Source organism: Collinsella aerofaciens, from assembly GCF_028209885.1.
GTDB classification, from domain to species: Bacteria; Actinomycetota; Coriobacteriia; order Coriobacteriales; family Coriobacteriaceae; genus Collinsella; species Collinsella aerofaciens_BA.
Genome location: NZ_JAQLEM010000014.1, coordinates 1 through 57,671 on the forward strand (window position 1 = coordinate 1; position 57,671 = coordinate 57,671).

Genomic DNA, 57,671 nt, shown 5'->3' on the forward strand with positions numbered 1-57,671 from the left:
CTCGGGCAGTCCTGCTCGCACGAAGGCCACATTAAGTGGCCTTCGGCTCGTGCGGAACTCGCGATAAACCTTATGCCCCGCCCCTCCGGAGCCACACGGGAGGCAGGTTAACTAATTCGAGCCCGGCATTCAGAAAAGTCAGTGCAGCAAAAAGGCGATGCGGATAGCGACATGGGCATGGTTTTCGTTGCGAGCACGGGTCCCCTGGGGAGCACCGTGCATTTTTGGGAGTTTTCAGCAGGCCGGGACAAATGCATACGCACCGGGCGCATCTAATTAGTCCCACGGTAGCCTTCGACCGGCGATTTGGGTCGGCAGACAGGCCTCGTCGAGACAAACAAGCATGCCTCGCGCCACGTCGGACCCCAAAATGACGTCGATCTCCGCAATGCTACCCGACTGCAGCGGCACCGGCAGAGCTCGCGGTGCTGAATACTCCGTTTTTTGCACGGCACGGGCGGGGGTACATCAGGATCAGGAAGGACATTCCAGCCTTTTTATGCAATCTGTAATGGGAAGTATGCAAAACACCAAGAGGCAGCATTGCTGATGTCCAAATTGAGCGCGCAGGGCAGCGGCGCGTCCGCCCTGCGCCCAAATCCAGCAGAGCGGGGACGCTCCTAACAAATCCTCACCGGCAAACAAACGCGGCTCGAGCGTTATCCCAAAATTGGCTGCCCGAGCCGCGCTTAACGGTACGGCATGAATACTTAGCGCTCGTAAATCAAGTTACCTGCCAGGTAGGTTGCTTGAACCTTGGTAGCCTGGAGGTCTTGGGGGTCAACGGTGAGCGGGTTTTGGTCCAGGACTACCAGATCGGCGTATTTGCCGGGCTCCAGGCTGCCGAGGTTTTGCTCGTCGCCCGCTGCGTACGCGCTGCCAAGCGCGTAGTTGCGCAGGGCCGTTGCCGCGTCGATACGCTCGCTCGGCAACCAGCCGCCCTCGGGCCAGTGGCTGCGGGGGTCCTGGCGCGTGATAGCCGTGTAGAGCACATTCATGCTGGTAACGGGCGTAATAGGGCTGTCGGTACCGAAAGCTTGGCGAATGCCACGCTGTTTATAGGTCGCAAACGGCCACATGATGCGGCTACGCTCCAAGCCCAGGTCGCGCTCCGGACCACCCGGGTCGAGCGTGATATGGCAGGGCTGGCTCGAGGCAACCACGTCGAGCTTGCGCAGGCGGTCGATGTCCTCAGGCAGAAGGTTCTCCAGATGCTCGAGCGTGTTATGACCGTGCTGGGGCAGGCCGTACAGTTCGGCGGCCTCCTCAAAGATTTCGAGCGCGGCATGGATGGCACCGTCGCCGATGACGTGGATGCGCACGGTGTGACCGCGCTCCGCGGCCGCCAGAACCAGCTTACGCATGCGATCGGCAGGAACTGTCAGACGGCCCTGGTCGCCCGGGAAGCGCGGATTGGTATAAGGCTCGGTGAGATACGCCGTGTGTTCGCTCGACACGCCGTCGAAGAACTGCTTAAAACCAGGCGCCGAGAGCAGCGCGTTGTTCGCGTAGCGGGTCTGCAGCTCTTCCAAGCGCGATTGGTCATCCAGCAGCGTGGGAAACAAATGGGCTCGGATGCCCAACTTGCCGGCTGCCTGCAGTTTGTCGTAGACGTCGTCGCGGATAAAATCGCAGCCCGGCATGGGCATGAGCGACATATCGCATATCGAGGTGATGCCCTGCTCGGCCATACGCCTCATTTGATCGGCGTAAGCGCTTGCGATGCGATCCTCGCCCAGCCACTCAAGGCAGCGCGGTAGCAGCTGCATGGCAGCCGCCTCGTGAGCAATACCCGTGAGCTCGCCGTTTGCGTCCTTGTCGTAGCTACCGCCCGCTGGTGGCTCGCTGTCGCGCGTGACGCCGAGTGCATCGAGTGCGCGGCTGTTGAGCCACAGCGTGTGCCCGTCGCCCGAATACATAACACAGGGACGATCGGGGAATGCCACATCGAGCGACGCCTTGGTAGGATGCTCGGGCGGGTCCCAACGGTAGTCGCGCCAGCCCTGCGTCACAACCCAAGCGTCGTCGGGCAGGTCCTGGGAAAACTCGAGCGCATGTTGCACCAGCGCCGCCTCGGACGTGCCCATATCCATGAGCATGTACGGCGAGGAACCGACCGAGGTATGGAAGAAGTGCAGATGAGCGTCATGGAAACCGGGGCAGACAAACTGCTCGCCGTAGTCGATAACCGACGTAGCAGCAGGAGCGGCGGCGATCACGTCATCGGGCGCACCGACTGCGACGATACGGTCGCCTGCGATGGCAATCGCCAGCTCGCGGGCGGTATCGATGCCGTCTTGCGCGGTAAAGACGTTCTTGGAACGGATAATCCGATCGATATGTTGCATGGGCATCCCCATCTCTGGCAGGAAATTCAACACCCCCGAGTGTACTCCCCCGCCCTTGTAACAAAACCCCAAGCGGCAAACGGCAACTTTACCAGCCCTAGCGGCAGGTGGCATACTGGAGAGAGCCTGTACGATTTTGCGATCAACCCAGCAAGGAGCAAATCGACCATGACGAAGACCAAGGCACAGCAGATTATGGCGGCAACCGAGGTTCGCGCGGCAGACGACGTCACCGCGGCCATCCGAGATATCGCCGCCGAGTTTGAGCCCTATATCATCAAGCAGCGCCGGCACTTCCATAAGCACCCGGAGCTGAGCCTTGCCGAGGAGCGCACAACCTCTGACATCGCCAACCAGCTCGACGCCATGAATATCCCCTACGAGCGTCCGCTCAAGACCGGCTTGGTGGCAACGCTTCGCGGTACCGCGCCGGATGCCTACCGCGAGGACGGCACGCCGCGCCGCCGTATCCTGCTGCGCGCCGATATCGACGCCCTGCCCGTCACCGAGCAGACCGGCGAGGAGTTCGCCAGCGTCAACGAGGGTTGCATGCACGCCTGCGGCCACGACTGCCACATCGCCATGATGCTCGGCACGCTGCAAATCCTGCGCCATATGACCGACGACATCCACGGCGAAGTCCGCATCGTATTCCAGCCCAGCGAGGAAAACGGCCAGGGCGCTAAGCTCATGATCGGCACGGGTGTGCTCGACGGCGTCGATGGCGCCTACGCCGCGCACATCTGGAGTGAGGTCGACGCCGGCACCGTGAGCTGCGAGCCCGGTCCGCGCATGGCCAATACCGACTGGTTCCGCATCGACGTCCGCGGCACCTCGTGCCATGGCGCCATGCCCCAGCGAGGTCACGACGCCGTCATGGTTGCCGCCGAGATCCTCAACGCCCTGCAAACCATCGTTTCGCGCGAAATCAGCCCCTACGAGCCGGCCGTCATCACCGTCGGCGAGCTGCACGGCGGCACCGCGCGCAACGTTATCGCCGGCACGGCCTACCTCGCCGGCACAGTGCGCACCTACGGCGATTCGACCCACGAGGAAATGCCGGAGCTCATGCGCCGCATCGTGGAGCATACCGCGGCAGCCCTGGGCGCCGAGGCAGAGCTCACCGACTACACCATCGCCAACTACAAGGTCGAAAACGACGCCGCCTCGAGCGAGCGCTGCCGTCAGGCTGTAATCAAGTGCCTGGGCCCCACCGGCCAAGGCCATTATCGCGGCACGCTTTCGGGCGAGGATTTTTCGGAGTACCTGCGTCGCGTACCGGGCGTGCTCGCCTTTGTAGGTACGCGCAACCCCAAGATTGGCTCCACGTACGCCCAACATTCCTGCTTCTACAAGATCGACGAGACCGTGCTGGCAAAGGGCTCCATGGTGGCCGCCCAGTATGCTATCGACTTTTTGGCCGAGCCCACGCAAGAGGAGCTCGACGGCCCCGCGATTACCGCGGTCGCCGAAATCAACCCCGATCTGGCCGCCAAGTTGCGCTCTGCCAAAGCGACGACCGCCGAGGCTCGCGACGCCATCCATGATGCCCGAACGGCTCGCCATGCCGCGATCAAGGGCATCCACGACGCACGCGCTGCTGCACGCCGTGAGGAGAAGCACGACGAGTAATCGATTCGCTGGCATCTCGCAGTCATAGCCACATCGCGATGTCAAAGCGGGGGCGGACGTTTCGACACGTCCGCCCCCGCTCATTCTTCAAGCGCTATTTCTACTATTTCTACCCCGTCCCCAAATGGCAGACGGCATGGCTACTCGTCCTGAGGTTCCTCGTCGGAGCTTGGCTCGGACGCCGACTCAGGTGCAGGTGCCGGCTCAGGCTCAGGCGCAGGCTCGGGCTCAGATGCCGTCTCAGACTCGGGCACCAGTTCAGGCTCGGGCGCCGGCTCAGGCTCGGTCGCGGGAGCGGGTGCAGGTGCCGGCGAAGCATCCGGAGCACTGTAACCCGAAGCAGCGGACTTCTTCTCGAAAGGCAACACAAAAGTCAGGACGTCGTCCTTATCCTCATCGGCCCACTCGCTTGCATAGCGTGCGGCCCAATAGCCAACGGCACGGTGCTTGAGCATCTTGCCAAAGACCGTAAGAAATACGGTGACGAAAGCGACCAGCACCAAGAATAGCGCGAGCGTGACGCCACCGCCGGTAACAATTGCCTCAATACCCGTAGGACGATAGTAGTAGCTATACATACCGACAGAGGCAATGGCGCCAAAGACGACCGTCAAGATCCATGTGACAACGTTGGCGACCAGGCCCGTCAAAAACTCGGGAAGGAACGAAGCACAAAACAGCTTGGTCTTGTTGTGCTTAAACGCCGCCCAGACCTTATCGAGCGAAAACGCGCTCTCGACACGCCCGGTCACCGCAAAGTGCATCACGGCGATGTCGGCGAACATCTTAAAGAAGACACCCAGAATCGCCGAGGCAATTAGCGCCAGGACAAGCAGGCCGAGCGAACCGAACAGCGCAGCCTCGAGCGCATAAGAGCCGTAATAAGAATACGAGCCCGCAGTGCCAATTACCACGCCCTCCACCAGCGAAAGCACTACACCGATAACGGGAATGGCAGCGATAACCTCGAGCACGACCGAAATAACGCTCGAAAAGACTCCGAGACCAAACGACGTGGAGCGCATGAGTGGACGGTCCATGCCGTCATCGACCTTGAGCGAAAGATCACGGCCCCACTCGATACCAAAGCCGGAACCGCACACGCTCGCAATGCAAGCTGCCAAAAAGCCGATGGCAGCTGCAATGCCGCCAATAACGGGAATAAACAACACGAGCACCGACACAACGCAAATCAGCGCCGGCAAAAAAGCGATTTGGCATACACTCTGAAGCACGCCCGGAGTCTTAGTCATATCTTGGAACGCCTGAGCCACACAGCCCTTTGGCGCATTCGCCACGGGCGGTTGCGGAACAAACTGCTGGGGCTGAGGCTGTCCCTGGGGAGCGGGGCCAGCGGCACCGGCATTAGGAGCACCACACACGCCGCAGAACTTGTCGTTATCGCCCATGGGGGCGCCACACTGCGAGCAGAACATAGAATCATCCCTTCGTATTTTGAACGAATCACTTGGATCGCAAACGATGTCTTTAGCATCATTATTGCCCAATGTGGGGTCAAATACTCAAAGATGACCGATTTGCAAGGTACACGGCGCCAGCAGGCGGTTCGTTGAATACGTCTGTGCTAGTTCGTTCCGCGGAAGCCCTTGCCGACGATCTCGGAGCTGTCGACAATCGTGATAAAGGCACCTGGATCGACTTCGCGCGCATAGCGGCGCAGCTGCACGGCCTCGCGACGGCTCAGCACGCTCATGATCACCGTCACGCACTTGCCCGAGAAGGCACCGTAGCCGCGGCTGATAGTCGCCGTACGGTTGAGATGTTTAACGATAAACTCCTCGACTTTGCGCGGCTCGGAGCAAATGACCGTGCAGACTTTGCGCAGGTGAATGCTCTCAATGGCTTTGTCGACCACAAGCGTCTTGGCAAACAGGCCGAGCACGCAATACAGACCGACACGCGGGCCATACAAAAAGGCCGCGATGGTCACGATGCCGATATCGACCAGCAGCAGGGCACGGCCAATCTCGAGCGTCGTGCGGCGCTTGAGGATCATGGCAAGAATGTCCGTGCCACCCGTCGAGGCGCCGATGTCAAAGACAATAGCGCTGCCAAGCGCCGGCAAGATAACGGCAAAGCACAGGTCGAGCCACATATCACCCGTCAGAGAGACATCGGTCGGGATAAAGAGCTCAAACAGCGAAACATAGGCAGACAGCGCAAACGAGGCGAAGACGCTCCACAGGATTGCCTTGCGCTCCAAAAAGATAAAGCCCAAAACGACGAGAACCGCGTTGATAATCCACATAAAGACGCCGACGGGCAGAGTCGGGAACAGCGTGGACAGAATGACCGACATGCCCGAGGTGCCGCCAAAAGCAAAGTGATTAGGGGTTTTAAACGCAACGATGGCAAAGGCCGTAAGAATCAGACCAAGATTGAGCTCGGCAAAAAAGCGCGGGAAGCCTGGCTCCTGGCTGCGCTTTTGGCCGGCACGCTCGCCGCGCTCGATATCGGTGCGATCAACCACGCGCTCCATCGGCACCACGGGAGGACGATGCATCTCCTCGGCAGCACGAGATGCCGCCTCTGCCGCGGCGGCCTCAATCGCCCATGCCTTGCTTTCTGTTTCGTGCTCGTCAGCCATTACGGCAACCCCTCGTTAACAATTTGGAAACAATGCGCCCATTAGGGTAACGCGGAACGCGACGATTGCAACCCCTAGTTAGACGAGCGGTATGACTACATCGGGAGCGTAAAAAAACAGCCGGCCACGCTTTTGCTTGCGCGGTCGGCCGTTTAACGTTTTCACAGATAAAACCTACCAAAACAAACCTGTCCCTTTTTGGAAGGTTACTCGTGCTGGCTGGTGCGATGCTCGTACTCCTCGGGGGTGATGACATCCTCGATGCGCAGGTTGACGCCCGCCACCTCAAGGCCAGTCATCGCGGCAAGGCGCTCGGTGACACGTGCCTTGACATCGTCGAAGATCGCGGGCGCATAGGCGCCGTACTCGATAATGACGGAGATGTTGACGACCACGCGATTGTCATCGGTGACCTCGACCGTCACGCCCTTGGTCAGATTCTCGGCACCAAACTGCTCCTGCACAAAGTGCATGAGGTTACCCTTCATGCCCAGAACGTGCGGAACCTCGCGGGTGGCCATGGCGACGATCTTCTCGATCACACCGTTGGAATAGGTCAGCGAGTCCTCGGACTCGTCCGCTTCCTCGTCATCCTCATCCACATCGGACTCGGCCTCGACGAGAGCCTCGTCCTCGAGCGTCACATCCTCGGCTTCGGCGACGACCGCTTCGTTCTCCTCGAGCTCGGTATCGGCTACATCGACCTTCGTATTAAAAGCCATGGTTCCTCCTTATGCCTGCCGCGGATGCGACAGTCGAATACATATTAGCGGCCGCTAAACAGACGGCCGAAGAAGTTGACGATCCCGTTCTCGCCGTCGCGAATTTGGCCGATCACGGCGCCGATCAGCACGAAGAATGCAATGACGAGCGTGTCCCACAGGCCGAGCGTGAGCACCAACACGGCGAGGATAAAGCCAGCGACGGCACCGAACGTGGTGTTGGGATGACGCACAGCATAGCTCCAGATGGCAGCGCCCGTACCCTTGATGAGACCCATAGCCTCGTTAAAATCCGCGGCTGCCGCGTCTTGTAACTCAGTTGCCTCTGCTTTGGAATCAACAGGTTCGCTCGCCGGCGTGGCGCTCTGGTCAATCGTCAGGCGCGGCGTACGAGCGGTCTTATCTTGATTGGTATCACTCACCGGAAACCTCCACGGTCTGGACGGTAGTCTTGGACGGCAAAAAACGGACGCGCGTGGTCGTACCCGGCGTGCCGAGCATGGTGTCGCAAGCTTCCTCGATGCGCTGCTGCATCGCGGTAGCCAGAGATGCCACGTCCTTATCGTCAAGCGCGATAGCCTCGACCTTAAAACGGACATGCGAATCGTCGGAACCTTGGACGCGGGCCTCGACATGCTCGATCATCACGCGATCGTCGCGCTCTGCAGCAGCCCTGGCGCACGAAGAAAGCGCCGCGAGCGTGACCTCGATATTGCGCTCCCCCGCCGGATGCACGCAGGACGGCTCGCGACGAGCAAACATCAGGCGGAAGAAGCTTACCAGCACGCCAATCGCCACAACTCCGCCGCATGCCGTCACGACAATGCGCGGCATGGGGTCGCGCATCAGCAGCATAAAGCGATACGTATACGGCCCCCAAAACTGGCAGACAAGCGTACCCAGCGCCACGATGGTGGCGGCAAGATACACGATCGCTAGGGCTCGTTTGAGTACGCGCACGCGGCGCTCCCTTCAAATCTCGGCTCTCGAAATGCAAAACGGTTCGCATCATTATAAAAGAGCCGGGTCCGGTGCTCTACGCACGCGGATCCGGCTCATCTATTCCACGAGGCTTGCATGCTCGCTTCATTATGCCCAGATATGCACGGCTTAACCCGTGCGGGCGCTACTCCTCCTCGAGGGCAGCGATGACCTCGTCGGTCATGTCCATGGTGCTGTAAACATCCTGGACGTCGTCGAGCTCCTCAAGACGGTCGATGAGGCGCTGAACCTTCTTGGCGTCGGCGCCGGAAACCTCGGTCGGGGTGGTCGGGACCATGGTGGTCTCGGAGCCCTTGACCTGGACGCCCTGCTCCTCGAGCGCCTTGGAGACAGCCATGACCTCGTTGGCAGTAGTCCAGACGATCCACTCCTCGCCGGCGTCCTCGTAGTCCTCGCCGCCGGCCTCGGCGATGGCCATCATGAACTCATCCTCGTCACCGGCAGCACCGTTGGCGATCATGGTCTCCTTCTTGGCGTTCTCGTCCAGGATCTCCTTGGCGACGACGATCTGGCCCTTACGCTCAAACTGGAAGGCGACGGAGCCGGAGGTGCCCAGGTTGCCGCCAGCGTGGGAGAAGGCGGAACGGACATCAGCGGCGGTACGGTTGCGGTTGTCGGTCAGGCAGTCGACGTAGACGGCGACACCGGCGGGACCGTAGCCCTCGTACACGATGTTCTCGTAGACGGCAGCGTCGGCACCCGAACCAAAAGCCTTGTCGATAGCGGACTTGATCTTGTCCTTAGGCATGGACTGAGCCTTGGCCTTGGCAACGGCAGCGGCGAGGCTGGCGTTGTTCTCGGGCAGCGGGTCACCGCCGAGACGGGCAGCAACGGTGATGTTGCGGCTGAGCTTGGAGAAGAGGGCGGAACGCTTGGCGTCCTGCGCGCCCTTACGATGCTTGGTTGTGGCCCACTTAGAGTGTCCGGACATACGTGTCTCCTATCGGTTTCGACCTAAAGCCCAGCGCAGATGCTCGGGCAATATAAACAAACGTCGTTATGATATACCTACTGGCCTGCGAGATAAACCCCAAAATGAAGGCGTCGTGATGATACAGCCCCTTGGTGCAAAGTAACCTGTCCCCTTTGCACCAAATTAGGACCAGAGGAGGTCGCTGCGGGTGATGGTGGCGCCGATGGCAAAGGGCATGCAGGCGATGACCGGATACAGGTAGCGCATGTAGGTCGAGCCGTTGCAGGGACCGATCAGGCACACGGCGAGCACGCCCAGCAGCGGCACCCAAATGGCCAGCCCGCGCCACGAATGACGACGTAGCAGATAGACCACCACGGCGATCATGATCCACACATAGGTGGCCGAGCTCATGGTGAGCGAGATAAACGGGATGCGCTGCACCGCCACGCGGTACAGGTTGATCAGGTGGTCGCACCAGCGCACAACCTTGCTATCGACCGGATGGAAGTCGAAGTACTTGAGGTTATCGGGCTTTGCCATGATCTCGGCACTGCGCGCCGTGCTGTAGACCCACGCATCGCGGGCACTCGGATAAAAGTAGCCGTAGTAGTTATTGATGAGCGCCGAGATATAGCACTCGGGATCCTTTTTGAACATCTGGGCCCACACCTCAAAATAGGCCTTGATGTCCTCCTGCGAGGCGTACTCGTTAAAGCAGTTCTTGACGGCATCGGACTTATCTGGGTTGTAACGGCGGCCCAGATTCTCGTACTTGAGCACACGGTCGATCACGGCGCGCTCTTCGTCGGTCACCAAGCCGTCGCAAGGAGCCTCCACGACGGTGCCGTCCTCCTTAACCGTGGGATTGACGCCCGAGTTGAGGCCATCGTGCTTTTGGACGAAACGAGCCGTCTGCTGGAACGGAATCGAGAGGATTTCGCGCTTGGAACCAGGCGTGATGTCGTGCACCGGCATAAAGACCTTAGTGAAGTACATATTAGAGGCAAGGCAGAGCGCAAGCACCGCAAGAACTCCCACCCAGCGGAAACGCGGCGTGGCGCCCGAAGTCGCAGCACCAGCCTGCTTGGCTGCACGATGAGCCACATGCGCGTCCCACGCGCAAAACGCCGCCGCGATCACGCATGCCGCCAGGGAAAACACCAGGCCGCCGTTGCGCAGAAACGTGGAACCCATGGCGCCCAGAGCGAGCAGCAGCCAGTCGTGGCGCGCAAAGAGCACAGGCCTCTGTTCGCCTGCACGCTCGACATTGACATCGCGACGGGGCAGGCCGCAGGCCACGAGCTTCACGGTCTGCACCAACAGCACCAAAAACGCGTCGGCAAACAGCACGTCTTTGGTAAGCAAGGCCGCGTAGTTGGAGAACATGGGCATAAACACAAAGAACAGCAGGATTACGCCGCGGACCGGCAGGCTCACGCCCAGCTTGCGCAGCGACGAGATGGAATAGGCCATGCAGGCGGCCGTAATGACGAACTGAGCGCAGGTGAAGATGGCAAGACCTGCGTTGGCGCTGTTGAACAGTGAAAGCCCCAGCTGGACGCACGAACCGATGATAGCCGTATGCACCACAGGGTGATGTCCGTTGAGCAACACATTGGGATTGAGCAGACGCAGGTAGTCACTCGTGCCGTTGGGGTAGTTGAACCACTGGCGAATCTGCGCACCCGTATCTCCCATAAAAAGGCCAGGCAGCGAAGCGATGAGCGTGGGCGCCCAGGCGATCATAAGCACCAGGAAGGGCCCGGCAAAGGGATGGACCGAGAGCACGGCGTGAGCCACACGCCATACGCGGCCAAAGTGCGCTTCGGAAAACGGAATGCGCCGAGAGCTCAGCCAATCTAGACACTCAAAGGCAAGGTAGAAGGCAACGACCGCCAAGAGCATCCAGCCCGCACCGCCTATCCAGGCGCAGATGATGCGGGCCTTGTCGCCGAGCACGATCTCGGCCGAATCGGTGAGGTCGTAACTGCGGCCAAACACCATGCAGACGGCAAAGAACAGCGACGGAAGGATCACCGAGGGACGCCAAGCGTCGCCGCGGCCAAAGAACACGTAGCGAAACGGCAGCGTGAGCAGGCAGGCAAGCGCAAGCAGCATGACCGCGTCGGTATGGCCGGCAAACGAGAGGAGCACCTCGTAGCACACGTACAGCATGCCCGAGGCTTTGGGGTCAATCGCCAAGACTGCGTTGCTCGACACCGGGGCGGGATCGATGGAAAACGCCGTGGTCGCCAACAGCGCGAGCAAAAATGCGATGAGCGTCTGCTTGGCGGGGTAGCGCTTAAACCAGACGATGCGGGCAGCGTCGCGCGCAGCCGTTGTGGAGAGGTCGGGATCCTTCACAGTCCGAAAGCCTTTCTAGAAACCTATCAAACTCGGCAAGACCACCACAAAGGTGCCTGTCCCCTTTGTGGTGGTCTTGGTGGTTAGGCGTCGAGGTAGATGCGCTGGGGGCGATTGCGGTGTCGGGCGAAGATGATGAGCGCCAGGCCGGCGATTACGAGCGGCAGGCTCAGCAGCTGACCCATGGTGATGACGCCGCCCAGCAGATAGCCCAGCTGGGCATCGGGCACGCGCACGAACTCAACGAGAAAGCGGACGATGCCGTACCCCATCACGAACACGCCCATAAACGTACCCTGGGGCAGTAGCGGCTTTTTGCGGCTGAGTACCTGCAAAATACAGAAGAGCACGACGCCCTCAAGAAACGCCTCGTAGAGCTGGGAGGGATGGCGCGGCATATCGCCCGCGGTGCCGCCAAAGATCACGCCCCAGGGCAGATCGGTCGGCTTGCCCCACAGCTCGCCGTTGACAAAGTTGGCGCAGCGCCCCAGGCACAGGGCCAGCGGAGCACCGATGACCGCGAGGTCTGCCAAAGTCCACGCATCGAGCTTGTACATGCGGCACACGAGCACGCCGCCGATGATGCCGCCCACCAGGCCACCATGAAAACTCATGCCGCCCTCGTTGGTGGCAAAGATCTCGAGTGGATGCGTCCAGTAGTAGCCGTCGCCGTAGAAAATGACGTAGAACAGGCGGGCGCCAATGATAAGGCCAAAGACCACGCCGACCACGACGCTCGTCAGGTCGTCGACCGTAATGTCAAAACCCCAACGGCGCTGTGTGCGATACATGACGACCGCCGTGAGCAAAGCCCCGACCACATAGGCCAAGCCGTACCAGTAGATGGTGATGGGCCCCGCCGAAATGGCGACGGGATCAAGCATATGGTAGAGGTCGTTGAGCATATCGGTCCCCCTGCTCCCTACATACAAATGCGGCCGCGGGCCTTGCGCTCGCAGCCGCATATTTGGGCGTAACGTCTATGCGGAGCACATCGCCCGCAGCTTTCGCAGCTTAGAACGGCGCATACTCGTCGTACAGGTCCTCGGCCTCGCCGGAGGCATTGACCTGCTCGACACGCGTAACGCCGGGCACGTGCTCCTTGAGGATACGCTCGATACCCATGGACAGGGTCAGTGCGCTCATAGGGCAGCCGGCGCAGGCACCCTGCAGTTCCAGCTTGACGACGCCCTCGTCGTCGACACCCACATACTCCATATCGCCGCCGTCAGCCTGCAGGTTGGGGCGGATCTCCTCAAGAACCTTCTTAAGCAGCTCTTCGTTAACAGCCACAGGGGCTCCTTTCTCACAATAACGCGGGCACGCCCGCGGACAGAGCTATGTTACTACAGCCGTGTACCCGCTCACGAGCCGTCCATGCGCGCGGACACGACTTTCACGAGCAGTCAATTTGGGACGGGGCTTTTAGCTGCTTTTGCCGACGCCCGGCGCTAGCACACGCTGCCGCTACTGCTGAGTTTGTTCCCCGGTGCCAATGTGGACATCGACGATAACCTGGCGGTAGCTAATGCCGCAGGAGTCGAGAATGCGACGGCTGATGCGGCCGTCGTCGGTGTCGGCGTACTTATTGTCCAGGTAGACAACCTCGCCCACACCTACCTGCGCCAGGATTTTGGCGCAGTCATGACACGGGAACAGCGTGACGTAGACCGTGGAACCCTCAAGGTCTTTGAGCGAGCCGCGGTAGTTGAGCACGGCGTTGGCCTCGGCATGGACTACGTAGTTATGCTTGTCCTGCAGCGGGTCATCGCTCGTGCCCCACGGGAAAAAGTCGTCGTTGAGTGCCGAGGGCGTACCGTTGTAGCCCACCGAAAGGATGCGGTGGTTGGTGCTGGCGATGCACGCGCCCACCTGCGTGTTGGGATCCTTGCTGCGGCGCTGCGCGGCGATGGCCACGCTCATAAAGAACTCGTCCCAGCTAATAACGTCGCGACGCTTGCCCGACGCGGTTTGATGAAGATCGTCCGACATGGCAGACACCTCCGAAATCGCAATAGTTTGACCCATTGTAGCAGGTGAAAGGTGGGGCTGTTTCCTCTCCCGCCGACGTCCTCGACTTTATGCGCGGCGAGGCTTTTGGTTGATGCGGTACAGCTCGGCGAGACCCCGCAGCGTCAGTGCGTCGTCTACCGTCAGGCTGTGGCCGACCAACGCCGCGAGCGCCTCGGCATCGTCGCCGGTAATGACGATGGGCACGCTGCCCTCGCCCGCTGCCTTGGTCGAGCGCATCTCGGCAAGCACCATGTCGAGCATGCCGTCGATGCGGGCCACCTCGCCCAGAACCACGCCCGAGCGCATGGCCTCACGCGTGTTGCGGCCGATGACGTGCGTCGGTGCCGAGGGCTCAACCTGAGGCAGGCGCGCCGCAGCGACCGAGAGCGAACGGGCACCGAGCGCGAGCCCCGGCGCGATAACGCCGCCGACAAAGGTACCGTGCGCATCGATGACCTCGATATTGGTCGTGGTACCTAGGTCAATCACAATGCACGGCGAGGCGTAGACGGCGCGGGCAGCCACGGCATCGGCGATGCGGTCAGGGCCGATCTCGGCCGGGTCGTCGTAGTGCACGGGTATGCCGGTCTTGAGGCCCGGCCCCACCGTGAGCACGCGCCCCGTGCAGGTACGGGAAAGTGCCGCCTTCCACGGGCGCTCGAGCGCCGGGACCACGCAGCTCAGCACAGCAGCCGCGGGCACAAGCGCACCCGGCATGCCCGCATCGGCCGCCAGTGCGGCCATGACCTGCACGAGACGCATGCGTGCCTCGTCTGCTGTGATGCTCGACGGCGTGGTGATCTCGCACGTCGCAAGCGGGCATTCCTGTGCCGCGGCCGAATCCTCGGCAAACAGGCCAAAGCGAATGAACGTGTTGCCCACGTCGACCGTCAATATATATGTGCACCCATTAAGCATCGTCGACGCTCCTTTCGTCTGCCCAGCAGTATATCGCCTACCTAAACCAGTCATCCCAAAATGACTAGGTTGCGGCTATACTGATGCGCGGTCGTTTGCGAGCTCACGCGACGGCCTTTGGTAACCCGACTTCCCGCGCCGCATCCGTAGCGGCGCTCCCGGGGGAAGCGGATATACGCAAAGGAGTTCAATATGAGCAATCCCTCGAACCGCGCCTCGATGCGCGGGCAACTCACGCTGCGCGGTGTCGTCATCGGCGTCCTTGGCTGCGTGATCATCACGGCAAGCTCGGCCTACACGGCCCTCAAGATGGGCGCCCTCCCCTGGCCAATCATTTTCGCTGCCGTCATCTCGCTGTTCTTCCTGAAGCTCATGGGCAACGCCAGCCTCAACGAGGCCAACGTCACCCACACCATCATGTCCGCGGGCGCCATGGTCGCCGGCGGCCTGGCGTTTACCATCCCGGGCGCCTGGATGCTGGGCTATGCCGACCAGATCAGCTGGCTCGACATGTTTATCGTGGCGCTCGCCGGCACCATCCTGGGCCTGCTGGCCACCGCGCTCATCCACCGTCACTTTATCGTGGACGCCGCGCTGGAGTTCCCCACCGGCAACGCCGCAGCTCAGACCCTACGCGCCACCGAGGCCGGCGGCAAGACCGGTAAGCAGCTCTTTGGCTCCATGGCCATCGCAGGCATCTACAGCGTGCTTCGCGACGCTCTGGGCGTGGTGCCCAGCATGCTGTGCACGCTCAACATCCCCGGCGTGACCTTTGCCATCTACAACTCGCCCATGCTGCTGTCCATCGGCTTCCTCGTGGGCTTCGCCCCGGTCGCTTTCTGGTTTGCCGGCGCCCTGTTGGGCAACTTTGGCATCATCGTGGGCGGCACCGTTGCCGGTCTGTTCGACGTTATGACTGCGCAAGGCATCGTCAAGTCCCTGGGCATGGGCCTCATGATGGGCTTTGGCGTCGCCGTCGTCCTCAAGGACATCCTGCCGCAGGTCGCCGGTATCGTCCGCGGTCTTGCCGCCGACAGCTCCACCGACACCGACGAGCAGTCGCTTATCTCGGGCTCTCTTAAGCTCGACGCCGGCATCATCGGCCTGGGCGCTGCCGCCATCGCCGTAATCGTTGCCATCGCGCTCGACCTTGGCCCCGTTCCGGCCGTCATCGTCACGTTGTTCACCTTTGTCACCACCATCATGAGCGCGCAGAGCTGCGGCCAGACGGGTATCGACCCCATGGAAATCTTTGGCCTCATCGTTATGCTCATCGTGGCTGCCTTCGCACAGATCGCTCAGGTCAAGCTGTTCTTTATCGCCGGCATCGTTGCCGTGGCGTGCGGCCTTGCGGGCGACGTCATGAACGACTTTAAGGCCGGCGCCGTGCTGGGCACCAACCCGCGTGCGCAATGGATCGGCCAAGCCATCGGCGGCATCGTGGGCGCCCTGGTCGCCGCAGCCGTCATGGTCGCGCTCGTCACCGCCTATGGCCCGGACGCCTTTGGCCCCGACAAGAGCTTTGTTGCCGCGCAGGCAAGCGTCGTCGCCACCATGGTCTCGGGCATCCCGAGCGTGCCGTGGTTCGTTGGCGGCTTTATCGCCGGCATCGTCATGTACTGGCTCGGCATTCCGGCCATGATGATTGGCCTGGGCGTGTACCTGCCGTTCTACATGTCACTCACGGCATTCCTGGGCTCCTGCGTCAAGCTCGCCTACGACAAGTGGTCCGCCCACCGCGACGCCACCGCCGGTCTTTCTGACGAGGAGAGGGCTGCCAAGGACGCCGCCTTCCAGGAACAGGGGCTGGTTGTCGCCAGCGGCCTGCTCGGCGGCGAGTCCATCGTCGGCGTTATCCTGGCGTTTGTCTCCGTGGGCTTAAGCCTGCTGGGCTAAGCTGAGCAGCTGCTCGACAGCAACCATATTGCCTACGATTTGCCCGGTCGGTAGCTTTCGCGGCTACCGCCCGGGCTTTTTGATATCGAAACAAAGAAAGGCCAGCGCGCTGCGTTTAACAGCGCGCCGGCCTTATCGGTTAAGCTATCGAAGCGTTCCTGCTCTGAACCGAAGTTCGTTGCAGAATCTACGCTCGAAACGCTACATCTGCTTGCGACGACGATCGCCCAGCGTCACGCCCGCAGCCACGAGCGTAATACCGCCGATGACGAACACCTCGCCCGCAAGAGCGGAGTCATCACCGGTCTGGGCAAGTGCTCCCGACGTGGTCTGCTTCTTGGCAGCAGACGCCTTTGCGGCGGCCTGCGTAACCTGGGGCTTGGCCTGAGGCTTGGCCTGCGGCTCGGCCTTGGGATGATACTTGTCGTACTCGGCCTGAGCGGCAGCCAGGGCATCCTTGGCATCGCCAAACTCGGCAAGCGCGGCGGCATAGGCGTCGTTGGCATCGGACAGCTTGGCATCGGCATCGCCCAGGGCAGCCTTGAGACCAGCGGCGGCATCGACGGCGGCCTTATAGCGAGCGTAGGCAGCATTCAGCTTGACCAGCTTCTCGTTGCCCGTCGTGCCCGCGGCAAGGGATGCCTTGTGGTCGACAGCCTCAAGATCGGCCTTGAGTGCCTCGTCGTTGGCAAGCTCGGCCTTGGCCTTGAAGATATCGAGGTTCGCATCGACGACGGCCTCGTTGGCGGCCTCGAGCTGCTTCTGGGCATCGGCGACACCGGCGACGGCAGCGTCATAGGCGGCCTTGGCGTCGTCGACCGCCTTCTGGGCACCGGCGAAGCGCTCGAAGGCCTTGTTTGCACCGGCCAGCTCGTCCTCGGCGGCCTTGGCCTTCGCCTGTGCGTCGGACAGGGTCTGCGTCTTGGCGGCAACTGCCTGCTTGGCGCCCGAAAGAGCGGTCGCGGCGTGCACATCTGCGGCCTGAGCCTTGTCAACGCCAGCCTGGGCAGTGTCGTCGGCCTTCTTGGCATCGTTAAGCGTGCCCTGCTTGTTCGCAAGATCCGTCTTGGCGGCATCGCACTTGGCGGTAAGGTCCTTGACCGAAGCCGTAGCGTTGTCATACGCCTCGCTGGCCTGGTCGGATTTTGCCTTGGCGGCATCGCGGGCGCTGCGAGCCTTCGCCTTGTGAGCGGTGGCTTCGGCTGCCTTCGTCTGGCTGTCGGCGAGCGTGGCATTTGCCTTATCAAGAGCTGTCTTGGCAGAAGCCGCCTCGGACTTGGCGGCATCGAGGTTCTGCTTGAGGGACTCGATGTCGATTCCGCCGAGTGCGTCCTTCGCTGCGTCGTATGCCGTCTTCGCGGCGGCGGTGCCGGACTTAGCCTTCTCGTACTCGCCCTTTGCGGTGTTCATGTTCACATCGGCTGCGGTGAAAGCGTCCTGGGCGGCATCCTGCCCGTTTACAGCTGCGAAGTAAGCTTCCCTAGTAGTTCCAAAGTTCTTCTGCGCCTCGGCGAGCTTGCCCTGAAGCTCCTTGAGCTGCGCCTTCTGCGCCTGCGTGCCGCCTGCATTGTAGGCGGAATCGATGTAGTCGTTCAGGAGCTTCTTGAACTCAGAGACAGTAAAATCAGCCTGACTGTCATAATCGCTGTAATCGAAGATGGTTACCTCGGAATCGGTGTTCTTACCGCTACCGGTTGCGATGCCGATAGCCTTCGCGCCGGCATCGATAATGTTGAGATAATGCCCACACTCATCGTAGATTTTGACGTCCTTGTTGTAGTGCTGGTAGATATAGTAGGAATCATATCGATGGCTTCCAAGTGCGTCACCATACTGTTCGACGTACTTATCGAATTTCGCTTTCTCCTGGGTGTAGAGGCCGGTATAGGGCCAGCCGAGGGTATCCTCGGTCTCGCCGCCGGTATACGCACCGCCACCGCCGGCAAGGTTTTCACCGTTATCCCAGTAGCAGCCCGAGTGTCCCCAGATGTTCGATGAATACGATACATTAAGGGCGGCTGCCGCAGTCATGCGGAGGCTGACGCTGAGCGCCGACTGGCCGTTCGCCTTGCGGAGATTGTTCTGGGTGTCGAGATATGTCAGGGCGTTGCGCATCTGCTCCAAGGAGAGCGGGTTGGTGTCGCGAGACATGTCCTGATCGACGTACTGGTCATACCATTCGGCCTTGTCAGCGGCACCGGTCAGCATCGATACGGCTTCCTGGGCGTTCTTTTTCTGCGTGGCCGTGAACTGGCCGCCGCCGATGATGTAGTTCATGAAGCCGAACATACCCTGACTGATGACTTCCTGGTCAACGGTCATGTTGGACTTTAGGTCTGCAATCTGCTGCTCAAGAGCCTCAACCTGGGCATTAGCAGCGTCATAAGCCTTTTCCGCGGCGTTCGAAGCGGCGCAGGCTGCCTCCCACTCGCTGCGCTTCTGCTTGCGAACTTCGACAAGCTTATCGTACTCAGCCTTCTTGTCGGCCTCGGTCTGCTGGGCCTGCTCGTATGCCGTCTTCGCGGCGTCACGCTTACTGGCCGCGTCCTTGTACTCCTTGTTTGCCGCATCGTATGCAGACTGGGCAGATGCCACAGCAGCGTTGGCGGCGTTGGCCTTCTCCTGCGCGGCAGCGACGGCAGCCTGGGCGGCCTGCAGATTTGTCTGTGCGGTGGCGTCGGCATCCTTCGCGGCATTGAGCTCCGCCTGCGCGGTCTTGAGCTCACCAGCAGCAGCGATCTTGGCGGCCTCAAGCGCACTCAGGTCGACACCCGTACCCGAGACGGCAGCATCGAGCGCGGCCTGCGCCTGGTTGAACTTCTGCTGGGCGTTATCGCGCGCGGTGGTTGCGGCTGCGAGCGCAGCGGCAGTCTCCTGCTTCTTGGCCTGGGCAGTCGTCAAAGCTGCCTCGGTATTCTGCTTTTCCTGCTGAGCGCTGGCCTCGGCAGCCTTGGCCTGGTCCAGATTGTCCTGTGCAGTAGTAACGGCCTTATTGGCGTCATCGAGCTTTGCCCGCGCGTCCTCGACGGCCTTCTTGGCGGCCTCGTACTCGTCCATACCCATGGCCTCGAGCTTGGCCTGGGCATCATCGAGGGCCTTCTTGGCCTCATCCTGCTTTGCCTTGGCGTCCTTGAGCGCCTGGGTCTTATCCTCGACACTCTTGTTGGCCTGTTCGAGCTGATCGTTCAGGTCGCCCAGCTTCTTCTGCTGCTGCTCGGTCTTTTCGACGGCGGCTTTGAGCTCGTCAATCTTCTCCTGGAGCGCGGCGACTTCTGCTGCGTTCTGCTCGATTTCGTTGTCGCTCACAGCCTGCGAGGCCTGATTCTTTTGCTGCTGCGCCTGCTTTTGAGACTGGCCCGCCGCGTCGGCCTTCTTCTGGGCGGCATCGTAGGCGGCCTGAGCGTCCTTGAGCTGCTTTGCCGACTCCTCGGCCAGCTGGACAGCCGTCTTTACGACCGCTTGGTTACCGGCGGCAACGGTATTCTCTACAGAACTACCCCCCCTGAACAGAATCGCCGTTATCGGTTGACGGTACAGCGATTGCCGCCAGCGGCGACATGAGCGGCTGAGCGATGAGGCCCGCCGTCAAAACGGTTGCGACGGCGCGGTTGGCAACGCCCTTGACGTTGACGGCCTTGGCCCGAGGCTCAAAGTGTTGTGGACTGTAGTTTGCCATGGCTTTCTCCCTTTGACACGGATGTATCCATACGTATCAAACGGTAGCTGTCGATTTTTGAATTCTGTTGCGCAACATTGGCGACCAGCGTATTTTTGAAATTCACGCTCTCGTGCTTCACAGTTTCGTCACATTTGAAGGAGCTGGTGCATCATATTCTCGCGGGATCGAATTGAGCCTATGATTTGCATTTGCTCCCGCGTCATCCGCCCTATCGGATTCCGCATCCAACAGACACCCCGCCCGCCACGGTGTAGAGTTAGGACAACGGGCGCGTTGCGCGGACCGCGCTGGAACGAGGTGGACATGGAACTCGATAAGCAACAGATCAAGCGACTACGCGAACGCCATCACCGGCGCCACGGCATCCGCCCTGCCCATAGTGAGGCTGCCGAGCAGGCTGGTCGCTTTTTAAAGCGCGCGTTCAACATTCGCGAGGGACGCGCGCCCTATCACGTGATCCGCAAGCGTTTTGTAAACGGGGCGCGTCTGACTGGCTCCCACCTATGCATCCTCATCATCGCCATGCTGATCGCGAGCATCGGCCTCGATATCGATTCGGACATCGCCATCGTGGGCGCCATGCTCATCTGCCCGCTCATGGGCTCGGTCCTTGCCATGGCATACGGTATTGCCACGCTCGACCGCGAGATCACCGTCGAGGCCGTCGCCAGCCTCGCACTGCAGATGGTCTTTTGCCTGGTCACGTCCACGCTGTATTTTAAGCTCTCGCCCCTTGGCACCACCACGGCCGCCATCATCGACAACTCGACACCCACCATATGGGACCTTGCCGTCGCGCTCGCGGGCGGCTTTGCGGGCGGGCTGGGCAACTCGCGCGATCAGGAACCCGCCACGCTCATCGCCGGCGTGGCCGTGGCGACCGCGCTCATGCCACCCCTGTGCGCGGCGGGCTACGGCATCGCCATCGCAAGCGGGTCGCTATTTCTCTCAGCGCTTTACGAGTTTGGCATCAACGTGGTCTTTATCGCGCTGGCGGCCGAAGCCGTATTGCTTCTTTTGCGCGTGCCGCTCAAGCGCGACCTGAACGGCGACGGTATTGTGACCGCCGAGGAAAACGCCGAGGTCAACGAGCTGTCACGCAAGGTGCGCCGCCGCATTATTGTGGGCACGGTAGTCTTTGCCATCCCCTGCATCGTTATGACCGCAGGCTCCATTGGCTCGGCGCAGGCCGGCGTGCAGGACGGCTACGGTGTCACCGAAACCACGCGCGAGCTTGCCGCGGTGCTGCCGGGCTTTAAGGATTACACCGTCGCCGTCGAGACCTCGGCCACCGAAGGCGACGAGGAAGGCATCGTCGAGCGCGAGATTGTCGCCCATGTGACGACAAGCGAGGCGCTCGGGGCACGCGACCGCCACGTCGCTCGCAAGCTCATCGACCTTAACGTGCCCGAGCTCGATCGCGTGGAGTTCGATGTGAAGTGATGCGGGACGCGAGGCGGGCCCGGCGCGAGCGCGCGCAGCCACGGGGCACAGACGCAGCCAAGCGCAGCGCTACAGCTCGTACTTGTACACGCGGTAGATGTACTTCTCGGCTTCCATCTCGTAGGTGGCGATGGGCAGTCCATAGCGATCGTACTCGGCAAAAGTCTTGGCCATGCCCGATGCCACGAGCATGCTATTCGAATCGCCGACGCGCTGCGCACTGCTCGCATAGCCCGAGAACGGCACGGCGATCTGGTCCTCGAGCTCGTAGGCACGCGCGGTCTCGTCCACCGTAAAGATGCGCCCAAACGAATGCGTTCCCTTGCTGTAGTCGGTCGCCACCGCGGCGCCCAGCTGGCCCCAGTCGAACTTGGGATAGCGCTCGGTCGCACCAAAGTTGTTGTCGTATAGCAGCACCTGGTAGCGACCAGTCGCTGCCGTGTCAGAACTCGGCAGATACGTCACGCTGTGCTGGCCTGCATTGAGCGAGAAATCGCCCTGGGCCTGCAATAACTTGTCTTCAAAGCCCGAGCCAGCCCATTGCCACTCCTTTCTATTTCTGGGTCCATCTTCTCACTGTTGGCGGCCGGAAATGATCCGTTTTCCTCCGACCCCGAGGGATCGTTCTTAGTACTTGAAGAAGCCCTCGCCCGAGCTTTCGCCCAGCTTGCCTTCGTCGAGCATTTTCTTGAGAACGGAGGCCATGGCCTTAAAGTTGTAGGGCATCATCATCTTCTTGAGCAGCGGGCTCACCAGGCCCGGCACCTTCTGATACTGCATGACGATGTTGTAGGCCGTCTGGATACCCACCGTGTCGAATACGCGGAACGGGCCCTTGGGAGCGCCGGTGCCACGCGTCCACGCGAGGTCGATGCTCTTGGGATCGCTCACGCCCGAGACGTACAGATCAAGGCCCGAAAGCAGCCACGGTACCAACATGGAGTTGAGCAGATAACCGTTCTTTTCCTTGTTGACGGGCAACGCCAGCATACGGATGTCGTTGGCAAAGTCGACGAGTTCATCGAAGTAGCGCTTGTCGGTCTGGTCCTGTGCCATGACCTCGGTCATGTTGTTCTTCCAGATAGAGTTGGCAAAGTGCAGCGACAGGTACTTCTCGGGGCGGCCAGTGTACTTGGCAAAGGTACTCGGCAGTAACGTGGAGGAGTTGGTCACGACGACGGTCTTTTGCGGAAGGACCGGGGCGAGCTTCTTGTAAAAATCGATTTTTGCCTGGGTGTCCTCGGCCATAGACTCGATGACCAAGTCGGCGTCGGCCACTGCCTTGGCAAGATCGAGCTCCAGCTTGAGTGTGGAGTAGGCGCGCTCAACGGCGGCGAGTGCCGCCTCTTTGTCGAAGGGCTTGCCGCTATCGGCGATACCGGAGCACCACTCGCCCGTGCCGTCCGCCATACCCTCGATTGCCGCGATGTACTCCTCGCGCACATGATCGATCTTGGGCTGGGTGCGACCGATGCTGCCCTCGCTGCGCAGCCAAATCGTTACATCGAAGCCGCAGTAGGCAGCCTGAAAGGCAATCTGGCTTCCCAGCACGCCGCCGCCGGCAACGCAAACGGTCTTGTAGCTCATAGGAACAGTCCTCTCTTACGTAATTCCATAGATGTGTATTTATTCAACTGTAAGAGGGCTGCACACTGGGGGTGGGTTCTATAAACGGACGGTAATTTGCGGCGAACGGCTACATCTGTTCATTATCTCAGGGTTCCGAGGGCGATTTTTTGTGCCACCGAGACGTCGTTTGCGGAAGTATGCGGCAAATTCCGGAACCCTTGAGCACCCCCCGATTTTCCGCCAATAAAACCGCAGGTACAGGGCTTGGACATATTCGGTGTGCTCGGTCTATTCAGATTTTGCCGCATACTTCCGAAATCTGAGTTCGCAAAGGGTGATAGTCGGGGCGTTTACGCAACATATGTCCAAGCAAAAACGGGTGGTAGCCGGTACGGCCACCACCCGTTTGTCTCATATCCAGCCCATAGCAGGCCAGCTACTTCTTAATGCCGCGTCCCAGGCGCTCAGCGACCGACGCCACGGCGCTCTCATCGACCGAACCGCAGCTCACGCAGCCGTCGTGGGCACGCATCTGGCCGGTGACCTCGTCCATCGCGAGCGGCGCCACCTTCTCGAGCTTAAAGCCCTTACCGGCGCGCATGTTTTCCTTGGCCACGCTGATCATGAGCTTAATACGGTTGAGCTGGTTGACCTCGGACGCACCAGGATCATAGTCCACCGCAACGATGTTGCTCTCGGGATGCTGGCGGCGCAGCTCCTTAATCACGGCCTTGCCCACCACGTGATTGGGCAGGCACGCGAAGGGCTGCGTGCAGATGATATTGGGTGCGCCATGATCGATCAGGTCGAGCATCTCGGCCGTGAGCAGCCAGCCCTCGCCCATGTTGTTGCACACCGAAAGCACCGTGCGGGCCTTGTCGGCCATGGTGCCGATGCGCTCGGGCGCCTCGAAGCGGCGGGACTTCTCGAGCATCTCCTCCACCGGCGTGCGCATCCAGTCCACGAGCTTGATGAGCGCCTGCATACCAGCGCGCGTGGTAGCGGAGCTTCCCAACTCGTCCTTCTGCAGCTCGGCGTTGCTCATGGAGTACAGGAAAAAGTCGAGCAGACCCGGCACCACGGCCTCGCAGCCCTCGCGCTCGATGACATCGACCACGTGGTTGTTGGCTGTGGGATGGAACTTGACCAGGATCTCGCCGACCACGCCCACGCGCGGCTTGGTACCCTCGCCCACGAGCGGCATGGTGTCGAACGCGCGGATGGCCTCGCGGCACAGCTTGGTGTAGTTGTGGCGGTTGAACTTAGGCGCTAGCTTGCGGGCGCGCGCCATGTACTCCTCGTAGAGCGCGTTGGCGGCACCGGGCGTGGCCTCGTACGGGCGGCAGCGGTAGAGCATCTGCATCATCACGTCGCCAAAGAGCACCGCGTACACGGCCTGCTTAAGCAGCGCCGGCGTAACCTTAAAGCCGGGGTTGTCCTCGCCGAGCGCCACGGCCGAAAGCGAGATCACCGGAATCTCGGGGTGGCCGCTCTCGCGCAGTGCCTTGCGGATGAGCGCGATGTAGTTGGTGGCACGGCAGCCGCCGCCGGTCTGGCTGATAACCACAGCTGTCTTGGACAGGTCGTATCGACCGCTCTCGATGGCCTCCATAATCTGGCCCGTCACCAGAATCGACGGGTAGCAGATGTCGTTGTTCACATAGCGCAGGCCGGCCTCGACGGCGTCGTGATCGGTCGAGGGCAGCAGCTCCAAGTTATAGCCAGCACCGCGGAACACCTCTTTGACCAGGTCAAAGTGGATCGGCGCCATCTGCGGGCACAGGATGGTGTAGCCCTCCTCGCGCATCTGCTCGGTAAAGGGCACCTTGGGCCACGCGGTCGATGCGCTCTCACGCTGCGCTTCGAACGTGTACTTGCGGCTCGCGAACGCGGGGGCATCCGTGGAGGGCGCCACCGGCGCGGCGTCACCCTGCTCGTAGGCCTCGCCCGCTGTCGTGGCCTCGGCCAAGCGCTCGGCCTCCTGGTCCTTAAGCGCGGCCATGAGCGAACGGATGCGGATGCGCGCGGCGCCCAGGTTTGACACCTCGTCGATCTTGAGTACGGTGTAGATCTTGCCGCTGGCCTCCAGAATCTCCTGCACCTGGTCGGTGGTCAGAGCGTCCAGGCCACAGCCGAAAGAGTTGAGCTGGATCAGGTCCAGGTCGTTGCGCATCGTCACAAAACGGGCGACGGCGTACAGGCGGCTGTGGTACATCCACTGGTCGACGACGCGAATCGGACGCTCGGGCTTTACCAGGTGTGCAAGCGAATCCTCGGTAAAGACCGCAAAGCCAAAGCTCGAGATAAGCTCGGGCAGAGCATGGTTGATCTCGGGATCGTTATGGTAGGGACGGCCGGCGAGCACAATGCCGTGGCCGCCGTGGTCCTCGACCCACTTGAGAGCCTCCTCGCCCATGGTCTGGATATCCTCGTGGAAGCGCGCGTCGGCCTCAAAAGCAGCGTTGACGGCGGCATCAACCTCGGAGCGCGTGATTTTAGGACCGCGCACGCGACCGCGACCGGCCTCAGCATCGGCCACACGGTCGACGGCGAGCACCTGGTACAGGCGGCGCTTGAGCTCGGTCTTGTCGTGATACGGCACAAACGGATACAGGAACTCGATGTTCTGCTCGCGGATCTCGTCAATATTGAGCGCCAGCGCCGTGGGGTAGCTCATGACGATGGGGCAGTTATAGCAGTTGCCAGCCGTCGGATCCTCCTTGCGCTCCCAACGCACGCACGGCATCCAGATGAAGTCGACGTCACGGTCGATAAGGTTCATCACGTGGCCGTGGCTCATCTTTGCCGGGTAGCACACGCTCTCGGACGGCATGGACTCGATGCCCGCCTGGTAGGTCTTCTTGCTCGACTGGTCGGACAGCTGCACGCTAAAGCCCAGGCGCGTAAAGAACGCGTGCCAGAAGGGGTAGTTCTCGTACATGTTGAGCGCGCGCGGGATGCCGACGGTGCCGCGCGGGGCCTCGTCGGGGCTCAGGACCTCGCGGTTAAAGAGCAGCTCGTTTTTCTTTTTGAAGAGGTTGGGGGCCTCGGTCTTCTGCTTTTTGTGGCCGGCGCCCTTCTCGCAGCGGTTGCCGGTAATGAAGCGCCTGCCACCGCCAAAGTCGTTGACGGTAAGCTGGCAGTTGTTGGAGCAACGGCCGCAGCGGACATGCTTTTGCGTCACGGTGAGGTGCGCGATGTCCTCAGCCGAGAGGATGGTCGAGGTGCCGTCGGCGCCAGCGCGATCGCGGGCGAGCAGGGCCGCGCCGTAGGCGCCCATGCAGCCGGCGATGTCGGGACGCACGGCATGAACGCCGGTGAGCTGCTCAAACGCGCGCAGCGTGGCATCGGACATAAAGGTGCCGCCTTGGACGATCACCTGGCTGCCGATCTCCTTGGGGTCGCGCAGCTTAATGACCTTGAACAGGGCATTCTTGATGACGGAATAGGACAGGCCGGCCGCGATGTCGCCCACCGTGGCGCCTTCCTTTTGCGCCTGCTTGACGCGTGAGTTCATAAAGACCGTGCAGCGGCTGCCCAGGTCGACGGGGGCCTTGGCATGGATGGCGGCATCGGCAAACGCACGCACGTCCATGTTCATAGACACGGCAAAACTCTCGATAAAGCTGCCGCAGCCCGACGAGCAGGCCTCGTTGAGCATGATGTGCTCGATAACGCCGTCCTTCACGCGCAGGCACTTCATGTCCTGGCCGCCAATGTCCAGAATGAACTCGACGCCGGGCAGGAATGCCTTGGCGCCGCGCAGGTGCGCGACGGTCTCGATCTCGCCGGAGTCGGCCTTGAGGGCCTCGATGAGCAGCGCCTCGCCGTAGCCCGTGGTAGTCACGTGGCCGATGGTGCAACCGGCGGGGATGTGGTTGTAGAAATCGGCCATGATGACCTTGGCCGTGCCCAGGATGTCACCGTTGTTGTTGCCGTACCAGGTGTGCAACAGCTGGCCGTCCTCGCCCACGAGCGCGGCCTTCATGGTGGTGGAACCGGCGTCGATACCGATGAACACGCGGCCGGTGTAGCCGTCGAGCTTACCCTTGGGGACGACCTCGGTGTCGTGGCGAGTCTTGAACTCGGCAAAATCCTCGTCGGTGGCAAAGAGCGGATCCAGGCGCTCGACCTCGGCACCCTGCGTGTCACCCAAGCTGTCGATGGCCTCGATGAGCTGCGGGAACGTGCTGAGCTTGTTGGACTCGTGCGCCATGGCGGCGCCGCTCGCCACAAACAGGTGAGCGTTTTGGGGCACAATGCGGTGCTCTTCGTCCAGGTTGAGCGTGAGGTAGAAGCGGTGGCGCAGCTCAGAGAGATACTGCAGCGGGCCGCCCAGGAAGGCGACGTTGCCGCGAATGGGACGGCCGCACGCCAGGCCCGAGATGGTCTGGGTCACGACGGCTTGGAAGATGGAGGCCGCCACGTCCTCGGGGCGGGCGCCCTCGTTGAGCAGCGGCTGGACGTCGGTCTTGGCAAAAACGCCGCAGCGGCTGGCAATGGGATAGATGGTGGTGGCGTTGGCCGCGAGTTCGTTAAGACCGCTGGCGTCAGTGTGAAGCAGAGTGGCCATCTGGTCGATGAACGCGCCCGTGCCGCCGGCGCAGGTGCCGTTCATGCGCTGCTCAATGCCATTATCGAAGTAGATGATCTTGGCGTCCTCGCCGCCCAGCTCGATGGCGACATCGGTGGCCGGGATGAGGGTCTCGACGGCACGCTTGCTGGCGATGACCTCCTGGACAAACTCCAAATCGAGCCACTGGGACAGCAGCAGGCCGCCCGAGCCGGTGATGGCACAGGTCATCTGGGCAGTCGGCAGCACAGTCGCGGCACCCTCGAACAAGTCGCGGGCGCAAGCGCGGACGTCGGTGTGGTGGCGCTGGTACTTGGCGTAGACAATCTGGTTGTCGTCGTTGAGCACAGCGAGCTTAACGGTGGTGGAGCCCACGTCGATGCCCAAGTGCAGGTTGCCACGAGCGTTCTCGGGGTTGAAGATCGCGCCTTCGGGGGTGTGGGCGGCGGCTACGGGCTCAGCGGCGGTGGCGGGCTCGCTAGCGACGGACGTCTCCCCTGCCGCGTTCTTGGCATCGGCAACTGCCTCGGCAACTTTCTCGGCAGCTGCGGTCGCGGCCTTCTGCGCGGCATCCACCACGGCGGGTGCAGCCTCACGCGCGGCAGCGACCATACGGTCCTTAATGCCCTCGACGAGTTTGCTCATTGTCTCTCCTCTTAGTTGTTGGACTCGACGGCTGCGGCGGTGTCGGCCGCGTCCTCGAGCTGCAGGTTCAATAGCTTCATGCCGTATTCCGGCACGTTGATATCGATGGGTTGGCCATACAGGTCGCCGGGGCGCACAAAGGCGATGACCGTCATAATGCGCGCCATGGTCTCGGGCGATTCAGAAAGGTCACGCTCAAACCAACGTTGGATCATGCCGACCTCGGCACTCACGACATAGGTGACGTAGTAGTCAAAGAAGGTGCCCAGCGCCAAGCCCAAAATGCCCGTCTGTGCACGCGGCACCACGGCCTCGCGTGCGGTATCGATGATCTTTTTAATAAAGGCGGGGTCGCCGCCCGGGCCCAGCAGGGCCCCGATAAGGTCGCGATTAGCCGCAAGATAGCGAAGCAGCTCAACCGAACCGGGTGCCGGCTCGAGCTCGTCGATATTGCGGTAAAGATCGGGTAATTGAGCTGCGGTGATAAGCTCCACCCGCTCGCGAATCTCGGCAAGCAGGCCGTCCTCGATCTGGCTGATAAAGTCGGGGATATCGCGGTAGTGCGAATAGAACGTGCGGCGTGTAAGACCGGCGCGCTCGGTGAGCGACGCGACGTTAATGCGCGAAAGGTCGCCGCTTTCGGCAAGCTCGCTGGCAAGCGCCTGGCGAAGGGCACGCTGCGAGCGAAGGGACCGGCGATCGCATTTCTCGAGCTGGGACAAGCGTCCTCCTTGTTACTCAGCCTGTGCGCTATTGCACAGTGCGAGTATTATTGCACACCGTGTGCATCAACACGTAAAGGCAATATTTGGGATGTGACGAAGGGACAGCTCCTTTGTCGCATTATTAGATGACGGTGCGGGAGTTCTGCTTGTGCATGGTGGCAAGCATGTGTTTGGGGACGGCGTGGACCATGCAACTGCCGATGGTCGCGCTCGCGGCGGCCTTAGCTGCATCGCTAGCGTTTTTGGTCGCGTAGCTGTGGCGGAAACGCTTGAGCATGGCAATGTCGTTGCCGCCGTCGCCATAGACCGCGACCTCATCCTCGGCAATGCCGTAGTAGCCCGCCAGCCAGGCCACGCTCTCACCCTTGTTGCATGCCACGTCCGTAATCTCGAACATCACCGGATCGAACGGTGCGTTGACCACGCGGTCGGAGCGCTCGGCCAAATACGCCTTAAGGTCGCGCTCCAGCTCGGGCGAGGTCACGCGACAGTTGATCTTGCACACGTCATGACGCAGGATGTCGCCGATCGACTGGTCGAAGTACTGTTCCTCGTGGTACCCGCCACGCGCACGCATGCCGCGCATCACGATGCGCTTGATAGGGCTGTCCTTTTTAAAGCCCGCCTGGTGCATCTCGAACGATCCGCTCGAAAACATGCCGTCGGGCGTGGAGCAGTCAAAACAGATATCCGGAAACTCCTTGAGCAGCTCCTCGGTGATCTGTGGGTCGATGGTCCAGGTCTTGAGCACCTCGCCATGGCTGTCGCGCACGATGGATCCGTTGGAGCAGCAGGCGTCAAGCGCCAGGCCCGTAAAGCCATGCTCGCCAATCGGCAGCGTCGAGCGTCCAGTCGCGGGAACCACATGCAGGCCAGCCTCGGTCAGCTCGCGAATGGCGCGGCGAATGGTTCCGTCCGCCTCGTGCAGGGCGTTCAGTAGCGTTCCGTCTAAGTCACTCGCAAACATCTTGATCATGGGCATGCCTCTCCTTCGTCTGCACGATATTGTAGACGAAGGAGAGGCATGCCCAAACAATGGCGTTCCGGCGCGGCGAGACAATGCTTCCGCAAATTCACGGTCCCCCAGCGCCTTAAGACATTCGCCATAAGCGACTTATCAGCCGATTAAACAGCGCCGTCGTCAACGTCAGCACCGCCAACATGCCTGCGAATACAATCGCCGGTGTCCATCGATCATATGCGAGCCCGTAAACCAATTGGCCAATAGGCGTTGCACAGGAAAGCGTCATATAAACGAGTGCCAGCACTTTTCCGCAGAGTTCCTTTGGCACTGACCGCTGAACGAATGAAACGATTTCGACCGATGTAATGCTTGCCCACGCCATAACCCATGCCGAGCCGGCCGCAAGCGCGGCAAACGCTAATTCATCAGGACCGCTCAGTAGTGCGACAATAATCGGTACGACTCCAAAACTAATCATCGCAACATATCGACATATGCCCTTGAAGGAAAAACGATGTGGCCAAATACCGACCAAACCACTGCCGACAAGACCACCTAAGCCCATAGCCACCTCAATAATCCCAACAAAGGATGACTGCATTCCGAGATGCTTTGCAACAATAACGGGAGCACCAATCGTTAACCCAACTAACGCAAGGTTCAAAATTGCCGCAAGCAAAAACACAACGAGCAATGATGCGTTTTGAAACAGGTACCGAATCGACTCCCGAAAATCGCTTCGGCATGTCGAGCAAGTCGTACTGTCCCCTGTCATTCCAGATGAGGCATTTTGCTTGAGTGCGCCCCCGAACAGCAGGGCTGACATCGCAAACGTCAACGCCGCGGTTTCGCATAGAGCATCGATACCAAAGCACCCATAGACTGCCGTCCCGACTACAGGCCCCAAGATATTGCTCGCCATGGTTACCTGCGAGACCAACGCTGTGGCACGCTCAACCTTTTCTTGGCCCATCATGTGCACCGTCTCAATTTGAAGCATCGGTTTCAGCAGCGATTGGATGCCATATTGGACGCAAAGCATTGCTGCCACGACAACCGCAAGAGGCAGCGAACACTTCATGGGGATAAACAGCAGTGATGCAGCCATCAGAACAATGCCGAGCACCACAAGAACCCCGCGATGTCTCCCGTGATCCGCCAAGATTCCGCCAGCCGGAGTCGCAAGCACGCCCGGCACGAACGCTATCGCCGCGACAGCACCATATAACGTTGACGAGCCGCTGCAATCGAACAAGTAAAGCGGGCACGCAAAGCACAGTGCCGACAACATCGAATACGCGCACAGCTGTGCAACAAGAAGACCGAAAAGCCTGATAGATCGCACTGTTTTTTGCGCCAACGAGACATTGCTCCTCCGCATTCCAGCCATAAGCCTGCCCCCTATACATACCATTAGTATGTATTTAATGACTTGAAAAGGGCAGCCGTGGCTACCCTTACAAATCAATTACATACCGTTGGTATCTATATTACCACCCAGCACGGTTCCATACGTCCCAAATCTGAGCCGTTGTCTGGAGCACTTCATTACCCAAATCGAGCCCCACCGCGGCCGCCATCTGCGCCAAACATTGCGCGCGAGCGAGCATTCGATCCTTGGTCTCGAGCGGACGGAACAGCGGCAGCAGCCAAAGATTCGCCAACAACGATACGGCCTCAGCCGCTTCGCGCGGGCATTTGCACGCAATGGAGCCGTCGGCGATGCCCTCCTCGATCACTGGCAAAAGACAGCCATCGGCCGACTCGTCGAACGAGCCCTGGTACTGCATCGCCAGCAGCCGCGAGCTTTTTACCGGATCTGCCGCAGGATGCATGCGTGCCCATAGCTCAATTTGCGGAACGACAGACTCGGGCGCGTACAGTCGCTTGAGCTTTTGGGCTCCCGTCATATTGCCAGCACCGAGTGTCGCGCGGCGGCGCTCAACAATCGGAGCCATTGCCCGATCAAATGCGGCGTTGAAAATCTCTTCTTTGCTCTTAAAGTGATGATAGACAGCACCCTTGGTCATGCCATCGAGGCGGTCGACGATATCTTGAATGCTCGTCCCCTCATAACCCTGTGCGCAGAATAGCTCCAGCGCCGCGTCGAGAATCTTCGCGACTGTCTCCTCGGGATATTTATTACGCCCCATAATCTGTCCATCCGCAACGCAAGTCTTGTGCCTCATTGCAGTATTTTAACGTTGCGGATGGCAGGCGGTCGATTCTACACCGCGGCGGGGCCGTGTTCGCCGGTACGGATGCGGATAACCTCCTCGACCGGCTCGACCCAGATCTTGCCGTCGCCGACGGCTCCGGTGCGAGCAGCGTTGCAGATAATCTCGACAATGCCGTCGACATGCTCGTCGGCGCAAATAAGGGTGAACTGTACCTTAGGGATCGTGTTGACAAGCAACTCGTTGCCGCGCACGTATTCCTTCCAGCCATGCTGCGCGCCGCAGCCCTGCACCTGGTTGATGGTCATACCACGAACATCAGCAGCAAACAGCGCGTCTTTGAGAACCTCAAGCTTCTCCTGACGCACGATAGCCGTGATCTTTTTCATAATGAATTCCTCTCTTTAATAAAGAAATGAATTGCCATTCAATGACGCGGGTTTTCGAGGTGCCCGAGATTGCCCCGAAAGAGGAGCGCCGCGTACTTCGGTACGCAAGCGACGGTTTGAGGGGCAATCTCGGGTGCCTGGGAAAGCCGCGCGACGATTGAACGGCAAGGTGCGGAGCCTGGGGAAGCTGCTAATCGAGTCCGGAGAACGAGGGATACGCGCTCTCGCCGTGTTGACTCGCGTCCAAGCCCAGCGCCTCGTCGGCCTCGTCCACGCGCAGGCTGCCGTGGAGCAGCGCCTTGACCACTGCGGCGATCACCAAATCGAGCACCAGCACAATAGCAACCGTCACCACAATGCCCAAAATCTGCGAGACGAGCAGCGAAACGTCGCCCGTGTAGAACAGACCACCCTTACCGGTCCACGAGAGCTCCGGCACGCAGAACAGGCCCGTGAGCACGCCGCCCAGGATGCCGCCGACGCCGTGGCAACCGAACGCGTCGAGCGCATCGTCGTAGCCAAACTTGGTCTTGAGATGGCTGATGGCCAGGTAGCAGACAGGTGAGACGATCAGGCCCATGACCAGCGCCGCCCACGACTCGACAAAGCCTGCCCCGGGCGTGACCACCACAAGACCCGCAACCAGACCGGTGCTGGCACCCACCAGCGTGGGGCGGCCGGTATGCACGCGCTCGACGGCAAGCCACGAGACCATGCCCGCCGCGCTGGCCGTCACGGTGTTGAGGATGGCAAGTGCCGCCACGGCGTCGGCCTTAAACTCGCTGCCGCCGTTAAAGCCAAACCAGCCAAACCAAAGCAGACCGGCGCCCAGCGCCACAAACGGCACGTTATGCGGACGGTAGCTCACCATGCCAAAGCCGCGACGACGGCCGAGCATTAAACAGAGAATCAGACCCGTGAGACCGGACGAAATGTGTACCACGTCGCCGCCGGCAAAGTCGAGCGCTCCGATGATATCGCCGATAAAGGAGCCCTCGCCGCCCCACACCATGTGGGCAAGCGGCGCATAGACCACGAGCAGCCAAATGCCCAGGAAGGCCGCCATGGCACCAAACTTAACGCGGCCGGCCAGGCTGCCCGTGACGATAGCGGCAGTGATCATGGCAAACGCCATCTGGAAGGCGATGTTGATGATCTGCGGGTAGACGGCGCCATCCGCAGCATTGCCCTCGGCCGCCTGCAGCACCTGGCCGAGCACCGGCAGGCACAGCAGCTGGTCAAGGCCGCCAATAAACGGGCTGGAACCGTCGCCGCCGTAGGCCAGCGACCAGCCGGCAGCAATCCACAGCACGCCGACCAGGCCAATGGTGCCAAAGCACATAAGCATGGTGTTGATGACATTTTTGCGCCTGGACAGGCCGCCATAGAAAAACGCCAGACCCGGTGTCATTAAAAACACGAGCATGGTGCAGACGAGCATAAACGTTGTCGATCCCGTATCGTACATTCGCTCTCCCTTGGTCGCATGAACGTTGTCGACGCCCATAATGCGGCCGAGGGGCAACTGGTGTAGACCAGATACGGCGTTGTTAAACGCTGCGTTGTCGAATGGAAACGGTGCCGCAATCTTGGAAACGGCGCGGCAACGGACGCGAAACGGACGGGAAATACGCGAGCAAGGAAGCCGTGAGCGCGCCCGTCCCGGCTAGTGGCGGAACAGCTCGCGGGCTCGGTCGCGGAGATTAGTTGCTCGAATGACACCTTCGTAGCGATTGATGCGCAGACGCGGGAAGGCGTTAAAGAAGCGCAGGTCGCGACGACTGAGTGACACGCTCGGTACCGGACGGCTCATGCGCTTACCGGCAAGGCGACGGCTGAGCGACGGACGCGGCATGCTCGGCGCGGCATCGGCCACGCGACGGGCAGCGAGTGCCAGACCGCGAGCACCATCCGAGATAAATGTCGGCATCGAAGCCTTCTCACGAAGGGCATCGAGCGTCGCGTCGCCCAGCTCGGCCAGCCACGCGTTAACGGCACGGCTGCGGATATGCGTCTGTGCCACCGAGTCGATTGCCGAATCGGGAATACGTTCGAGCATGGAGTCGGACGCATCGGCAAGCGACTCGTTGATGCGGTCGGCAAGGTCGGCGCGCACACGCTCCAGCTGATCGGACAGACGCCGCCAGTTCGCCAACGAGCACGCCGCGTCGACCATCATCGCGACCGCGACGATAAAGGCGGACAGCCGCACAATCAGCACCGGCAGATGGCCAAGCAGCCCCAGCAATGCCGGCTCCACTAAACGGCAAATGCACAGCGCACCCAGGCCAAACGCGCAGGCCCAGTACAGACAGATGCGTCCATGCAAATTAAACGGCAGGTGCGAGTAATCCCAAAAGCGCGCGCCTGTTGTTTTTTCCAATAGAAGGCCCACACTGTACTCGATTACGCTGCACACAAGCGCCGCGGTGACAAACTGGCTCGGGGCATCCGGAATCCCGCGCAACAGCAGCCAGCAGGCAATGCCGCCCGCGCCATAGATGGGGCAGCACGGCCCCAGCAAAAAGCCACTGTTGGCAAATCGTCCGTGATTGAGCATGGCACATACTGTCGACTCCCATGCCCAACCGCAAAACCCGTAAAAGGCAAACGAGAGCACCAGTGCCGAGAGTGGGCAGGCGGCAAGCGTCGCGCCGCCAAACGCCATATCAATCGCGGTCCCCACCGTCTACCCTCTCCTCTTTTCGCTCGAATCTTTGCTCGAGCCGTCACTCGAGTCCTCGTTCGAATCGTTCGCGCCGCCTTTGCGCCGCAGACGACCGGAGACTGTCTCGCGCAGAGCGCACCATTTATCCGCCAGGCATACAATCCAAGCCTCACGACACGTCGGCGGCACTGGCACCAGCGGAAACATATGCCGCACGATGATATTCCGTTCGCGCGACGTCAGCTCAAAATCTTCCTCGGCACGTTCCAGGGCAAAAAACGGGTGGCGAAAGCCATGCAGCCGATGGCTTGGGTCGGGATCGTGCCAGTCATAGAGAAAGTAATCGTGCAGCAGGGCTCCGCGCAGCAACGAGGCGCGATCGACCGAGACACCGACGCGGCCCAGGTGCTCGGCAAAGGACAAACTTGCCCGCGCCACCGAGGTCACATGCGCATACACCGTCACGTCGCCATGCTGGATAAACTCGTGTGTCAGGTCCAAGCGGCCCGCCTGGGCCAGCTGGCGGGCGGCATAGTCGACCTCGTGCGCGATTTTCTCGGCACGAACGGTATCGGACATGCTGCCTCCTTCCAGCGGCTCACGGCGACAAGCCACGGCCTGCACGCATTGAATAAAATCATCATGGAACCTATCAGTATGGCATCGGACAAAACGTTTTGCCCCACCAGTTGTCGAATTACCGCGCCGCCGTCACATATCAAACGCCAAAATGTGCGAGACTGTTTTGTGCAATTGTGCCGGCCGAGGGAGCGCCGGTGCTCGATTCGCATGGAGTAACCCACAACGATGCTGCTTACGCAAACGACAACGCCCGAGGACGTCAAGGCTCTCGACCGCGCCGAGCTTCCGCTGCTCTGCGGCGAGATCCGCCAGGCAATCCTCGAAAGCTCCGCCGCCGTCGGCGGGCACGTTGCCCCCAACCTGGGCGTCGTTGAGCTTACGGTTGCGCTTCATCGCGTGTTTAACTCCCCCATCGACAAGATTGTCTTTGACGTTTCGCACCAGACCTACGCCCACAAGGCGCTGACGGGGCGCGCGTATACTTATATCGATCCGGAGCGTTATGGTGAGGCTTCTGGCTTTGCCAATCCCGACGAGTCCGAGCACGACCTGTTCGCCATGGGCCATACCTCCACGTCGGTGAGCCTGGGCTGCGGCCTTGCCCACGCGCGCGACCTGGCGGGCGATACGTACAACGTCATTACCGTTATTGGCGACGGCTCGCTTTCGGGCGGCCTGGCGTTTGAGGGCTTTAACAATGCCGCCGAACTCGATAGCAACCTGATCATCATCGTCAACGATAACGACCAGTCCATTGCCGAGAACCATGGCGGCCTGTATCGCAATCTGGCCGAGCTGCGCGCCAGCAACGGCACCTGTGAGCGCAACGTTTTCCGCGCGATGGGGCTCGACTACCGCTATCTGGACGCCGGTAACGATGTCCAAGCGCTAGTCGATACGCTGCAGGAGTTGCGCGATATCGATCACCCCATCGTGCTGCACGTCTCGACCGCCAAGGGCAAGGGCTTTGAGCCGGCCCAGAGCGACCCCGAACACTGGCATCATGTGGGACCCTTCGATATGGCAACCGGCCGCAAACTTTGCCCGGGTCATCCGAGCGAGCCTGCGCCGCGCACCTATGCCGACATTACGGGCGAGGCGCTCAGCGCCGCCATCAAGCGCGATTCGCAGGTCGTGGGCATCACGGCCGCCACGCCCTACATCATGGGCTTTACACCCGAGCTTCGCGCTGCCGCCGGCAAACAGTTCGTCGATGTGGGCATTGCCGAGGAGTACGCCGTAACCTTTGCCACCGCGCTTGCGCGCTCGGGCGCCAAGCCAGTCTTTGGTGTGTACGGCACGTTTTTGCAGCGCGCCTACGACGAGCTGTGGCACGATCTGTGCCTCAACGACGCCTCCGCAACCATCCTAGTGTTTGGAGCGTCGATCTTTGGCACCACATCCGAGACGCACCTCTCGTTCTTTGATATTTCCATGCTGGGCGGTCTTCCCAACATGCACTACTTGGCGCCGGCCTGCATGGAGGAATATCTGTCCATGCTGAGCTGGTCGCTCGACCACCGCGAGCATCCCGTGGCGATCCGCGTACCGGGCATTGGCCTGGTTAGCCGCCCCGACCTTGCGCCTGCCGAAGACACCGACTACAGCGCCGTTCGCTACAACGTGGTGCGTCAGGGCCGCGATGTAGCAGTGCTCGCGCTTGGCGATTTCTTTGAGCTGGGCGAGCGCGTGGCAAACCGCTTGGCTGCCGAGTACGGCATCGAGGCCACGCTCGTCAACCCGCGCTTTGCAACCGAGCTTGACCGTGAGTTCCTCGACAGTCTTGCCGCCGAGCATCGCGTTGTCGTCACCCTCGAGGACGGCATCTTGGACGGTGGCTGGGGCGAGCGCGTCGCGTGCTATCTGGCCTGCACGCCTGTGCGCACGCGCACCTTCGGCATCGCCAAGGGCTTCCCCGACCGCTACGACCCCAACGAATTGCTCGCACAGAACGGCATGACGGTCGAGAACATGGCCGCCGAAGCCGTACGTCTGCTGAACGAGTAGAAAAAACCTCCGCAAGGGAAGCATCCCTGCGGAGGTTTTTATTTCCCCAACTGAATTATCTCAATCTGTAACATCTAGAGCCCGAATTCCCGTCTAACTGTTACAGATCTAGATAAGACGTCTTAGTCCCTGACCTTTGTCTCAATCTGTAACAGATAGAGACCTTTTAGCCATCCAGATGTTACAGATCGAGACATTCGAATTCCCCTGAAGTGAAAATCTCGATCTGTAACAGGTAGAACCCATTTCCTCGTCTAACTGTTACAGATTGAGACAAAGCAGCGAGACAGGCCACCACATCTGCAAGAACCACCACAAAGGTGCCTGTCCCTTTTTGGTAGGTAGAATTACCCATAAGGTAAGTATGTTTCTGAGTTATTTCGTGTTGACCCATTTGAGCGCGATAGGGTATAACTCTACTCAACCGCTAGGGATTTTATTGAGAAAGGTGTTCTACCATGAGCAAGAACCTCTCCCAGCAGGTCGTTCTCGACCGCCGCGGCTTCGTTGCCGCCACCTTCGCAACCGTCGCCGGCCTTGGTCTTGCCGGCTGCTCCGACACCAGCGCCGAGGCCGACAAGGGTTCCGCCGCCGGCTCCTCCAAGGGCTCCGAGGATACCGAGGTTTCCGCCACGCTCGATGCCAAGGCATTCGACAAGCTCGTCGGCAACGGTCCCAAAGCCGATAACGACGCCATCGCCGCCAGCACCTGGGCGACGGCCGTTAAGAACGCCGGCGTCTTTAAGATCGGTGGCGTTCAGACCTCTACGCTCTTCTCCCTCCTCAACGAGAAAGACGGTCAGACCCGCGGCTTCGACGCCGGTATCGCACAGCTCCTGTCCAACTACATTCTGGGCGAGAACAAGGTCGAGATCACCCAGGTGACCTCGGACACGCGCGAGTCCGTCCTGCAGAACGGCCAGGTCGACGCCGTCTTTGCCACCTACACCATCACTGACGAGCGCAAGAAGCTCGTCTCCTTTGCCGGTCCCTACTACTACACCCAGCAGGCCATCCTGGTGCTCGCCGATAACGACGACATCAAGAGCGTCGACGACCTTGCCGACAAGAACGTCGCCGTCCAGTCCGGCTCCAACGGTCCCGCCATCCTGGAGGAGTTCGCCCCCAAGGCCAGCCAGCAGGAGTTCAAGACCGACGAGGAAGCCCGCCAGGCACTCCAGCAGGGCCGCGTTGACGCCTACGTCATCGATAACAACATGCAGCAGAGCGCCCTGGTCCGCGAGCCCGGTAAATACAAGATCGCCGGCAAGCCCTTCGGCAGCAAGGAGCCCTATGGCATCGGTCTACCGCTCGATTCCGACGGCGTCGCCTTTGTCAACGACTTCCTTAAGAAGATCGAGGACGACGGCACCTGGACTGAGCTGTGGCAGATCTGCATCGGCGACCGTACGGGCGACACCAATGTTCCCGAGCTGCCCGAGATCGGCGCCTAGGCAGCGAGCCTGGTAACAGCCGCAACGAAACCATACGGAAACGCATGATGCGCTTTATTGCGATAAACTGTTTCCTCACTGAGTTGTCGGGGCTTCCGTACACACGGGAGCCCCTTTCCTTACCGGCAGGAGGTCCGCATGAGTCTCTCCGAGCTCTGGTCGCTCTATGGCCAGAACTATATCGACGCCCTGCTAGCAACCTGGGGCATGACACTTGAGTCGTTTGCCATCGCCATGGTGCTGGCCGTTGCCGTCACCGTGATGCGCGTGTCGCCGCTCAAGCCGCTGCGCGTCTTTGGCGACCTGTATGTCCAGGTCTTCCGTAACATCCCCGGCATTGCGCTGCTCATCATCGTCGTCTATGCGCTGCCGCCGCTCAAGGTCGTCCTGCCCTACCGCACCTGCGTTATCGTCGCCACAGTCCTTTTGGGCTCGGCCTTTGGCTCCGAGAACTTTATGAGCGGCATCAATACCGTCGGCGTCGGTCAGGTGGAAGCCGCACGTTCGCTCGGCATGAGCTTCAGCCGCATCCTCGCCAAGATCGTGATTCCGCAGGCACTGCGCTCGAGTGTGCTGCCCATGACTAACCTCTTTATCGCCGTCATGCTCACTACCGCCTTGGGCAGCCAGGTGCCGCTTAAGCCGCAAGAGCTCACCGGCGTGGTGAGCTATATCAACACGCGCTCGCTCGGCGGCGTCGCCGCGTTCTTTATCTCGGCGCTCGGCTACCTGGGCACAGCCTTCGTGGTGAGCCACATTGGCAACTATATCGATAAGAAGGTGAGGATCCTCCGATGAGCAAGCATTCCTCCCCTGCGCTTACCATGCGCGATGCGCTCTACGAGGCTCCCGGCCCCAAGATGCGTGCCAAGATTCGCATCGGCACCGCCATCTCGCTTGTTGCCGTCGCCGTGCTCGTCGCCCTGGTACTGCAGCGCTTTTATGTGACCGGCCAGCTTTCGGTCCACTATTGGTATTTCTTTACGCACCTCACCACTTGGAAGTTCCTGCTTGCCGGCTTTGAGGGCACCGTTAAAGTCGCACTCACCGCTGGCGCCATCGCGCTGGTGCTGGGCTTAGCCCTTATGCTCGGCCGCACGAGCGACATTAAGCCGCTGCAGTTGCTCTGCCGTGTGCTCACCGATTTCTTCCGCGGCGTGCCGAGCCTTCTGTTCATCTATTTCTTCTTTTTGGTGCTACCCCAGTACAAGATCGCGCTGCCGTCGTTTTGGATGCTCACGCTTCCCGTCGCGCTCGCCGCAGCCGGCGTACTCGCCGAGATCTTCCGCGCCGGCGTCAACGCCGTGCCGCGCGGCCAGGTCGAGGCCGCCCAGGCACTCGGTCTCTCCAAAGCTAAAATCACCTTTAAAATCGTATTGCCGCAGGCTATTCGATTTATCATTCCGTCGTTGATTTCGCAGCTCGTGGTCGTAGTCAAAGACACCACCGTCGCCTACGTGGTGAGCTACCCCGACCTCATGCAAAATGCCCGTGTGCTCATTACCAACTACGACGCCCTCGTGTCGGTCTACCTGGTTATCGCGGTCATCTACATCCTCATCAACGTCGCGATTAACAAGGCCGCTGTCTACGTTTCGCACAAGACCGGTGCGACCATCATCCGCTAACGCTTTACCATTTCTAGTCATAAGGAGCCGAGCACCATGGCACAGAGCACCTCTTCCACCGGCAATCAGCCGCTGATCGAGCTCAGGCACGTCGATAAGCACTATGGCGATCTACACGTCCTCAACGACATCAATCTCTCGGTCGACCGCGGCGAGGTCGTCGTTGTGATCGGTCCCTCGGGCTCGGGCAAGTCGACCATGTGCCGCACCATCAACCGCCTGGAAACCATCGACTCGGGCGAGATCCTCATCGAGGGTGAGCCCCTGCCGCAGGAAGGCAAGGATCTTGCCCGCATGCGCGCCGAACTGGGCATGGTGTTTCAGCAGTTCAACCTGTTCGCACATATGACCGTACTGCAGAACGTCATGCTGGGGCCGGTCGATGTGCTGGGCGTCTCCAAGGACGAGGCCCGCGAGCGCGCCATGGACCTGCTGAGCCGCGTGGGCGTTGCCGAGCAGGCCGACAAGGTGCCCGCACAGCTCTCGGGCGGCCAGCAACAGCGCGTAGCCATCGCCCGCTCGCTTGCCATGCAGCCTAAGGCCATGCTTTTTGACGAGCCCACGAGCGCCCTCGATCCCGAGATGATCAACGAGGTGCTCGAGGTCATGGTCCGTCTGGCACAGCAGGGCATGACGATGATCGTCATCACGCACGAGATGAACTTTGCCCGCCGCGTGGCCGACCGCGTCGTGTTTATGGCCGACGGCCAGATCGTAGAAACCGGCACGCCCGACGAGTTCTTCGACCACCCCCAGACCAAGCGCGCCCAGGACTTCCTCAACTCCATCAAGGGCCACTAACCAGACCGCCCACCCGCCCGCCATGCCCATCCAAACTCGAAAGTTACACCTATGATCGGAACTCGCACTTCATCGTCCTACACCCCGCACGTCGACGTCGCCCCCGCCGACCGCCCACTCATCCTCGTCGCACCGCGCTGGGAAGAGGCAGAGCCATTTTTAACCGAGATGCTCTCCCCCAACGAGGAAATCGCAAGTGTCTTTGTCGATGCCATCCTTGCCGCCGGCGGCCTGCCGCTGCAGATGTCCATCACCGAGGACATTGAGGTCATCCGTCATTACGTCGATATCGCCGACGGCATCGCCATTCCCGGCGGCCCCGATGTCAATCCCAAACGTTGGGGCGATGATCGACCCTGCGACCCCACCCTCTGCTGCGAGATCCGTGATAGCTTTGAGTTTAAGCTGGTCGGCGAGGTGCTCCGCGCCAAAAAGCCGCTCTTTACCACCTGCCGCGGCACGCAGTTGCTCAATGTCGCCACCGGCGGCACCCTGTGCATGGACGTGCCAAGCCTGGGTGCGCGCGAGGGCCGCACGCAGTGGCGCCACACCCACGTGCTCAACGACCCCGTGCATCCCGTCGAGGTCGTGCCGGGCTCGTTGCTGGAGCGCGCGCTTGGCGGGCACAGGCTTATCCAGACCAACTCCGCACACCACTGCTGCGTCGATCGTCTGGGTAAAAGCACGCGCTTGGTCGCCAAGGCAACCGATGGCGTGCCCGAGTGCATCGAAGTCGAAGGCCAACCCTTCTGCCTGGGCGTGCAATGGCACCCTGAGTACACGTGGAAGACGCTCGAGACCGACTTTAACCTGTGGAAGTCGTTTGTCGAGGCGGCGGCCAAGGTTAAACAGGCCCGTTAGCTCGCAAACCACTCAGTTTAAAGTCTCCTATACCAGGTGGGCGGACACCAGCCACGGTGCCCGCCCACCCTTGTATTTGGTATGCTCGGTATGATTATCCCTCACAAACAATCAAAAAAATCTCGACCGTAATCGGTCGACGGTAAAGCAAATGGCAAAAACGCTTGCTACGTTTATTAGGCAGTCAATTAGAATCGAAAGGCATTGACTATTCCCCAACGGGGTCACGCCACAAATCCACATGAGCATCGAGGCTGGAAGCGGAAGCATGGAATTGGCCCCGAGCTGTATGTAGATCGCTACAACGTTGACAAGCAACAGCATGCCAATCGGACCGAAGCCGGACCCAAAATAGGAAACAGCGATCACGCAAGAGACCACGTATGCAAGGCAGGCAGCGGCAGCAAGAACAAGTCGATAGCAAAATACATGCAGGTTGAAATACTGCTGAGCATCCAGAACGATTACGCAGTTAAGACAGTACAAAACGACACTCGACAGGATAAACGCGTCCAAAAGGGCAAAAGAAGACAGCACCACTCGAGCAACGATAGCGCACACACGCTTCCCTCCCCGAGCCTCCGACAACCCCCACGGTTCCTCAATAAAGCCCGAACTGACAAAGCGCGGCACAATGCAAGCCGCGATGAACGGAAAGAACAATGCATGCGCCAACGGGGCTACGTTGAACAGCAGACCGCGAAAAACCTCTGCATTACCAAATAGAAGGACATCCTCTGCCGATAGCCGAAGCGTCGGGTCTGGGAAAAAGCCCAAGAAACTGTTCTCACGGAGGCTACAGAACCACATCGGGAAAGAATAAAGCTGCAATACCACCATGCACGCATAAATTACCAGGATTAAGGCGTACGTCCATTTGCTCACATGCTTCAATTCTGAATGAAGGAATCTTCTAGTCTGACGAGCCATTGAGCACACCCCCAGCACGAAAGCTCACGAGAGCGTAAATCAATACCGATAGACAGCTGGCTGCCGCGCCATATCCCAGAAGCGTCAGCTGCCCCATATCGCTATACCCAAGGGCACATCCGACTCCAAGGTACGGCCCCGGAAGAAAGAAGATCCATCGCAAGGACGGTATGGGCGTCTGAAGGTAAGTTCCGTAGAGCGTCAAGCTCATGACAAATCCGATTATTACCACAGCCCCGCTAAATACGGCGCTGCCTGTAATCCGATAGATGGTCGTCGTCTCCAACGCAACCGATATCACCAATACGGCGTTGACCATCATTGCAGGCAAAAATACAGTTAGCATGTCGTGCGAGCAGTTATGCCCTCCACGTATTATGGCTATTGCAAAAAGAAGAAGGCAAAGCGCACTATATGCTGCGCCAATTATTAAAGCAGACGAAAATGCATGGGCTAGAGCCCCATAAAAGCGGTTGAGACCTCTTGCCAAAGAAATTCGGCAGCCCTCTTCATAGCCACGCTCCTGTAGAATTACCAGGCAAACGATGAGCGGCACAAGCAGAGATGTGCCGGCAAAGGCGCTACGCACAAGGGACTCATCGGGTGCAGAAGGATCGATTACATTCCAGCAGAAGCCAATATCCTCCCCAAAAACGCTATTGCCAAAGGCGAGCAACGTTGTTCCGTTTTTTAGAAAGATGCCGAAGAGAAGGCCGAACGCCAGCATAAGCGCAAGACCAAACTTCGCCGGAAACATCCTGTGCAAACGCATCATGTCCGCCTTTATGGGATGAATCGCCAGCTTCATAGCGAGACCGCCTTCATCAAGCGCCTGTAATATTCTTTTAGGGACGGCGCCTCGTCCCTTATGACATCCATCGATTCCTTTTTCAGCAGTTTACCGTCATGAATAAACAGGCAACTTGTTGCAACCGATGCCAGCTCATCCAAATCATGACTAGAGACGAGCATGGTCTTACCCTGCTCTCGATTCAATCGGCCGATAAGAGTCCATATACTCTCGATGCCCAGCGGGTCCAATCCATTTGCTGGCTCATCGAAAACTAGCAAGTCAGTGTCACCCAACAAAGCCGTAGCTATATCCAGCCGCCGTTTCATTCCCAGAGAAAAACTGCTTACGCTCTTTTTTTCATCAACGTCCAGCCCGACTAGGCTCAAAACGCGAGGAATCTCACGATTCTCATCAAGCCCCCATTCCGCACATCGGATTTGAAGATTCTCAACCGCGTTGAGAGATTGGTATGTTCCGCTGGAATCTGGCACATAGCCGACACGCGTCCGCATCAGACCAAGCTCTTTTTTTGATTTGCCTCCAAAGAGCTCCACGCTCCCCGACGATGGCTCGCAGAGGCCCAGCACTATTTTAATAAGCGTGCTTTTACCCGCCCCGTTTGCACCAACAAGGGCAAGGAGCTCAGACTGATGCGCCTCGAAGGAAACATCATGCAACACACGCCGTTTCCCGTAGCGCTTTGACACCTTTGATAACTTTATCGCTGATCCGTTCATTGGCCTCCCGTTCTGTTTGATAGCAAAACTGCTCATATCGTTTCTTCTTTTCTTTATTGTTTTCCATAGTCGTTATTGTTTTTCGATAACTCAAATTTGTCAAGATAATCTAAAAGAAAGAACCCGTATTAGACACGGGTCCTTTCACGCTTAAATTTCGTTTTAGTTGTTCGCCTTAAGCTACTCGTCACTCAAATCGACAGCGAAGACTGATGTCGGAAGCGACGCCTCATTGCCTCCACCATTCCGCATCTGCCTCACGACATTTTTTGCACGCTCAACAATAAGCTCCTCAAGCTCTTTCTCACTCACCCGCCGAATAATATCTCCCGGTTGACAGTCAAGTTCATCGCAAATATCGAGAAGCGTCTTAAGGCGAATAGCTTTAATTTTTCCGTTTCTTAGCTTAGAAATATTAGCCGGAGTATGCCCCGTGGCACGAATCAGATCAGCACTGGTCTTTCCGGTCTTAAGTAGCTGCGTCTCAAGCTCGATGATGAGATAGCTCATGCTTCCTCCTACACAAGCTCGTCAGACTGCTCTTGGAGCAGCGAGGCATAACTCCAGATCACCGAGATACACAGACAGACAGCCGCGCCGATAAGCGACCCCGCATCAAAGGCAACGCCTTGGCAAATCTCAATAACGAAGGAATGAGGCACGACGTAAAGCTCCAGCCCACCAATGGTAAGATTGACCGATCCGTAGGCACCAATAAGCGAAACCGCGGCGTTAACAGCAAAGGCAAGCGCAAGAACACGGATAAGCCGCACATGCGTCTTGGTAAAGGGCGAGACGCCTCGCGAGATGTTACGGCTGATTCCACACAGAACGACAAGCGAAATACCCACGACGAGTGCCAGGCACAGTCCGCTTGGGATAACGATGCACCCGCCATCGAGAAGCGTCACGACGCCGAAAGAATCGACAGAGGCAACGTTTGCAACCGCATACCAGATCACGTAAACAACCAACGCGGCAAAAGCGACGAGCATCCCTGCAAAAACGGCTGCCATGCAAAAGCCAAGCTTCCTGATATTTTCGCCCGCTTTGGCCATACGCTGAACGCTGTTAGACATACACTCACCCTCATCGACTCTATCGTTATTCGAACAGTTTATCGAACAACGATATTGATTGCATGCGGAAAGCCCCGCCAGTGCGCATAGGCCATTTACTAACCCGGAGGGGTGAGCGTGGATTTTTGGACACATATCGAACGAGAGTGGATAATCTCCCACTTTGAGGCCGCCACCGGGCCTAAAACGGGAGATTATCCACTCTCATAGTCATCAAGGCCCGCAAGCTCTTATTCGGCCGCCTCGCGCAGGGCTGACATCGTTGCCGCATATTGCTGCTGCAGCGCATGCATTCCCTCGCGAGCGCCGTCAACAGCATCGGCGCCGCGCAGCGCCTCGGTCACCGCAACCGCCGGCTCGTACAGATTATCGAATCCCAGGTTCTGGCTCACGCCCTTGAGCGTGTGCGCTGCCATAAAGGCACCTTCGGCGTCGCCTGCCGCCATGGCGGCCTCCAGCTTGTCCATGCTCTCGTCATCCAAAAACTTGAGGGCAAAGCGGGCAAGCATTTCCTCGCCCATCAGCCGAGCGCACGCGTCATCATAATTAGCGCCGATCTTCTCATACGCCTCACGCATGGAAATCATGGATTAAAACTCCTTAGGTCAAACTAAATCGTGGGAAACGCGACAACGTCGGCGGGGCGTGCCAACGTCTCGGCAATACGGTCTTGCACCTCGAGCAGACAGTCGAGCAACAGCGGGTTAAACTCACCGCACTTACCGTCCAAGATCATCTGGATAGCCTCCTTGTGCGGAATAGCGTCCTTGTACACACGCACGCTCGTCAGAGCATCGTACACGTCGGCCACCGAGACCACCTGCGCGGCAATGGGAATATCGTCGCCCTTAAGGCCATCGGGATAGCCCTTGCCGTCCCAACGCTCGTGGTGCCAACGCGCAATCTGGTACGCATATTCCATAAGCGCATTGCCGACGTGATGGCGACCCAGCTCAAACAGCATGTTGGCGCCGATCGTGGTATGCGTCTTCATAATCTCGAACTCCTCGGACGTAAGGCGTCCGGGTTTGTTGAGAATTGCATCGTCAATCGCCATCTTGCCGATATCGTGCAGCGCCGAAGCCAAGGCAATCGTGGAGCGTTCCTCGTTGTCGAGGGAAATGGTGTCGCTACGCTGGACTAGACAGCCAAGCAGCAGCTCGGTCAGCTTTTCGATATTCGTAACGTGCCTGCCGCTCTCGCCATTGCGAAGTTCCATGACACCGGCCATGATGTCGATGAGCATGCGACTGTTCTTGACGCGCTCGTTGTACTGCTGGGACAGCAGGCTCGTCAGGCGGCGCTGCTTGGCGTACAGACGGATAGTGTTGCTTACACGACGGCGCACGACACGGGCGTCAAACGGGCGGCTGATATAGTCCGAGGCGCCCAGCTCGTACGCACGCAGAACCACATCGTCGGATTCTTCGCTCGAAATCATGATGACAGGCAGATTGTCAACAACCGATCGGCGCGACAGATCGGCCAGTACCTCAAAGCCGCTCACGCCCGGCATGACAATGTCCAGCAGCACGAGCGACAACTCATCGCCATAGCGGTCGACCATATCGAGCGCCGTACGACCGTTATCAGCCTCGAGGATGCAATACTCGTCCTTGAGCATCTCGTTGAGAATGGCTCGGTTCATCTCGGAGTCATCGACGATAAGCACCAAAGGTTTTTCGCTTTGGAAGGCCTCGATGAAATCGCCATCGGTCACGACCGTACCGGCTTTTGCCTTGGCACGGCTCAGCAACTGGACAGCGCGGCCAACGCCCTCATCAACCGTCTCGCCATGAATGCGAACGCCACCAACACATGCCGTCAAACTCACGTGCTCATGGCCCGGAATAATCGCGGAACGAACGGCATCGGATACCTGACGCAGGCGACGGGCGAAGTCATCGGAGGGAATATCGGGCATGACGGCCACAAACTTGTCGCAGCCATAGCGTACGAGCTCGTCAGTCGAACGAATTCCGCTGCGCATGGCCGTCGCCACAGCACCGAGCGCAAGGTCGCCGGCATGATGGCCACACATATCGTTGAAGACCCTAAAATCATCAAGGTCGATCACCGCCACGCCGGCCTTCATGCGGGCGCTACGGAGCTTTTCCTCGTAATATCGGCGATTGCGCACGCCCGTCAGCACGTCGGTGTAGACAAGGTCCTCTTCTGTGGCCTCTTGCTCATCGATCGGACGCACCATCAGCAGGACGTGAGGCTCGCCCTCGACCTTTAGAGGGCGCAGACGGGCGCGGTACTCAACACCATCGTTGAGCAGTTGCTCCGACACCTCACCCGAATCTGCCAAGGCCTCAAGACTCGACTGACGCAGACAAGGGCAGCGATCGCCGGCGAGCAAGCAGTTAGGCTCGCTCTTAATCTGATCGGCCGACAGCAAACGTACCACGGGGTAGGTCTTCGCGACGCGGGCGACCTCAGCGGCAGCCTCCTCGTCGGTTAGATTGGCCTCGTGATTATTGAGCATATGGGGCCCTTTCGATAGCTTCGCATAGTAGCGGTGGGTTCCAAATGTTACAAGGGTAACACCTTGCCGATGCAGGTAAGCACGTGAATGCTGCTGCATTTTTATGACCTGGCAAACGGTGGTAATGGAGCCGCGGGCGCGTGGTTATTGGCGCATTCGTTAACAATGACGAAACGCTAACAGTCCCCCTCCCCGCAGGTCATCGAGCGTGCTAACGCTCCAAGACATCGCGAACGGCGTTTGCCGCCGTAACGGGGCGATCGCGCAAACCGTTATGCGCGCCCGGGATCGTCACAAGGGGGCAATCGAGATATTCGGCAGCCGCTCGCGTACCAGCCTCGCGGGGTGTACCGACCGAAAGCTCGCCCAAAAACACAGCCGACACCGCCTTTGATTCGCGGGCGCGCTCCCAGTCGGGAGCATATGTCATATTTGTTCCGTATTCATTGGCCATAAAGCAACGACCATTGCGCAGGGCATGCTTGGCTTCCGCTTCGGTCGTCCCAGGAGCCTCGGGGTCCAAGTCGCCGAGAGCTCCCAAGAAAAGCCGAAGCGCCCTTGAAATCTTTCCAGCCGCAATCATATCGAGCAAAATCGGAGCTGCGCCCATGCCGACGCCTTCGGCCGACACAGCCGGCTCATGCAGAATCGCACGGGCGACGAGATGGGGTTCGGTGCGAAGAAGCTCCAGCGCCACCAACGTACCGGCGCTATGCGCAAGCACATTTGCCGGAGCGCCAACGTGTTCGATCACGGCTTGCAGGTCGGCGGCCTGAGCGGCAAGATCATAGCTGCCGTCTGCCGCTTCGCTGCTGCCGCCACAGCCGCGGCGGTCGTAGGCAATTACGCGGTAGTTGCGACTGAGCTCACAAGCGATACCGTCAAAAAATGTGCCGTCGACACAAGCGCCGTGCACGCACACCAAGGCAGGAGTATCAGGCGACACATCCGGGCCGGCATATTCGCGACAGGCAATCGTGGTGCCCGCATTCTCGACCGTAAAATCCATGTTGTGCCCCCATCATCAACGCCCATCCAGTTGCGCGTCAGTACGGCTGGATAGACCTGCATTGCTTTACGCCTTGTTAACAGATTAACTTTACCCGACCCGAGGCTTTTCATGACACGGCATAATGAGCGACGTGAAAAAACGAAACTTGTAAAGCAAGAGCCCGCACCCTGCTTTGGAGCCGATGTTATGCTTAGGCACAATTGTCTTGAGGAGCATATGCCTATGTCTACGTTTTTGAATGCCAGCCCCATCTTTGGGCCCGTTCGCAGCCGTCGCCTTGGCCTCTCGCTCGGCGTCAACATGATGCCGGCCAGCGGCAAAATCTGCACGTTCGACTGCATTTACTGCGAAAACGGTCTCAACGCCGAGCGCCCCTGTCATGAGCCGTACAACACAGCCGCCGCGGTACTCGACGCGCTCGAGGCAAAGCTGCGCGAGATGGCAGCCGAGGGCGAGCTCCCCGATGTGATCACCTTCGCAGGCAACGGCGAGCCCACCGCCGCACCGGAGTTTCCGCAGGCCATCGCCGGCGCCGTCGCGCTGCGCGACGAGCTTGCCCCAAACTCCAAGATCGCCGTGCTCTCCAACGGCACGCGCGCCGACCGCCCCGAGGTGCACGACGCGCTCATGATGGTCGATGACAACATTCTTAAGCTCGATACGGTCGACCCGGCATTTATCCAGCTGCTCGATCAACCCGTTGGCCCCTACGATGTAGAGCACCAGATCGAAACGTTCGCGAGCTTTAACGGTCATGTCATTATCCAGACGATGTTTTTGAGCGGTGAGTACCGGGGCAAGTCTCTCGATAACACCGGCGAGGAGCACGTTGGTCCTTGGCTCGCGGCGCTCGAGCGCATTCGCCCGCAGGAGGCGACCATCTACACGGTGGCGCGCGAGACACCAGTCGCCGGCCTTGCCAAAGCAGCGCCCGAGGTGCTCGACGCCATTGCCGCGCGCGTGCGCGCCCTCGGCATCCCCTGCCAGGTGAGCTACTAGCAAAACCACGCAGCAGCTAGTGCCCGCCATCCCGCCCCATCAGTTGCGGTGATATAGTTCCTATTTGTGCTGTTAAAACGCTTAAATAGGAACTATATCACCGCAACTTTTATGGACGCGTGAGTGGGCTATACTAGCTGCGGATGAAAGGAAGTTAGCCATGTATGACAAAGGACCCGTACCCGGCCGCAACGACGCTTGCTGGTGCGGCAGCGGCAAAAAATATAAGAAATGCCATAGCGCCTTTGATGAGCGCCTCGAGCGCTTGTGGGAAGAGGGCTGGGAGGTTCTGCCCCGCACGCTCTACAAGACGCCCGCCGATATCGAGGGCATCAAGCGCTCGGCCGCCATCAACGTGGGTGTGCTCGATTACGTAGGCGAACACATCGCCGCGGGCATGACCACCAACCAGATCGACCAGATGATCTACGACTACACCGTCGAGCACGGTGGCACGCCGGCCGACCTCAACTATGAGGGCTACCCCAAGAGCGTTTGCACCTCGATCAATGACGTGGTCTGTCACGGCATCCCCTGTGATACAGACGTGCTGCACGAGGGCGACATCATCAACGTCGACTGCTCCACGATTCTTGACGGCTACTTTAGTGATTCGAGCCGCATGTTCTGCATCGGCGAGGTCTCTGCCGAGCGCCAGCGCCTGGTCGACGTCACCCGCGCCAGCGTGGAGGCGGGCTTGGTAGCCGTCAAGCCATGGCTGCCGCTGTCCGTTATGGCCGAGGCCGTGCAAAAGACGGTCGAGGACGCCGGCTTTAGCGTGGTACGCGAGTACGGCGGACACGGCATCGGTAAGGAGTTCCACGAGGACCCGTTTGTGGGCTTTACCACCGAGGCACCCGATGTGGACACCATCATGGCTCCGGGCATGGTCTTTACCATCGAGCCCATGGTCAACGCCGGAGCGCCCGACATCAAGATCAGCAAGGGTGACGGCTGGTGCGTGCGCACCAAGGACGGCAGCGATTCGGCCCAGTGCGAGGTACAGCTCGTGGTGACCGAGGATGGTTACGAACTGCTGAGCTGGTAGCCGTGGATGCGCCGGGCTTCGCGATGGATATGTTAACCATCGCGAAGCCCGGCGTTTTATTTGAACGTTTTGCCTGATAAAACCTGCCAAAATAAACCTGTCCCTTTTTGGCAGGTCGAGCGGAGAGGACTGCTTGTGAACATTCTGGTTTTGTTGCCCGTCAACGACCGTCATCGCGCAATTCTTGAGTCGAGCGCTCCGGGCGAGGACTTTATCTACACGAGCGCCGACGCCGCCACGCACGAGCAGGTCGCCGATGCCGACGTGATCCTGGGCAACATCGACCCTGACATGCTCACGGCATGCGAGCGTCTCCAGCTGTTGCAATTGCAAACCGCCGGCTATGACGACTACCTTGCCGCCGGCACTGTGCCGGTCGACGCCAAACTGTCTTGCTCGGTGGGCGCCTACGGCCAGGCCGTGAGCGAGTACATGTTTGCCATGGTCCTTTCCATGATGAAGCGCCTGCCCGGCTATCACGACTTGCAGCGCGAGCATCGCTGGGAGGATTTGGGGCCGGTCACCTCGCTCAAAAGCGCCAATGTGCTGGTGCTGGGCGCGGGCGATATCGGCGGCCACTTCGCCACGCTCTGCCGCGGCATGGGCGCGCACGTCCGCGGCATCAAGCGCCATCCGCTCGTCTACCCCATTGTGTTTGAGGACATGGACGGCATGGACGCCCTATCCGAGCGCCTGGCCGAGGCTGACATCGTCGCATCCTTTATGCCCAGCACACCCGAGACCCGCGGCCTGGCGAACGCCGAGTTCTTCGCCGCGATGAAACCGGGCGCCTTCTTTGCCAACGGCGGCCGCGGCGATCTTGTGGTCGCCGACGACTTGGTTGCCGCCTTGGAGTCGGGACATCTCGCCGGCGCCGCGGTCGACGTCACCGACCCCGAGCCGCTGCCTGAGACAAGCCCGCTGTGGGATGCGCCCAACATGCTCATCACGCCGCACGTCTCCGGCTGGTTCCACCTGGCAGCCACGCTCAATAATGTGGTCGACATTGCCGCAGAGAATCTGCGTCACCTGCAAGCCGGCGAGACCCTGCGCTGCTGGATCGAACATTAGGGTTCCGCCGTTCTAACGAACGGCGGACCGGTCGACGCTGCGCGCCGCCCAGAGCGACAATTTGTCATTCAAAAGGCAAGGCATGACCAGAAGGTCTATGCCTTGCCTTTTTCATGCCAACTTGTTCGCTCTGGACATCGCTCGCTAACGCTTGCTCAACCTGCGGTGTCTTAACAATTCTGTCAAGCTGTTAGCATTGCGACATTCGCCCAGATAAAACCTGCCAAAAATAACATCCCTTTTTGGTAGGTTTTAGAGCTCCACGCTTTCGGCGCCGTTGATGTTGAGGTTGCGCTCGTAGAAGGCCGTGAGGGCGCGGATGGCACACATCACGTCGCGCACGCCGCCGGTCTCGTAGCTCGAGTGCATGGCCAGCTGCGGCAGGCCCACGTCTACGGCGTGCATGCTCGCCTGCATGTTCGACAGGTTGCCCAGGGTGGAGCCGCCGGCCATATCACTCTTGTTGGCGAAGGCCTGCGTGGGCACGTCGGCGTCATCGCAAATAGCCTGGAACACCGCGCGGCTAAAGGCATCGGTGCAGTAGTGCTGGTTGGCGGCTTCCTTGATAACGATGCCGCCGTTGAGCACGACCTGGTTGCGGGCATCGCACTTCTCGGCGTGGTTGGGATGCACGGCATGCGCATTATCGCAGCTCACGAGCATCGAGGCGGCAAGTGCGCGATGGTACGACTCGTCATCGAAGCCCAGCGATCCGTTAATGCGGCGCAGCGCATCGGCCAAGAACGTCGACATGGCTCCCTGCTTGGTCTCGGAGCCAACCTCCTCGTTATCAAAGCAGCAGAAGACCGAGATATCGCGCGCGTTCTCAGCACCCAAAAATGCCTGCAGCGAGGTATAGGCGCAGGCCAGGTCGTCGAGCTTGGGCGTCGAGATAAACTCGTCGGCCCAGCCCCAAATGCGCGCATCCTGACGATTGACCAGGAACAGATCGCGGCCCAAAATTTGCTCGGGCTCAACGTCCAGCTCATCGGCAATCAGAGCGTCAAAATCTCCCTGCTTGAGTTCACCGGCGCTGATGAGCGGGCACAGGTCAACGGCTCGGTTGGGAGCAAAGCTCTCGTTAACGCCACGGTTCATATGGATGGCAAGGCTCGGGATGATGGCGACTTCGCGCTCGGTGGCGAGCAAGCGACTCTCGATGCGGTCGCCCTCACGCACCAGCACGCGGCCCGCGAGCGCCAGCGGGCGGTCGAACCAGGTGTAGTCGATCATGCCGCCGTAGGCCTCGATGTTCAGGCGCAGCGTCTCGCCCGCGCCGTCGAGCTCGGGCACGGCCTTGACCTTAAACGTCGGCGAATCGCTGTGCGACGCCGCGAGCTGAAAATGATAGTCGCCGGCAACGCCGTCCTCGCCCCACGTCGCGGCCAGGTCCTCGCCCACCTTAAAGGCAACAACGCTCGAGGTGTTGCGCTGCGTGTAATAACGCCCGCCCGGCTCGATGTCCCACGCCGCGTTCTCGGGCAGGTAGGTAAAGCCCGCCTCGTCGAGCTCGGCCATAATGGTCGCCGCCGTATGGAACATGCTGGGGCATGCCTCGATAAAGTCGATAAGGTCGTTGGCGGCCTCGATATCGTCGGCCGTCACATGTGCGCGCTCGAGCGTTTCCTGATCCGTCATGCTCTCCCCTTTCGCTGGGTTGATGGTCCCCTCCAGCATACCCCGCCACGCCAGTGCCGCACTCTTCATTCCGTGCTTAATTCCGCGCCACTCACCAAGTTGAGCCATCATGCCCGTGCACCTTTTGCGACAATTACGCTAACAGGACGAGAGGAGTCGTCATGAAGCCACGTAACATTGCCATCGCCTGCGGTGTCGCGGGAGTCGCCGTCGGCCTTGCCGCTGCCACCGGTATCGTTTATCACAAGCAAATCAAGTCCGCCGCGTCGCTCAAACGCTTGACCGGCTACGCGGATAGCTATGACCTGTACGCAATCGACATCGCCTACGACTACGATCTTGATCGCATCATCGCCGCTGGCGTGCGCGACGACCAGGCCTACATCGATGCCGTGGTGGCGCAGGTGCTGCCCGGTGTGCCGGTACATGTCCAGGCGCCCCAGTTTGCCTGCAGCGCTTTTGTCGCCGTAGATGCCGAAGGCCGCGTGCGCACCGGTCGCAATTACGACTTTAAGGACGACACCTCGGCACTGCTGGTGCGCAATCACCCACGTGGCGGCTATGCCTCCATCGGGTTTGCCGCCCTTAACAACCTGGGCGATAACACTCCGCTTGACTCCGTCGCCGGACGTGCCGCCGCACTCATGGGCCCGTTTGCCCAGCTCGACGGTGTTAACGAATGCGGCGTGTCCATTGCCGTACTCACTCTGGATTCCAAGCCCTGTGACCAGGACGCGCAACGCCCCGTCATCAATACCTCGCTCGCCATCCGTCTGGTGCTCGACCGTGCCGCCACCACGCAAGAAGCTGTCGACCTGCTTTCCGCCTACGACATGCACGCCATGGCAGGACGCGATTACCACTTCTTTATCAACGACGCCGCCGGTGACGCGCGCGTAGTAGAGTGGGATCCGCGCGATCCGGACCGTGCTTTCAAAGCGACTCCCGTACGCCAGGTTACGAACTTCTACGCCTGCTATGGCGACGAAGTGCTGCCCAACCAAAAGAATGGCGAGCTGGGCCATGGTAAAGAGCGCGCCATCGCAATCGCCGATGTCCTTGACGCCCATGTCGGTGCCCAGGACGAGGCAGTCGCTTGGAAGGCCCTACGCGCTGCAGCGCAAGAACCCAATCCGAAAGACATCACCAGCAATACGCAATGGTCGGTCGTCTTTGACAATACCGAACCCGCCGCCGCCATTACGCTGCGCCGCCACTGGGGCGACGTCGACGCCTTCGCACTGTAAGGACCCAGGCTCGTCGACCTTACGCTCGCCTGACGTTGTTTACATTTCTATACGCTTGAGCTAACACGTTTTACCCCCGTATCAACAGTGTGCGGGGGTAAACTTATGCGCATGTTATAACTTGCCCGGAAGGATTCATCATGCTTAGGATCGGTCTTCTTACCAGTGGCGGCGACTGCCAGGCGCTCAACGCCACCATGCGCGGCATTGTCAAAACGCTTATGACCAATAGCGAAGAGCCTATTGAGATCTATGGTTTTGAGGACGGCTACCAGGGCCTTATCTACAGCCGGTTCCGCGTCATGACGCCCGCCGATTTTAGCGGCATCCTTACCCGTGGCGGCACCATCCTGGGCACGAGCCGTACGCCGTTCAAGCGCCTGGATATTCCCGAGGCCGACGGCGTCGAGAAGGTGCCGGCAATGGTCCACACCTATCATAAGCTGCAGCTCGACTGCCTGTTTATGCTGGGCGGCAACGGCTCCACCAAGACCGCCAACCGTCTGCGCGAAGAGGGCCTCAACGTTATCGCCCTGCCTAAGACCATCGATAACGACACCTGGGGCACCGAGCTGACGTTTGGCTTTACGAGCGCCATCGACGTCGCCACCAAGTGCATCGACGACATTCACACCACCGCTTCGAGCCACGGCCGCGTGTTCGTTATCGAGATCATGGGCCACAAGGTTGGCTGGATCCCGCTATACGCCGGCGTCGCGGGCGGCGCGGATGTCATCTTGATTCCCGAGATCCCCTACGACATGGATAACGTCATCAAGACCATCGAGCATCGCATGGAGACCGGCAGCCGCTTTACCATCGTGGCCGTCGCCGAGGGCGCTATCTCCAAGGAGGACGCGGCGCTGTCCAAGAAGGAGTACAAGAAGAAACTCGCCGAGCGCACGAGCCCGTCGATCGTCTACGACATCGCCAAGGAGATCGAGGCCAAGACCGGTCGCGAGACCCGCGTCGCCATCCCCGGCCACACGCAGCGCGGCGGCCAGCCCGACGCCCAGGACCGCATCTTTGCGACCCAGTGCGGCGTCGAGGCCGCGCTTGGCTGCCTGCGCGGCGAGTTTGGCTACATGATTGCCCTGCGTGACGGCAAGATGTGCCACATGCCGCTCGAGGAAGTCGCCGGCAAGCTCAAGTATGTCGACCCCCAGAGTGATCTGGTGCGCGAGGCCAAGGCGCTGGGCATCAGCTTCGGCGACGAATAGCCTCGGCCGAAACTGCTCTCATCGGAGACCCCAGGGCTTACCTCCCAAATCGTCCTCGGACATGTCAGGATCCCGCCGTGCGCTTCGCGCGGCGGGATCCTTCCGTCCTGCGGAAAGATTTGGGAGGTAAGCCCTGGGGCCTCCTACGGTGACTGGGGAGGCCGAGACTATTCGTCTTCTTGCTGCGGGTGCCTGGGGTAGGATGCGGCGTGCATTTTTGGGAGTTTTCAGCAACCGAGGGTGCCTGCATACTGGATTTTGGGCGAAAGGCAGGCACCATGGGCCGCATCCTGTAAAAAACGAGCGGCTCTAGAGGCGTTGGGGGTGGCGCGCGCAGACGTGGTGTAAGAGTGTCCTGAGGTCCGTCGCTGCAAGCTCCGATGTTACTCCTTCTTGAGGCCGCGCTTCTCGACTATCTCGTCCACTATCTCCCTGGGTCGTCCTGGTAGACCGCGGCGTGCACGAGGTCCCTGACGGCCGCCTTGGAGTCCTCGGGCCTGCCCGAGCAGGCGCTCTGGAGGTTGCGCTGCAGGTGCGTCACGCAGCGCTGCCAGGCGCAGCCCTGGAACAGGCGCGAGACGGCGGCCACGAGCCCGGCGTGGCTGTCGGAGACCACGAGGCGAACGCCGGCCAGCCCGCGCTCGCGCAGCCCGCCGAGGAATGCCGCCCAGGAGTCCTCGCTCTCGGTGTCGACCACGTCGCAGCCCAGGAAGTGCTTGCGCCCGTCGGCGCCCAGCCCGATCGCGGTCACGACGCCCTGCGAGACGACCGACGAGCCGACCCTGCAGCTCATGTAGGTGGCGTCGAGCCACAGGTAGCAGC

At 60.1% G+C, this 57,671-nt stretch carries 48 protein-coding genes and 1 pseudogene (1 of these 49 running past the window's edge); 14 read left to right on the plus strand and 35 right to left on the minus strand.

Annotated elements, in window-relative coordinates; translation table 11 throughout:
* Window positions 1-710 precede the first annotated feature (710 nt).
* On the minus strand, window positions 711-2,354 hold the full coding sequence (locus tag PMX21_RS04960) for an amidohydrolase (RefSeq protein WP_271758416.1): 1,644 nt from the start codon (window positions 2,352-2,354) through the stop codon (window positions 711-713).
* 162 nt (window positions 2,355-2,516) lie between these two features.
* Here PMX21_RS04960 and PMX21_RS04965 point away from each other — a divergent pair, with 162 nt between their 5' ends.
* Window positions 2,517-3,980 carry a M20 family metallopeptidase gene (locus PMX21_RS04965; protein ID WP_271758418.1) on the plus strand — a complete coding sequence of 488 codons (1,464 nt, stop codon included), beginning with the start codon at window positions 2,517-2,519 and terminating at the stop codon, window positions 3,978-3,980.
* Between the two features lie 140 nt (window positions 3,981-4,120).
* Here the strand turns inward: PMX21_RS04965 and PMX21_RS04970 are convergent, their stop codons facing one another.
* The 11 genes from PMX21_RS04970 to PMX21_RS05020 form a co-directional block, all read right to left on the minus strand.
* Window positions 4,121-5,416, minus strand: coding sequence for a zinc-ribbon domain-containing protein (locus tag PMX21_RS04970; protein WP_271758420.1), 1,296 nt, complete (start codon window positions 5,414-5,416; stop codon window positions 4,121-4,123).
* A 149-nt stretch (window positions 5,417-5,565) separates the two neighbouring features.
* Window positions 5,566-6,588 (minus strand): YitT family protein, encoded by a 1,023-nt coding sequence (locus PMX21_RS04975; protein ID WP_271758422.1) that lies wholly within the window; start codon window positions 6,586-6,588, stop codon window positions 5,566-5,568.
* A gap of 206 nt (window positions 6,589-6,794) precedes the next feature.
* Window positions 6,795-7,310 carry an Asp23/Gls24 family envelope stress response protein gene (locus PMX21_RS04980; protein ID WP_271758424.1) on the minus strand — a complete coding sequence of 172 codons (516 nt, stop codon included), beginning with the start codon at window positions 7,308-7,310 and terminating at the stop codon, window positions 6,795-6,797.
* A 44-nt stretch (window positions 7,311-7,354) separates the two neighbouring features.
* Window positions 7,355-7,732 carry a DUF2273 domain-containing protein gene (locus PMX21_RS04985; protein WP_271758426.1) on the minus strand — a complete coding sequence of 126 codons (378 nt, stop codon included), beginning with the start codon at window positions 7,730-7,732 and terminating at the stop codon, window positions 7,355-7,357.
* Window positions 7,725-8,270, minus strand: a complete 546-nt coding sequence (locus tag PMX21_RS04990) for an Asp23/Gls24 family envelope stress response protein (protein WP_195624943.1) — start codon at window positions 8,268-8,270, stop codon at window positions 7,725-7,727. Before PMX21_RS04990 ends, PMX21_RS04985 begins: the two co-directional genes overlap by 8 nt.
* Window positions 8,271-8,436: 166 nt before the next feature.
* Window positions 8,437-9,243, minus strand: coding sequence for a YebC/PmpR family DNA-binding transcriptional regulator (locus PMX21_RS04995; RefSeq protein ID WP_006234926.1), 807 nt, complete (start codon window positions 9,241-9,243; stop codon window positions 8,437-8,439).
* Between the two features lie 165 nt (window positions 9,244-9,408).
* The gene (locus PMX21_RS05000; RefSeq protein ID WP_271758429.1) at window positions 9,409-11,592 is read right to left on the minus strand and encodes a DUF6020 family protein; all 2,184 of its coding nucleotides are present in this window, start codon (window positions 11,590-11,592) and stop codon (window positions 9,409-9,411) included.
* 83 nt (window positions 11,593-11,675) lie between these two features.
* A complete protein-coding gene (lgt, locus tag PMX21_RS05005; RefSeq protein ID WP_271758431.1) occupies window positions 11,676-12,497 on the minus strand; it encodes a prolipoprotein diacylglyceryl transferase in 822 nt (273 codons plus the stop codon).
* A gap of 109 nt (window positions 12,498-12,606) precedes the next feature.
* Window positions 12,607-12,885, minus strand: a complete 279-nt coding sequence (locus tag PMX21_RS05010) for a NifU family protein (RefSeq protein WP_195919538.1) — start codon at window positions 12,883-12,885, stop codon at window positions 12,607-12,609.
* Window positions 12,886-13,059: 174 nt separating this feature from the next.
* The gene (locus tag PMX21_RS05015) at window positions 13,060-13,584 is read right to left on the minus strand and encodes a deoxycytidylate deaminase (protein WP_117847994.1); all 525 of its coding nucleotides are present in this window, start codon (window positions 13,582-13,584) and stop codon (window positions 13,060-13,062) included.
* A gap of 87 nt (window positions 13,585-13,671) precedes the next feature.
* The gene (locus tag PMX21_RS05020; protein ID WP_271758434.1) at window positions 13,672-14,523 is read right to left on the minus strand and encodes a type III pantothenate kinase; all 852 of its coding nucleotides are present in this window, start codon (window positions 14,521-14,523) and stop codon (window positions 13,672-13,674) included.
* Between the two features lie 192 nt (window positions 14,524-14,715).
* On the opposite strand from PMX21_RS05020, the gene PMX21_RS05025 reads away from it, so the two are divergent.
* Window positions 14,716-16,419 (plus strand): OPT/YSL family transporter, encoded by a 1,704-nt coding sequence (locus tag PMX21_RS05025; RefSeq protein ID WP_271758436.1) that lies wholly within the window; start codon window positions 14,716-14,718, stop codon window positions 16,417-16,419.
* Between the two features lie 201 nt (window positions 16,420-16,620).
* Here PMX21_RS05025 and PMX21_RS05030 read toward each other — a convergent pair whose 3' ends face one another.
* Both PMX21_RS05030 and PMX21_RS05035 read right to left on the minus strand, forming a co-directional pair.
* Window positions 16,621-19,725 carry a CAP domain-containing protein gene (locus PMX21_RS05030; protein WP_271758438.1) on the minus strand — a complete coding sequence of 1,035 codons (3,105 nt, stop codon included), beginning with the start codon at window positions 19,723-19,725 and terminating at the stop codon, window positions 16,621-16,623.
* Window positions 19,726-19,912: 187 nt separating this feature from the next.
* Complete coding sequence (locus PMX21_RS05035) at window positions 19,913-20,095, minus strand: hypothetical protein (RefSeq protein ID WP_271758440.1); 183 nt, start codon at window positions 20,093-20,095, stop codon at window positions 19,913-19,915.
* A gap of 306 nt (window positions 20,096-20,401) precedes the next feature.
* Between PMX21_RS05035 and PMX21_RS05040 the strand changes: the two genes are divergently transcribed.
* Window positions 20,402-21,541 (plus strand): DUF389 domain-containing protein, encoded by a 1,140-nt coding sequence (locus PMX21_RS05040; protein ID WP_271758442.1) that lies wholly within the window; start codon window positions 20,402-20,404, stop codon window positions 21,539-21,541.
* Window positions 21,542-21,610: 69 nt separating this feature from the next.
* Here the strand turns inward: PMX21_RS05040 and PMX21_RS05045 are convergent.
* The 11 genes and pseudogenes from PMX21_RS05045 to PMX21_RS05095 all read right to left on the minus strand — a co-directional run.
* Window positions 21,611-22,072, minus strand: a pseudogene (locus PMX21_RS05045) (aryl-sulfate sulfotransferase); the annotation flags it as partial.
* A gap of 96 nt (window positions 22,073-22,168) precedes the next feature.
* Window positions 22,169-23,128, minus strand: a complete 960-nt coding sequence (locus tag PMX21_RS05050; protein ID WP_271758444.1) for a 3-hydroxyacyl-CoA dehydrogenase — start codon at window positions 23,126-23,128, stop codon at window positions 22,169-22,171.
* Window positions 23,129-23,546: 418 nt separating this feature from the next.
* Window positions 23,547-28,328, minus strand: a complete 4,782-nt coding sequence (locus PMX21_RS05055) for a 2-hydroxyacyl-CoA dehydratase (protein ID WP_271758445.1) — start codon at window positions 28,326-28,328, stop codon at window positions 23,547-23,549.
* Between the two features lie 11 nt (window positions 28,329-28,339).
* The gene (locus tag PMX21_RS05060) at window positions 28,340-29,050 is read right to left on the minus strand and encodes a TetR/AcrR family transcriptional regulator (protein WP_271758447.1); all 711 of its coding nucleotides are present in this window, start codon (window positions 29,048-29,050) and stop codon (window positions 28,340-28,342) included.
* A 124-nt stretch (window positions 29,051-29,174) separates the two neighbouring features.
* A complete protein-coding gene (locus tag PMX21_RS05065; protein WP_271758449.1) occupies window positions 29,175-30,029 on the minus strand; it encodes an HAD-IIB family hydrolase in 855 nt (284 codons plus the stop codon).
* Between the two features lie 115 nt (window positions 30,030-30,144).
* Window positions 30,145-31,377, minus strand: a complete 1,233-nt coding sequence (locus PMX21_RS05070) for an MFS transporter (protein WP_271758451.1) — start codon at window positions 31,375-31,377, stop codon at window positions 30,145-30,147.
* A gap of 130 nt (window positions 31,378-31,507) precedes the next feature.
* Window positions 31,508-32,170 (minus strand): TetR/AcrR family transcriptional regulator, encoded by a 663-nt coding sequence (locus tag PMX21_RS05075; protein ID WP_195361842.1) that lies wholly within the window; start codon window positions 32,168-32,170, stop codon window positions 31,508-31,510.
* A 74-nt stretch (window positions 32,171-32,244) separates the two neighbouring features.
* The gene (locus PMX21_RS05080; RefSeq protein WP_089572298.1) at window positions 32,245-32,583 is read right to left on the minus strand and encodes a P-II family nitrogen regulator; all 339 of its coding nucleotides are present in this window, start codon (window positions 32,581-32,583) and stop codon (window positions 32,245-32,247) included.
* A gap of 190 nt (window positions 32,584-32,773) precedes the next feature.
* Entirely contained in the window at window positions 32,774-34,051 is a 1,278-nt protein-coding gene (locus tag PMX21_RS05085) for an ammonium transporter (protein ID WP_271758453.1), read from the minus strand.
* Window positions 34,052-34,249: 198 nt separating this feature from the next.
* Window positions 34,250-35,269, minus strand: coding sequence for a putative ABC transporter permease (locus PMX21_RS05090; protein ID WP_271758455.1), 1,020 nt, complete (start codon window positions 35,267-35,269; stop codon window positions 34,250-34,252).
* A 3-nt stretch (window positions 35,270-35,272) separates the two neighbouring features.
* Window positions 35,273-35,830, minus strand: a complete 558-nt coding sequence (locus tag PMX21_RS05095) for an HD domain-containing protein (RefSeq protein WP_271758457.1) — start codon at window positions 35,828-35,830, stop codon at window positions 35,273-35,275.
* Between the two features lie 228 nt (window positions 35,831-36,058).
* Here PMX21_RS05095 and PMX21_RS05100 point away from each other — a divergent pair, with 228 nt between their 5' ends.
* The 6 genes from PMX21_RS05100 to PMX21_RS05125 all read left to right on the plus strand — a co-directional run bounded on the left by PMX21_RS05100 (window position 36,059) and on the right by PMX21_RS05125 (window position 42,584).
* Complete coding sequence (locus PMX21_RS05100) at window positions 36,059-37,840, plus strand: 1-deoxy-D-xylulose-5-phosphate synthase (protein ID WP_271758459.1); 1,782 nt, start codon at window positions 36,059-36,061, stop codon at window positions 37,838-37,840.
* Between the two features lie 458 nt (window positions 37,841-38,298).
* Window positions 38,299-39,294 carry a glutamate ABC transporter substrate-binding protein gene (locus PMX21_RS05105; protein WP_271758461.1) on the plus strand — a complete coding sequence of 332 codons (996 nt, stop codon included), beginning with the start codon at window positions 38,299-38,301 and terminating at the stop codon, window positions 39,292-39,294.
* Between the two features lie 138 nt (window positions 39,295-39,432).
* A complete protein-coding gene (locus PMX21_RS05110; RefSeq protein ID WP_022094657.1) occupies window positions 39,433-40,092 on the plus strand; it encodes an amino acid ABC transporter permease in 660 nt (219 codons plus the stop codon).
* On the plus strand, window positions 40,089-40,922 hold the full coding sequence (locus PMX21_RS05115) for an amino acid ABC transporter permease (protein WP_271758463.1): 834 nt from the start codon (window positions 40,089-40,091) through the stop codon (window positions 40,920-40,922). Before PMX21_RS05110 ends, PMX21_RS05115 begins: the two co-directional genes overlap by 4 nt.
* A 36-nt stretch (window positions 40,923-40,958) precedes the next feature.
* Entirely contained in the window at window positions 40,959-41,723 is a 765-nt protein-coding gene (locus PMX21_RS05120) for an amino acid ABC transporter ATP-binding protein (protein WP_006234892.1), read from the plus strand.
* A 51-nt stretch (window positions 41,724-41,774) separates the two neighbouring features.
* Complete coding sequence (locus tag PMX21_RS05125) at window positions 41,775-42,584, plus strand: gamma-glutamyl-gamma-aminobutyrate hydrolase family protein (protein ID WP_271758465.1); 810 nt, start codon at window positions 41,775-41,777, stop codon at window positions 42,582-42,584.
* Between the two features lie 111 nt (window positions 42,585-42,695).
* Here the strand turns inward: PMX21_RS05125 and PMX21_RS05130 are convergent, their stop codons facing one another.
* The 8 genes from PMX21_RS05130 to PMX21_RS05165 all read right to left on the minus strand — a co-directional run bounded on the left by PMX21_RS05130 (window position 42,696) and on the right by PMX21_RS05165 (window position 49,623).
* A complete protein-coding gene (locus PMX21_RS05130; RefSeq protein ID WP_271758467.1) occupies window positions 42,696-43,514 on the minus strand; it encodes a hypothetical protein in 819 nt (272 codons plus the stop codon).
* Window positions 43,498-44,322 (minus strand): hypothetical protein, encoded by an 825-nt coding sequence (locus PMX21_RS05135; RefSeq protein ID WP_271758469.1) that lies wholly within the window; start codon window positions 44,320-44,322, stop codon window positions 43,498-43,500. Before PMX21_RS05135 ends, PMX21_RS05130 begins: the two co-directional genes overlap by 17 nt.
* Complete coding sequence (locus tag PMX21_RS05140) at window positions 44,319-45,080, minus strand: ABC transporter ATP-binding protein (protein ID WP_271758471.1); 762 nt, start codon at window positions 45,078-45,080, stop codon at window positions 44,319-44,321. The genes PMX21_RS05135 and PMX21_RS05140 overlap by 4 nt, the downstream gene beginning before the upstream one ends.
* Window positions 45,081-45,224: 144 nt before the next feature.
* A complete protein-coding gene (locus PMX21_RS05145) occupies window positions 45,225-45,554 on the minus strand; it encodes a helix-turn-helix domain-containing protein (protein WP_117798466.1) in 330 nt (109 codons plus the stop codon).
* A gap of 8 nt (window positions 45,555-45,562) precedes the next feature.
* The gene (locus PMX21_RS05150) at window positions 45,563-46,123 is read right to left on the minus strand and encodes a hypothetical protein (RefSeq protein WP_117798465.1); all 561 of its coding nucleotides are present in this window, start codon (window positions 46,121-46,123) and stop codon (window positions 45,563-45,565) included.
* Window positions 46,124-46,353: 230 nt separating this feature from the next.
* Window positions 46,354-46,710 carry an Hpt domain-containing protein gene (locus tag PMX21_RS05155; protein ID WP_271758473.1) on the minus strand — a complete coding sequence of 119 codons (357 nt, stop codon included), beginning with the start codon at window positions 46,708-46,710 and terminating at the stop codon, window positions 46,354-46,356.
* 23 nt (window positions 46,711-46,733) lie between these two features.
* Window positions 46,734-48,614, minus strand: coding sequence for a diguanylate cyclase (locus tag PMX21_RS05160; RefSeq protein WP_271758475.1), 1,881 nt, complete (start codon window positions 48,612-48,614; stop codon window positions 46,734-46,736).
* 211 nt (window positions 48,615-48,825) lie between these two features.
* On the minus strand, window positions 48,826-49,623 hold the full coding sequence (locus PMX21_RS05165) for an alpha/beta fold hydrolase (protein ID WP_271758477.1): 798 nt from the start codon (window positions 49,621-49,623) through the stop codon (window positions 48,826-48,828).
* A 225-nt stretch (window positions 49,624-49,848) separates the two neighbouring features.
* Between PMX21_RS05165 and PMX21_RS05170 the strand changes: the two genes are divergently transcribed.
* The 3 genes from PMX21_RS05170 (at window position 49,849) to PMX21_RS05180 (ending at window position 52,744) form a co-directional block, all read left to right on the plus strand.
* Window positions 49,849-50,625: a radical SAM protein gene (locus PMX21_RS05170; protein ID WP_271758478.1), complete on the plus strand. Its 777-nt coding sequence runs from the start codon at window positions 49,849-49,851 to the stop codon at window positions 50,623-50,625.
* Window positions 50,626-50,785: 160 nt separating this feature from the next.
* Complete coding sequence (gene map / locus PMX21_RS05175) at window positions 50,786-51,673, plus strand: type I methionyl aminopeptidase (RefSeq protein WP_271758479.1); 888 nt, start codon at window positions 50,786-50,788, stop codon at window positions 51,671-51,673.
* A gap of 135 nt (window positions 51,674-51,808) precedes the next feature.
* Window positions 51,809-52,744, plus strand: a complete 936-nt coding sequence (locus tag PMX21_RS05180; RefSeq protein ID WP_271758480.1) for a D-2-hydroxyacid dehydrogenase — start codon at window positions 51,809-51,811, stop codon at window positions 52,742-52,744.
* A gap of 252 nt (window positions 52,745-52,996) precedes the next feature.
* Here PMX21_RS05180 and PMX21_RS05185 read toward each other — a convergent pair whose 3' ends face one another.
* Window positions 52,997-54,382: a M18 family aminopeptidase gene (locus PMX21_RS05185; RefSeq protein ID WP_271758481.1), complete on the minus strand. Its 1,386-nt coding sequence runs from the start codon at window positions 54,380-54,382 to the stop codon at window positions 52,997-52,999.
* A 161-nt stretch (window positions 54,383-54,543) separates the two neighbouring features.
* Here PMX21_RS05185 and PMX21_RS05190 point away from each other — a divergent pair, with 161 nt between their 5' ends.
* Both PMX21_RS05190 and PMX21_RS05195 read left to right on the plus strand, forming a co-directional pair.
* On the plus strand, window positions 54,544-55,629 hold the full coding sequence (locus PMX21_RS05190) for a carcinine hydrolase/isopenicillin-N N-acyltransferase family protein (protein ID WP_271758482.1): 1,086 nt from the start codon (window positions 54,544-54,546) through the stop codon (window positions 55,627-55,629).
* Window positions 55,630-55,769: 140 nt separating this feature from the next.
* Window positions 55,770-56,849, plus strand: coding sequence for a 6-phosphofructokinase (locus PMX21_RS05195; protein WP_118387254.1), 1,080 nt, complete (start codon window positions 55,770-55,772; stop codon window positions 56,847-56,849).
* A 424-nt stretch (window positions 56,850-57,273) separates the two neighbouring features.
* Here PMX21_RS05195 and PMX21_RS05200 read toward each other — a convergent pair whose 3' ends face one another.
* Window positions 57,274-57,671, minus strand: the final stretch of a protein-coding gene (locus PMX21_RS05200) for an IS256 family transposase (protein ID WP_271758484.1). 502 nt of this gene lie beyond the right edge of the window; only the last 398 of its 900 coding nucleotides appear in the window; its start codon lies off the right edge, out of view — the gene reads right to left on this strand; the stop codon is at window positions 57,274-57,276.

Bases quoted from the DNA above. Each gene is read 5' to 3' on its own strand.
- PMX21_RS04960 (WP_271758416.1), bottom strand. From the start codon at position 2,354: ATGCCCATGCAACATATCGATCGGATTATCCGTTCCAAGAACGTCTTT.
- PMX21_RS04965 (WP_271758418.1), top strand. From the start codon at position 2,517: ATGACGAAGACCAAGGCACAGCAGATTATGGCGGCAACCGAGGTTCGC.
- PMX21_RS04970 (WP_271758420.1), bottom strand. From the start codon at position 5,416: ATGTTCTGCTCGCAGTGTGGCGCCCCCATGGGCGATAACGACAAGTTC.
- PMX21_RS04975 (WP_271758422.1), bottom strand. From the start codon at position 6,588: ATGGCTGACGAGCACGAAACAGAAAGCAAGGCATGGGCGATTGAGGCC.
- PMX21_RS04980 (WP_271758424.1), bottom strand. From the start codon at position 7,310: ATGGCTTTTAATACGAAGGTCGATGTAGCCGATACCGAGCTCGAGGAG.
- PMX21_RS04995 (WP_006234926.1), bottom strand. From the start codon at position 9,243: ATGTCCGGACACTCTAAGTGGGCCACAACCAAGCATCGTAAGGGCGCG.
- lgt (WP_271758431.1), bottom strand. From the start codon at position 12,497: ATGCTCAACGACCTCTACCATATGCTTGATCCCGTCGCCATTTCGGCG.
- PMX21_RS05015 (WP_117847994.1), bottom strand. From the start codon at position 13,584: ATGTCGGACGATCTTCATCAAACCGCGTCGGGCAAGCGTCGCGACGTT.
- PMX21_RS05020 (WP_271758434.1), bottom strand. From the start codon at position 14,523: ATGCTTAATGGGTGCACATATATATTGACGGTCGACGTGGGCAACACG.
- PMX21_RS05025 (WP_271758436.1), top strand. From the start codon at position 14,716: ATGAGCAATCCCTCGAACCGCGCCTCGATGCGCGGGCAACTCACGCTG.
- PMX21_RS05035 (WP_271758440.1), bottom strand. From the start codon at position 20,095: ATGGCAAACTACAGTCCACAACACTTTGAGCCTCGGGCCAAGGCCGTC.
- PMX21_RS05040 (WP_271758442.1), top strand. From the start codon at position 20,402: ATGGAACTCGATAAGCAACAGATCAAGCGACTACGCGAACGCCATCAC.
- PMX21_RS05050 (WP_271758444.1), bottom strand. From the start codon at position 23,128: ATGAGCTACAAGACCGTTTGCGTTGCCGGCGGCGGCGTGCTGGGAAGC.
- PMX21_RS05055 (WP_271758445.1), bottom strand. From the start codon at position 28,328: ATGAGCAAACTCGTCGAGGGCATTAAGGACCGTATGGTCGCTGCCGCG.
- PMX21_RS05065 (WP_271758449.1), bottom strand. From the start codon at position 30,029: ATGATCAAGATGTTTGCGAGTGACTTAGACGGAACGCTACTGAACGCC.
- PMX21_RS05075 (WP_195361842.1), bottom strand. From the start codon at position 32,170: ATGGGGCGTAATAAATATCCCGAGGAGACAGTCGCGAAGATTCTCGAC.
- PMX21_RS05080 (WP_089572298.1), bottom strand. From the start codon at position 32,583: ATGAAAAAGATCACGGCTATCGTGCGTCAGGAGAAGCTTGAGGTTCTC.
- PMX21_RS05085 (WP_271758453.1), bottom strand. From the start codon at position 34,051: ATGTACGATACGGGATCGACAACGTTTATGCTCGTCTGCACCATGCTC.
- PMX21_RS05095 (WP_271758457.1), bottom strand. From the start codon at position 35,830: ATGTCCGATACCGTTCGTGCCGAGAAAATCGCGCACGAGGTCGACTAT.
- PMX21_RS05100 (WP_271758459.1), top strand. From the start codon at position 36,059: ATGCTGCTTACGCAAACGACAACGCCCGAGGACGTCAAGGCTCTCGAC.
- PMX21_RS05105 (WP_271758461.1), top strand. From the start codon at position 38,299: ATGAGCAAGAACCTCTCCCAGCAGGTCGTTCTCGACCGCCGCGGCTTC.
- PMX21_RS05110 (WP_022094657.1), top strand. From the start codon at position 39,433: ATGAGTCTCTCCGAGCTCTGGTCGCTCTATGGCCAGAACTATATCGAC.
- PMX21_RS05115 (WP_271758463.1), top strand. From the start codon at position 40,089: ATGAGCAAGCATTCCTCCCCTGCGCTTACCATGCGCGATGCGCTCTAC.
- PMX21_RS05120 (WP_006234892.1), top strand. From the start codon at position 40,959: ATGGCACAGAGCACCTCTTCCACCGGCAATCAGCCGCTGATCGAGCTC.
- PMX21_RS05125 (WP_271758465.1), top strand. From the start codon at position 41,775: ATGATCGGAACTCGCACTTCATCGTCCTACACCCCGCACGTCGACGTC.
- PMX21_RS05130 (WP_271758467.1), bottom strand. From the start codon at position 43,514: ATGGCTCGTCAGACTAGAAGATTCCTTCATTCAGAATTGAAGCATGTG.
- PMX21_RS05135 (WP_271758469.1), bottom strand. From the start codon at position 44,322: ATGAAGCTGGCGATTCATCCCATAAAGGCGGACATGATGCGTTTGCAC.
- PMX21_RS05140 (WP_271758471.1), bottom strand. From the start codon at position 45,080: ATGAGCAGTTTTGCTATCAAACAGAACGGGAGGCCAATGAACGGATCA.
- PMX21_RS05145 (WP_117798466.1), bottom strand. From the start codon at position 45,554: ATGAGCTATCTCATCATCGAGCTTGAGACGCAGCTACTTAAGACCGGA.
- PMX21_RS05150 (WP_117798465.1), bottom strand. From the start codon at position 46,123: ATGTCTAACAGCGTTCAGCGTATGGCCAAAGCGGGCGAAAATATCAGG.
- PMX21_RS05155 (WP_271758473.1), bottom strand. From the start codon at position 46,710: ATGATTTCCATGCGTGAGGCGTATGAGAAGATCGGCGCTAATTATGAT.
- PMX21_RS05160 (WP_271758475.1), bottom strand. From the start codon at position 48,614: ATGCTCAATAATCACGAGGCCAATCTAACCGACGAGGAGGCTGCCGCT.
- PMX21_RS05165 (WP_271758477.1), bottom strand. From the start codon at position 49,623: ATGGATTTTACGGTCGAGAATGCGGGCACCACGATTGCCTGTCGCGAA.
- PMX21_RS05170 (WP_271758478.1), top strand. From the start codon at position 49,849: ATGTCTACGTTTTTGAATGCCAGCCCCATCTTTGGGCCCGTTCGCAGC.
- map (WP_271758479.1), top strand. From the start codon at position 50,786: ATGTATGACAAAGGACCCGTACCCGGCCGCAACGACGCTTGCTGGTGC.
- PMX21_RS05185 (WP_271758481.1), bottom strand. From the start codon at position 54,382: ATGACGGATCAGGAAACGCTCGAGCGCGCACATGTGACGGCCGACGAT.
- PMX21_RS05190 (WP_271758482.1), top strand. From the start codon at position 54,544: ATGAAGCCACGTAACATTGCCATCGCCTGCGGTGTCGCGGGAGTCGCC.
- PMX21_RS05195 (WP_118387254.1), top strand. From the start codon at position 55,770: ATGCTTAGGATCGGTCTTCTTACCAGTGGCGGCGACTGCCAGGCGCTC.